General features: G+C 56.4%; 54 protein-coding genes and 1 riboswitch (1 of these 55 running past the window's edge). Of the genes, 19 read left to right on the forward strand and 35 right to left on the reverse strand.

Annotated features, from left to right (window positions below):
• Positions 1-262: 262 nt before the first annotated feature.
• Positions 263-1204 (forward strand): winged helix-turn-helix domain-containing protein, encoded by a 942-nt coding sequence (locus tag CFB04_RS08315; protein ID WP_088534843.1) that lies wholly within the window; start codon positions 263-265, stop codon positions 1202-1204.
• Positions 1205-1512: 308 nt separating this feature from the next.
• Here CFB04_RS08315 and CFB04_RS08325 read toward each other — a convergent pair whose 3' ends face one another.
• Positions 1513-1806, reverse strand: coding sequence for an addiction module antidote protein (locus CFB04_RS08325; RefSeq protein WP_015718413.1), 294 nt, complete (start codon positions 1804-1806; stop codon positions 1513-1515).
• A 9-nt stretch (positions 1807-1815) separates the two neighbouring features.
• A complete protein-coding gene (locus CFB04_RS08330; protein WP_088534845.1) occupies positions 1816-2106 on the reverse strand; it encodes a type II toxin-antitoxin system RelE/ParE family toxin in 291 nt (96 codons plus the stop codon).
• Positions 2107-2219: 113 nt separating this feature from the next.
• Between CFB04_RS08330 and CFB04_RS08335 the strand changes: the two genes are divergently transcribed.
• Both CFB04_RS08335 and CFB04_RS08340 read left to right on the forward strand, forming a co-directional pair.
• Positions 2220-2567: a DUF3024 domain-containing protein gene (locus CFB04_RS08335; RefSeq protein ID WP_088534846.1), complete on the forward strand. Its 348-nt coding sequence runs from the start codon at positions 2220-2222 to the stop codon at positions 2565-2567.
• A 139-nt stretch (positions 2568-2706) separates the two neighbouring features.
• Complete coding sequence (locus CFB04_RS08340) at positions 2707-3591, forward strand: alpha/beta fold hydrolase (protein WP_088534847.1); 885 nt, start codon at positions 2707-2709, stop codon at positions 3589-3591.
• Between the two features lie 11 nt (positions 3592-3602).
• Here CFB04_RS08340 and CFB04_RS08345 read toward each other — a convergent pair whose 3' ends face one another.
• From CFB04_RS08345 to CFB04_RS08380, 8 genes are all read right to left on the reverse strand, one after another.
• Positions 3603-4289 carry a VC0807 family protein gene (locus tag CFB04_RS08345; protein WP_088534848.1) on the reverse strand — a complete coding sequence of 229 codons (687 nt, stop codon included), beginning with the start codon at positions 4287-4289 and terminating at the stop codon, positions 3603-3605.
• Positions 4290-4399: 110 nt separating this feature from the next.
• The gene (locus CFB04_RS08350) at positions 4400-4681 is read right to left on the reverse strand and encodes a barstar family protein (RefSeq protein WP_088534849.1); all 282 of its coding nucleotides are present in this window, start codon (positions 4679-4681) and stop codon (positions 4400-4402) included.
• Positions 4672-5184 carry a ribonuclease domain-containing protein gene (locus CFB04_RS08355; RefSeq protein ID WP_088534850.1) on the reverse strand — a complete coding sequence of 171 codons (513 nt, stop codon included), beginning with the start codon at positions 5182-5184 and terminating at the stop codon, positions 4672-4674. The genes CFB04_RS08350 and CFB04_RS08355 overlap by 10 nt, the downstream gene beginning before the upstream one ends.
• Positions 5185-5219: 35 nt before the next feature.
• Positions 5220-5609: a hypothetical protein gene (locus CFB04_RS08360; RefSeq protein WP_088534851.1), complete on the reverse strand. Its 390-nt coding sequence runs from the start codon at positions 5607-5609 to the stop codon at positions 5220-5222.
• Positions 5610-5848: 239 nt separating this feature from the next.
• Positions 5849-6331, reverse strand: coding sequence for an isoprenylcysteine carboxylmethyltransferase family protein (locus CFB04_RS08365; RefSeq protein WP_088534852.1), 483 nt, complete (start codon positions 6329-6331; stop codon positions 5849-5851).
• The gene (locus tag CFB04_RS08370; protein ID WP_088534853.1) at positions 6328-6807 is read right to left on the reverse strand and encodes a methylglyoxal synthase; all 480 of its coding nucleotides are present in this window, start codon (positions 6805-6807) and stop codon (positions 6328-6330) included. The genes CFB04_RS08365 and CFB04_RS08370 overlap by 4 nt, the downstream gene beginning before the upstream one ends.
• A 110-nt stretch (positions 6808-6917) precedes the next feature.
• Positions 6918-9899, reverse strand: a complete 2982-nt coding sequence (locus CFB04_RS08375) for an AAA family ATPase (RefSeq protein WP_088534854.1) — start codon at positions 9897-9899, stop codon at positions 6918-6920.
• Between the two features lies 1 nt (position 9900).
• On the reverse strand, positions 9901-11136 hold the full coding sequence (locus CFB04_RS08380) for an exonuclease SbcCD subunit D (RefSeq protein ID WP_088534855.1): 1236 nt from the start codon (positions 11134-11136) through the stop codon (positions 9901-9903).
• Between the two features lie 436 nt (positions 11137-11572).
• Between CFB04_RS08380 and CFB04_RS08385 the strand changes: the two genes are divergently transcribed.
• From CFB04_RS08385 to CFB04_RS08400, 4 genes are all read left to right on the forward strand, one after another.
• The gene (locus tag CFB04_RS08385; protein ID WP_088534856.1) at positions 11573-11794 is read left to right on the forward strand and encodes a hypothetical protein; all 222 of its coding nucleotides are present in this window, start codon (positions 11573-11575) and stop codon (positions 11792-11794) included.
• Positions 11795-11843: 49 nt separating this feature from the next.
• A complete protein-coding gene (locus CFB04_RS08390; RefSeq protein ID WP_088534857.1) occupies positions 11844-15938 on the forward strand; it encodes a multicopper oxidase domain-containing protein in 4095 nt (1364 codons plus the stop codon).
• 27 nt (positions 15939-15965) lie between these two features.
• Positions 15966-17165: a hypothetical protein gene (locus CFB04_RS08395; RefSeq protein WP_088534858.1), complete on the forward strand. Its 1200-nt coding sequence runs from the start codon at positions 15966-15968 to the stop codon at positions 17163-17165.
• Between the two features lie 192 nt (positions 17166-17357).
• Positions 17358-17933 (forward strand): DedA family protein, encoded by a 576-nt coding sequence (locus CFB04_RS08400; RefSeq protein ID WP_088534859.1) that lies wholly within the window; start codon positions 17358-17360, stop codon positions 17931-17933.
• A 1-nt stretch (position 17934) separates the two neighbouring features.
• Here the strand turns inward: CFB04_RS08400 and CFB04_RS08405 are convergent, their stop codons facing one another.
• The gene (locus tag CFB04_RS08405; RefSeq protein ID WP_088534860.1) at positions 17935-18216 is read right to left on the reverse strand and encodes a hypothetical protein; all 282 of its coding nucleotides are present in this window, start codon (positions 18214-18216) and stop codon (positions 17935-17937) included.
• Between the two features lie 81 nt (positions 18217-18297).
• Positions 18298-20007: a phosphatidylinositol-specific phospholipase C gene (locus CFB04_RS08410; protein WP_157698761.1), complete on the reverse strand. Its 1710-nt coding sequence runs from the start codon at positions 20005-20007 to the stop codon at positions 18298-18300.
• A 379-nt stretch (positions 20008-20386) separates the two neighbouring features.
• Here CFB04_RS08410 and CFB04_RS08415 point away from each other — a divergent pair, with 379 nt between their 5' ends.
• Both CFB04_RS08415 and rnk read left to right on the forward strand, forming a co-directional pair.
• Complete coding sequence (locus CFB04_RS08415; RefSeq protein ID WP_088534862.1) at positions 20387-21280, forward strand: rod shape-determining protein; 894 nt, start codon at positions 20387-20389, stop codon at positions 21278-21280.
• 11 nt (positions 21281-21291) lie between these two features.
• A complete protein-coding gene (gene rnk, locus CFB04_RS08420) occupies positions 21292-21717 on the forward strand; it encodes a nucleoside diphosphate kinase regulator (protein WP_088534863.1) in 426 nt (141 codons plus the stop codon).
• 18 nt (positions 21718-21735) lie between these two features.
• On the opposite strand, the gene CFB04_RS18400 is transcribed toward rnk, so the two are convergent.
• Positions 21736-21867, reverse strand: a complete 132-nt coding sequence (locus CFB04_RS18400; protein ID WP_255396964.1) for a hypothetical protein — start codon at positions 21865-21867, stop codon at positions 21736-21738.
• 156 nt (positions 21868-22023) lie between these two features.
• Positions 22024-22254 carry a hypothetical protein gene (locus CFB04_RS18215; RefSeq protein WP_197692600.1) on the reverse strand — a complete coding sequence of 77 codons (231 nt, stop codon included), beginning with the start codon at positions 22252-22254 and terminating at the stop codon, positions 22024-22026.
• On the opposite strand from CFB04_RS18215, the gene CFB04_RS08425 reads away from it, so the two are divergent.
• Complete coding sequence (locus CFB04_RS08425; protein ID WP_197692601.1) at positions 22253-22894, forward strand: hypothetical protein; 642 nt, start codon at positions 22253-22255, stop codon at positions 22892-22894. The genes CFB04_RS18215 and CFB04_RS08425 overlap by 2 nt on opposite strands.
• Positions 22895-23130: 236 nt before the next feature.
• Here the strand turns inward: CFB04_RS08425 and CFB04_RS08430 are convergent, their stop codons facing one another.
• From CFB04_RS08430 to CFB04_RS18075, 8 genes are all read right to left on the reverse strand, one after another.
• A complete protein-coding gene (locus CFB04_RS08430; protein WP_088534864.1) occupies positions 23131-25464 on the reverse strand; it encodes a DUF262 domain-containing protein in 2334 nt (777 codons plus the stop codon).
• A 10-nt stretch (positions 25465-25474) separates the two neighbouring features.
• Entirely contained in the window at positions 25475-26722 is a 1248-nt protein-coding gene (locus tag CFB04_RS08435; RefSeq protein ID WP_157698762.1) for a putative phage abortive infection protein, read from the reverse strand.
• A gap of 233 nt (positions 26723-26955) precedes the next feature.
• Positions 26956-27666 carry a GIY-YIG nuclease family protein gene (locus CFB04_RS08440; RefSeq protein ID WP_088534866.1) on the reverse strand — a complete coding sequence of 237 codons (711 nt, stop codon included), beginning with the start codon at positions 27664-27666 and terminating at the stop codon, positions 26956-26958.
• 125 nt (positions 27667-27791) lie between these two features.
• Complete coding sequence (locus CFB04_RS08445) at positions 27792-28424, reverse strand: hypothetical protein (protein ID WP_088534867.1); 633 nt, start codon at positions 28422-28424, stop codon at positions 27792-27794.
• Between the two features lie 462 nt (positions 28425-28886).
• The gene (locus CFB04_RS08450) at positions 28887-29597 is read right to left on the reverse strand and encodes a hypothetical protein (RefSeq protein WP_088534868.1); all 711 of its coding nucleotides are present in this window, start codon (positions 29595-29597) and stop codon (positions 28887-28889) included.
• A gap of 90 nt (positions 29598-29687) precedes the next feature.
• A complete protein-coding gene (locus CFB04_RS08455) occupies positions 29688-30275 on the reverse strand; it encodes a YiiX/YebB-like N1pC/P60 family cysteine hydrolase (protein WP_088534869.1) in 588 nt (195 codons plus the stop codon).
• Between the two features lie 63 nt (positions 30276-30338).
• Positions 30339-30494, reverse strand: coding sequence for a hypothetical protein (locus tag CFB04_RS18070; protein ID WP_172825466.1), 156 nt, complete (start codon positions 30492-30494; stop codon positions 30339-30341).
• A complete protein-coding gene (locus CFB04_RS18075; RefSeq protein WP_172825467.1) occupies positions 30495-30626 on the reverse strand; it encodes a carboxymuconolactone decarboxylase family protein in 132 nt (43 codons plus the stop codon).
• 379 nt (positions 30627-31005) lie between these two features.
• Positions 31006-31082, forward strand: a riboswitch (cyclic di-GMP riboswitch).
• Between the two features lie 72 nt (positions 31083-31154).
• Between CFB04_RS18075 and CFB04_RS08460 the strand changes: the two genes are divergently transcribed.
• The 3 genes from CFB04_RS08460 (at position 31155) to CFB04_RS08470 (ending at position 33004) form a co-directional block, all read left to right on the forward strand.
• Entirely contained in the window at positions 31155-32090 is a 936-nt protein-coding gene (locus tag CFB04_RS08460) for a DUF4382 domain-containing protein (RefSeq protein ID WP_088534870.1), read from the forward strand.
• Between the two features lie 59 nt (positions 32091-32149).
• On the forward strand, positions 32150-32416 hold the full coding sequence (locus tag CFB04_RS08465; protein WP_088534871.1) for a hypothetical protein: 267 nt from the start codon (positions 32150-32152) through the stop codon (positions 32414-32416).
• Positions 32417-32614: 198 nt separating this feature from the next.
• Positions 32615-33004 carry a DUF2267 domain-containing protein gene (locus CFB04_RS08470; protein WP_088534872.1) on the forward strand — a complete coding sequence of 130 codons (390 nt, stop codon included), beginning with the start codon at positions 32615-32617 and terminating at the stop codon, positions 33002-33004.
• 113 nt (positions 33005-33117) lie between these two features.
• Here CFB04_RS08470 and CFB04_RS08475 read toward each other — a convergent pair whose 3' ends face one another.
• The 5 genes from CFB04_RS08475 to CFB04_RS08495 form a co-directional block, all read right to left on the reverse strand.
• Entirely contained in the window at positions 33118-34722 is a 1605-nt protein-coding gene (locus CFB04_RS08475) for a hypothetical protein (protein WP_157698763.1), read from the reverse strand.
• Positions 34723-34846: 124 nt separating this feature from the next.
• A complete protein-coding gene (locus CFB04_RS08480; RefSeq protein WP_231934454.1) occupies positions 34847-37597 on the reverse strand; it encodes a phosphoenolpyruvate carboxylase in 2751 nt (916 codons plus the stop codon).
• Between the two features lie 82 nt (positions 37598-37679).
• Complete coding sequence (locus CFB04_RS08485) at positions 37680-38501, reverse strand: alpha/beta hydrolase (RefSeq protein WP_088534874.1); 822 nt, start codon at positions 38499-38501, stop codon at positions 37680-37682.
• Positions 38498-39658 (reverse strand): lipase family protein, encoded by a 1161-nt coding sequence (locus tag CFB04_RS08490; RefSeq protein WP_157698764.1) that lies wholly within the window; start codon positions 39656-39658, stop codon positions 38498-38500. Before CFB04_RS08490 ends, CFB04_RS08485 begins: the two co-directional genes overlap by 4 nt.
• A gap of 94 nt (positions 39659-39752) precedes the next feature.
• Positions 39753-39941, reverse strand: coding sequence for a hypothetical protein (locus CFB04_RS08495; RefSeq protein ID WP_088534876.1), 189 nt, complete (start codon positions 39939-39941; stop codon positions 39753-39755).
• 231 nt (positions 39942-40172) lie between these two features.
• Here CFB04_RS08495 and CFB04_RS08500 point away from each other — a divergent pair, with 231 nt between their 5' ends.
• From CFB04_RS08500 to CFB04_RS08515, 4 genes are all read left to right on the forward strand, one after another.
• Complete coding sequence (locus CFB04_RS08500; protein ID WP_088534877.1) at positions 40173-40928, forward strand: endonuclease/exonuclease/phosphatase family protein; 756 nt, start codon at positions 40173-40175, stop codon at positions 40926-40928.
• On the forward strand, positions 40925-42454 hold the full coding sequence (locus CFB04_RS08505) for a phospholipase D-like domain-containing protein (RefSeq protein ID WP_088534878.1): 1530 nt from the start codon (positions 40925-40927) through the stop codon (positions 42452-42454). Before CFB04_RS08500 ends, CFB04_RS08505 begins: the two co-directional genes overlap by 4 nt.
• A 656-nt stretch (positions 42455-43110) precedes the next feature.
• Positions 43111-44436 (forward strand): cytochrome ubiquinol oxidase subunit I, encoded by a 1326-nt coding sequence (locus CFB04_RS08510; protein ID WP_088534879.1) that lies wholly within the window; start codon positions 43111-43113, stop codon positions 44434-44436.
• Positions 44423-45445 carry a cytochrome d ubiquinol oxidase subunit II gene (locus CFB04_RS08515; protein ID WP_231934455.1) on the forward strand — a complete coding sequence of 341 codons (1023 nt, stop codon included), beginning with the start codon at positions 44423-44425 and terminating at the stop codon, positions 45443-45445. Before CFB04_RS08510 ends, CFB04_RS08515 begins: the two co-directional genes overlap by 14 nt.
• Positions 45446-45466: 21 nt before the next feature.
• Here CFB04_RS08515 and CFB04_RS08520 read toward each other — a convergent pair whose 3' ends face one another.
• The gene (locus CFB04_RS08520; protein ID WP_088534881.1) at positions 45467-45823 is read right to left on the reverse strand and encodes a hypothetical protein; all 357 of its coding nucleotides are present in this window, start codon (positions 45821-45823) and stop codon (positions 45467-45469) included.
• 121 nt (positions 45824-45944) lie between these two features.
• On the opposite strand from CFB04_RS08520, the gene CFB04_RS08525 reads away from it, so the two are divergent.
• The gene (locus tag CFB04_RS08525; protein WP_088534882.1) at positions 45945-46643 is read left to right on the forward strand and encodes a helix-turn-helix transcriptional regulator; all 699 of its coding nucleotides are present in this window, start codon (positions 45945-45947) and stop codon (positions 46641-46643) included.
• 51 nt (positions 46644-46694) lie between these two features.
• Positions 46695-47072: a curli-like amyloid fiber formation chaperone CsgH gene (gene csgH, locus CFB04_RS08530; protein WP_088534883.1), complete on the forward strand. Its 378-nt coding sequence runs from the start codon at positions 46695-46697 to the stop codon at positions 47070-47072.
• Positions 47073-47103: 31 nt separating this feature from the next.
• Here csgH and CFB04_RS08535 read toward each other — a convergent pair whose 3' ends face one another.
• From CFB04_RS08535 to CFB04_RS18220, 7 genes are all read right to left on the reverse strand, one after another.
• The gene (locus CFB04_RS08535) at positions 47104-48282 is read right to left on the reverse strand and encodes a class I SAM-dependent rRNA methyltransferase (RefSeq protein WP_088534884.1); all 1179 of its coding nucleotides are present in this window, start codon (positions 48280-48282) and stop codon (positions 47104-47106) included.
• A 195-nt stretch (positions 48283-48477) separates the two neighbouring features.
• Complete coding sequence (locus CFB04_RS08540; RefSeq protein ID WP_088534885.1) at positions 48478-49848, reverse strand: sigma-54 dependent transcriptional regulator; 1371 nt, start codon at positions 49846-49848, stop codon at positions 48478-48480.
• A 31-nt stretch (positions 49849-49879) separates the two neighbouring features.
• Positions 49880-51073 (reverse strand): pyridoxal phosphate-dependent aminotransferase, encoded by a 1194-nt coding sequence (locus CFB04_RS08545; RefSeq protein ID WP_088534886.1) that lies wholly within the window; start codon positions 51071-51073, stop codon positions 49880-49882.
• Positions 51074-51278: 205 nt separating this feature from the next.
• Complete coding sequence (locus tag CFB04_RS08550; RefSeq protein ID WP_172825468.1) at positions 51279-53582, reverse strand: PAS domain S-box protein; 2304 nt, start codon at positions 53580-53582, stop codon at positions 51279-51281.
• Between the two features lie 79 nt (positions 53583-53661).
• The gene (locus CFB04_RS08555; protein WP_088534888.1) at positions 53662-54114 is read right to left on the reverse strand and encodes a response regulator; all 453 of its coding nucleotides are present in this window, start codon (positions 54112-54114) and stop codon (positions 53662-53664) included.
• A 174-nt stretch (positions 54115-54288) separates the two neighbouring features.
• The gene (locus CFB04_RS08560) at positions 54289-55437 is read right to left on the reverse strand and encodes an ATP-binding protein (protein WP_088534889.1); all 1149 of its coding nucleotides are present in this window, start codon (positions 55435-55437) and stop codon (positions 54289-54291) included.
• Positions 55404-56941 carry the final stretch of a PAS domain S-box protein gene (locus CFB04_RS18220; protein WP_197692602.1) on the reverse strand. It continues 2248 nt past the right edge of the window, so 1538 of the gene's 3786 nt are visible here — the last part of the coding sequence; its start codon lies off the right edge, out of view — the gene reads right to left on this strand; it ends in the stop codon at positions 55404-55406. Before CFB04_RS18220 ends, CFB04_RS08560 begins: the two co-directional genes overlap by 34 nt.

Consider the following 56941-nt stretch of genomic DNA (forward strand, 5'->3'; position numbering starts at 1 on the left):
GGGCTCATTGGAGGGAGTCAAGGACAGTGGTGGTTTTTACTCCATTGGCCGGAGCCGCTGCGATGAGCTGGGAGGAAGCATTTCATCCGCTATCGGCAGAAGTATCAATTCTGACGGGGAAGGTATCTCGTATAGGATGCAAAACAGCGCTTATCGGTATCCTATTTAAGATGCTAAAAGCATCCTGTAATAGATGCCGCATCTTAATGAGGTGTTTTCTAATTGCTCAATAATGAAAGAATAAAAAACATAAGGAAGAATCATGGCCATTCCAGATTATCAAGCCTGCATGTTGCCCCTCCTTCGTTTGGCATCCGACGGGAATGAACACCAGCTTAAAGATGCTACTGGCCCTTTGGCGAAAGAATTTGATTTGACGGAGGATGAACTTCGTAAATTCCTTCCGAGCGGCTTGCAACCTGTTTTTATTAATCGAGTTGCGTGGGCTCGTACGTACTTGGGTAAGGCTGGTTTGCTTTGTTCAACAAGAAGAGGATTTTTCAAAATTACACCAAAAGGCCTTGAACTCGTTAACGGCGGAATAAGCGAGCTTAATACCAAGTTTTTAGAACAATATCCTGAGTTTCAAGAATTTAAAGCGGGACGAGGAGAGGTACGCAGTCAAGATCGAATCGTTACAGTAACTGTCCCTGAAGACACAGAGACTGCGGTAAACGATGAAACAGAAATAAGAAAATCCTATCATATACAAGCTCTATTGGCGCGTATCGGCGAAAAAATGGGATTCAGTATTTGGCTTCCTAGAAGTGATCGCGGAAATGTAACGAGAGAATGGACTCCTGCAGGTTCGACTTTACTCGATGTACTTCCACTCAATTACGATGACACGACAATCAGAACAATTGAACAAATAGATGTTATTTGGCTCAAGAAGCGATCTATTGTCAGAGCATTTGAAGTTGAACATACTACATCAGTCTATTCTGGACTATTACGAATGGCTGATTTGCTGGCGCTTCAACCCAACATGGACATACATCTTCACATTGTTGCCCCATCTACACGCCGAGACAAGGTCTTTCAGGAAATTCAAAGGCCAGTATTCTCATTGCTTGATCGCGCGCCATTATATGAGTGTTGCAGCTACATATCCTACGACAGTATGGAGCAACTAGCCCAAGAAAGGCACCTGGAACATCTGTCTGACTCAGTACTTGATGAATACAGCGAGTGGGCGGAATAGCTTCAAGAGGAGGTCTCAAGACATTCAACCAGCCGGTTGCAGGCCGCCCCGCCCGGAAAACCGACCGGGCGAAGCGGGTGAACCGGGCACGCCGTTGTGCAAAAATAAACATGGAATTTACAAAAAAATTTCTAATTCTCTTTGGTTTTATCGGATTGGGTTTTGCGGCATTCACCCTGCGAACTGGGGTTTTAGGCAATCAGGAGAATTCATTCAGGAAAGAACTCAGAAGCAACTTGCTGTTCCTTCTGGCAATTTGCGGTAATCGCAGGCGTCATCATTTATTTCAATAATTGAGGGATAAGCATTTATCGAGCTTCGGCGTGAAGTTTGAGCCCCAGAGCCGAAACAATTTTTAAAATCGTATCGAAACCCGGAACTCGTTCACCAGAAAGTGCCTTGTAAAGGCTTTCTCGAGAAAGGCCCGCATCTCGCGCCACCTGAGACATGCCTTTGGCACGGGCTATATCGCCGAGGGCCTTGGCAATGAAAGCTGCATCGCCATTAGCCTCTTCGAGGGACGCTTCAAGGTAGGCCGCCATTTCTTCCGGAGTACGGAGATGTTCGGCAACATCATATCGACTGGTGGCTGTTTTAGGCATTTTCGACTCCTATAAGTTCTGTGCAAGCCTGATAGCGGCCTTGATATCCCGAGACTGGCTGCTCTTATCGCCACCGGCCAACAGGATGATCAATTCGCTTCCGCGCTGGATGAAGTAGACACGATAACCGGGTCCGTAGTTGATCCGCATCTCCGAAAGGCCTTCACCAACAGGCTTAACGTCTCCTGCATTTCCTGAGGCAAGGCGTTCGATTCTGACGAGGACGCGAGCCTTGGCCTGAATGTCGCGCAAGTTGTCAAGCCAGCTAGCAAAAACTTCGGTCTTGCGAATTTCAACCATGGGCTAAATGTATCCTCCTGGCTACAGATTGTCAAACAGTAAGTAGCCGATGCCACCCTCGGCAAGACCCGCCGAGGGCGGGTCAGCCTCAATCCGTTATGCGAAGGGAATTTATGACCATTAGTGAATTTGAAATAAAGCGTTACGAAAAAATTGTAGGGCAATTTATTGAAAAGCGTCGTCCCACTCCGAACATACGAAACCAAGTTGATCTAGCCTTTAGAATCGAAAAACAAAGTGTCATCATATTTGAAATCAGAGAGTTGTGGAATCAACCAGGTAAAAAAATAGAATCTCCCATCGCAAAGGCAACATACGTCAAAAAGACAAATTCGTGGAAACTCTACTGGCAACGTGCTGATTTGAAGTGGCATGGGTATGAACCAACATCAGAAACAAAAACAATCGAAGAGTTTTTGGCTGTTGTTGAAAAAGACGAGTATGGCTGCTTCTGGGGCTGAAACAGCCAATAACCCGAACCCTTAAGCGAGAACAATGTAGCAACAGTGTCAGGTCTACACATTGACAAAACATGTGTGCAGAATGTCAAGGTGTAGACCTGACACCCAATTTTCTGTTGTAAGCAGAGGAGACAGCAAAATGAAAAAAGCCGCTTTAAGAATGTGCACCATCAGCTTCCTGATCTTGTGTCTGGTTTCTGGAAGGGCGCTTGCACAAGCAGATTTACCACATATTGTCACTTCGAAAGATGGGACCCCCATCTCTTACGAGAGCTATGGCTCAGGCGAGCCGACGTTGGTATTCGTGCACGGTTGGAGCTGCGATGCGCGTTACTGGCGTGCCCAGGTCCCGTATTTTTCGAAGAAAAACCGCGTTGTCACCCTGGACCTTGCCGGCCACGGCCATTCAGGAGCTACACGCTCACAATACAGCATGAAAGCGTTCGGAGAGGACGTTCAAGCAGTAACCGAAGCAACCGGCAGCAGGAGTGTGATCCTGATCGGTCACTCGATGGGCGGTTCGGTCATCGCCGAAGCTGCCCGACTGATGCCCAAAAAGGTTCTTGGGATTATCGGCGTAGATACTCTTGAAAACATCGAATATCCAATGACCCGTGAAGAACTCAATCAAATGATTGCGCCGCTTGAAAAGGACTTTCAGACGGGTAGCAGACAATTCGTCAAAGAAATGATTTCACCCCGGACGGATCCTTCGATCCGGGACTGGATACTCTCTGACATTTCTGCTGCGTCTCCTGCCGTTTCGTTAAGTGCCATGAGGGAGATGATGTCTCAGTATGTTACCGGTGAGGCAGCCAAAGTATTTGACGAGGTCCGTGTTCCAGTCATGACAGTAAAAGGCGATCTCTGGCCGGTTAACTATGAAGCCAACAGGAGGCATATGCTTTCTTTCGACACGATCGTATTGAAGGACACCGATCATTTCTTAATGCTGACCAGGCCTGAACAATTCAACAAAGCATTGCAACAAGCCATCGACAGAATCGCACGGAAAGTAAAATAGATTCCTGTGATTCAGTGCTTGATCGCTTCCGTCAGTTTCAGTCCGGCAAGCTCGTGAATACTACGCGACAGATAGTAGAACACAGCTATCATAATCAACATTGAAGGCAGCGCGATCACAGGATAGCTCAGCAGGTTCATGCGCCCCAGTTCCTCGTTGAAGGCGGGAGTGCCGGCCGGGCTGTTGACGATCCAGGTGGCCAGAAAGTAGTTCATTGCAGAGGAGAATAAAAACGAGCCTCCCAACATCCAGGTGGTGACCTTCAGACGTGCCTCGAAGATTGCTGCGTTCCCCCGCTGATGGAGGTTCTCCTGGATCAGCTCGACATTCATCAGCGCAGGGCTGAACAATAGTACACGCACCAGCGGCCTGTTGGTGAAGGCGGAGATGACCACAACCAGGCCGATCAGGCCGGGTATCGCCGCTTCTTTAACGGCCAGCCAATATGTATCCAGTTGCAGCAGTCCGATGCCGCCGGTAAGAAGGATGCTGACAAGGCCCAGCACTGCAGGCACATTGACCTTGCGCTCACGCAATAGCGACCGTCCGCCCCATAAAAGCGGGAAACTCAGCGCCAGCAGCAGTGCGTTTACCGTGCCCAGGTCCTCCGAACCGGAGAATTTCATCAGTATGATCGAGGGAATGATCAGGGTTATCGAGAGTTCGATCAACGGCTTAGGCTTAGATGCGTTATCCATGCAAGGTCTTTCTTTATACCGCGGGTACAGGTTCGAAGTGCTAACAGCTAGTGGTGATCCAGTGTAACATTTCCATCCGAATGAGACAACGCGCCGGGGGATTAAATGGCCTACTTTCCAAATATAACCCGGAAATCTCCCCGCTCCTCTTCCACCTCCCTGAGCAGATCAGCAACCTTATCAAAATCCCCCCTCATCGCCTGACGGGAGGCCCCAGAGTCCTCCCAGACCACCTCCATCGGGCCTTCGATATCGCTTGAGAGCACATCCCACAGGGCATCCAGGTTGCGCCCGAAATGGTCGGGGAACGGGAGCTGGCGGGCCAGCTCGTCGTAGAGGTCGTCCAGCGACCTGATCTTCCTGCCGTCGAGTACGCAGCGAGTCACCGGCATGCCGGCACCTCGGTGAAGGTGTTGTAGTGATCGACGGTGACCATCCGCAGACCGTCGTTGGAGAAGACCAGCCGCTTGGGGCCGCGGCGCCCTCCCTTGTAGTCCAGGTCGGCCTCGCGCCATCTCCTGCCGCCGTCAGGGAGCCTCCCCTCGCGGTTTCTGAAGGCGTCGCCGCCGATGCTTTTGCCTTCGAGCTGCGCGTTGCTCCAGAGGTCCTTCCCCGGCCGCCATCCCATCTTCTTCGCCTTCCCCTTGGTCACGAACTTCAAAGGAAGCTTCTTGTTGCCGCTCTCGTTGAGAGTGCGGAGCGCGGCCACCAGCTCCTGCTCGTCGATCTTCGGCGCGATCTTCCTGTTCAGCTGCTGAACGACCTGCTCGCATGTCTCTGCCGACAGGGCCTCGGGAATGTTGCCTGCGAGGCATGGGCCGGCGATGAGCATCCACATCCACATCACCCTGCCCAAGGCGCTTCGATTCATATTTATCCGCCGAACCCGGTCCATCCTTCCCTCCTCCAATCATACCGTCAGGGTCTGCATTACTGACCGCACTTCTGCACATTCCGTCGATACGCTTCCAGCTCCCCCCTGCTTTCTTGCAGATGACGGTCTCTTTCCGCATTGTCATTCTTGATGAAGCTCAACAGCGCCTCGATGGTTAGGCCCATATGCCTGTCCAGGCTCTGCTTCGCATCCTTGAGGCAGTCGCTCGTCGCTACTCTACCTAGCTCCTGTTGTATTAGTTGCAGATGCTGCACATGCGCAACGAGCGTGGCACGTGGCGTTACTTCCGCGACTTTGACCGCACCGGTGAACTTCCTCTCCATCGATTCCAGCTCTTGAAGCCCCATGGTCGGGTCGATGCGGTCGGTACAGCCGCCGGCGACGGCAAGGGCCAGGACGGTAACCGATGCAACCATTCTTCTCATAGTCACCTCCCCAAGGTTCTGCGAGTGGATGATTCTGGAGTCGGCGGGAGAACGGCCATGGTGAGAGTGTATCAGACAGCAGAGGATGCGGCAGTACCATGAGGTAGTTACAAACTCAGGTTGTTCAAAAATAGGCAGATCGTCGCACCCGCAGAAAGACCCGCGGAGGCGTAGCCTGGCTACGCCGCACAAGGGGGATTTCGAGGACGGCGGCGAAATGACTGTTTTTCAACAACCTGTCAGTAAAGGTATGGAAAGAACCGGCGCACTCTCCTTTTATACGCCGGGTAGCCGGGAAACTGCTTCTCCAGCCATTTCTCCTCCCGCCGCGCCTTCATGTCGAGCAGGATGAGGAGAAGAACCGTGTAGCCCAGCGTGAGCCACCCGTGCACCCAGAGTCCCCAACCAAACCCCATGAACAGCAGGCCGCTGTAGATCGGGTGCCGTACAAGGCGGTATGCTCCCCGATCCAGAAGGACGCTCCCCTCCCTGGGGCGCACGAACGGCGTGAAGAACTTTCCGTGCTGCAGCGTCGCGACCAGAGCGAGAAGCCCTCCGGCGGCAAAGAGGACTCCTCCCGCTACCGAACCGATGTTCCACCAGAGCGGGCTCCAAGGTGGAAGTGCGTCGGTTGTACTCGGGCCGAATGCAATGAGGGCAAAGAGAGAGAATTGGCCGACTATGAACCAGCCGCCACGGGAGGTTTTACTGGAGGAAGTCATCCCGCCTGCCCGGTTTCGGGCACAGGCTGATTTACAAGCCGCTGCCGGTACGTGGTGAAATCGGGGATATGCCTTTGATAGTCGGAGGACATTAATGGGGATGAGATGAGGAAATCGGCGGTGGCAAGATTGCACGCGACGGGGACGTTCCAGAGGACGGCCAGCCGCAGGAGCGCCTTCACGTCCGGGTCGTGGGGCTGGGGCTCCAGGGGGTCCCAGAAGAATATGATGAAGTCGATCTCCCCTTCGGCAATCTTTGCGCCGATCTGCTGGTCCCCACCCAGCGGTCCGCTCTGCATCTTCGTCACCGGCAACTCCAGGATTTCCTCCAGAAGGGTTCCGGTGGTGCCGGTAGCGTACAGATGATGAACACTTATCGATTCCCTGTGAGAGGCGACCCACTTCAGCAGGTCATCCTTCTTGTTGTCATGGGCTACAAGCGCGATGCTCTTGCGCGGCATGGAATCCTCTTCCATAGCTGGACCTCCTGCGTTTCAGCGAGATGATTCACTTATATCCGACAACAAGCCGGGCCTCAAACAAATTGTGACCTCGAAGCATTGAGGACAAATCCGGCAGCGACGCTTCAGTTTGAACCCAGGTCCCCCTCCAGCTGGATTACCTGATCGGTGATCTCGGTGAAGGACACGTCGTGGCTTATGAGGAAGAGCTGGTCGTACCAGTGCTCCGACACCTCTTCCTTGCCGTGGTCTATCGCTCGGAATGCCTGAGCAAGGTTTCCGCGCCGGGAAGCGTCCAGGTTCGACGTCGGCTCGTCGAAAAAGGCCACCCGGGCGCCCGTCGTCTGCAGCAGTGCAAGACGCAGCGCCACCACTGCGCTCATGAGCTGCCCTCCGGAAAGCTGGTCGTCCGTTCGCTCCCGTATCGTTCCATCCACCATGTCCCTCAGGACGATCTGGTAGTTCTCCCCCCAGTGTAGCTCCTCGTCCGACTCGGCAATGGTTCGGTAGATCGTGTCGGCGCGGGTGCCGATCTCCTCCCGGAATCGCTCGGAAAGCTGTGCGGAGACTTTATTGAAGACCCTGTTTCGCAGGTATTTTACCAGTTCCTCTTTTTTCCTCAGTTCCCGGAGCTCCTCCTGCTTCCTGCCTATCTCCTCCTGTACCTTCTGAAGCTCTGCAACCTCCCCGGCAACTCGCTTCAGGTTCTGGTCAAGATGGTTCAGGGCTTCCCGCAACGCAGCCGTGGAAGCATTCAATGCCTCCTTCCTTCCCTGGGCCGCTGCATGTGTTTCTGCGGAATATCCGGTCGAAAGCTCGCTAAATTTCCCCTGCTTCGCTGACTTCTCCTGTTCCAGCTCCTCCAGGCGCTTTACATATCTGGCAAGTGTCTCCTGCCGCCGGGGGAGCTCCAGTGCCGTCGGTTCAGCCTGCAGGAACCGCTCGTGGTCCTGCAGGGTCTGCATCTTCACCTCTTCGCAGCTCCTGATCGACTCTTCGACGTCAGCGAACATAGCCAACCGGCTTTCCGTGGCCTGCTTCTCCAAAACCGCTGCATTAGCCGCTTCACGATGGATTCCCGCGGATTTCCTTCTCTCCCGGATACGCTGCTCTGCCTCGGCCTGGTCCCGTTTGCGTCTCGTCACTTCCTCAGACAAGGCGTCGATCCGCCCCTTTTCGGCCCGCAGAGCAGCCAGAGGCTCTTCGACATCCGTCAGCATCCTCCCCAGAATGAGCCGCACCGACTCGGCGGCGTCATGGCACCCCTGCTCCCACCGTTCGAGAGCGGAGAGCTGATCGGCCGGAGCACCCGAAAACTCGGCCGCAACAAGCTTCTCCCCTTCGTTACGGCAATGCTCCAGCCGGTACTTCTCCAGCCACTGCGCCATCGTGTCGGCTACCGAAGCCTGATCCAGCAGCTTAACATGATCCAGGCGCTGCTTTTCACGCTCGCGCCGCTCCTGCTCCAGGTTTTCGACCTCGTTTCGAAGCAGTCGAAACTTCTCCATCTCCCTGGATGCCGTTTCCGCTTCTTCGATCTTCCTGTCCAGCGCGGAGATGGCATGTACTTGCAGTTCGATCTGAGACTCAAGGTGCCTCTTCTTCCCGGCAAACACATCCAGAGACGCCTTTCCCTCCAGGTTTCCGCACTCCTCCTGAAAGAAGGGGCAGAGGCCCTGCCCCAGCTTCTCCTCACCTTCGAGGATGCCGGTCCTCCTCCCCTCCAGCCTCGCCCGCTCCCCGTGCAGCTCGTCCCGCTCCCTGCGAAGCCGCTCCAGGATCTCGGCCTTTGCTTTCCACTCCTGCTCGGCAATGAGAAGGGCCTTCTTCTCGTGGACCTGGCCGTCGATCTCCGCGAGCCTTGCCAGCGTCACCTTCAGATAAGGCGTGACCGTGTGAAGCTGATGAACCGGGAGAACGGCGAATGCGGTCTCCATCTCCCGGTGCCTATCAATTGCAAGCTGCAGCGTTTTCTCCCGCTCCGACAGCTCAAGAGCTGAGCGGTTCACCTCATGTTCCTGCTCCTTGAGCTTCTCGACCTCATCTTTCAGCGTCTTTTCCAGATCCGCGGCTTCTTTCTCCTCATGCTCAGCGGCCTGAAGTGCCGAAGCCGCCTTGTTAGCAAGATCGGCAATCTCCTTTTCCAGAGACTGCTTCGCCTTCTCCCGCTCCCGAAGCTCCAGCAGCATCTTTTCTGCCGACCCGTACCGCTCCCGCCCCGGCCTCGCCTCCTCCACTGCCCGCGCCGCCGCCTCCGCCTGCTCCACCGAGGTTTTCTGCGTCACAATATATTCGTTGCCGCTGAGTATACTCTGCTCGACCTGAGCGATCTCGTTTCGCAGTGACTCGAGCGCGACTTTCCGCTCCTCCATCTCCCGCAACTGCTCTGCAACGGATGCCAGTACAGAGACACATTCCTCCAGTTCCTTCTTCCTGCTCTCCTGCTGGGCTCCGAGGTTTTCAAGTTCCTTCCTGCGCTCCGGCAGGCAGGCAACCCTCTCTTCCTTACCCGAGATGTCGGCTTCGAGAGCGCCGATCATCCCCTTTATCGTGCTCCCCAGCTCCTTGGTTTCCTCGAAGGTCTTTCGCCACGAATCTATTCCGAGAATCTCGTCGAATGCTTCTTTCCGCTTCGTCTGCTGCTTCAGGACGAACGGCCCGAGAAAATCGTTCTGAAAGGGGCCTATAACCAGCTTGAACTGGTCCGCCAGCGACCTGCCTGCCGATAACCTCAGCAGCTCCCTTATCCTCGACTCGGTCTCCTCCGCGCCCGCATGGTCCTCGAACTCGAACCCGTCTCCGACCTCCTTTGCCAGCCTCCAGTTGGCAGGAGTGCCCACCGTGCGGCTGACCTGATAGGTATCGCCATCGTCGGCAGTGAAGGTAACCGTTATCATGCCCCGTTTCTCGCCGATGGTAAGAAAACGATCCACATTCGACACGAAGTCGCGCGCATCCACACCGAACATGGCGTATCCGACAGCTTCGAAGACGGTGCTCTTGCCGACGCCGTTGGGGCCGGAGAGGACGTTGATACCGGGGGAGAAGCTTATTTTGCTGTCCCTGTGGGATTTGATGTTTTTCAGGTGAATGGAAATTATCTGCATGTCATTTCAGCAGAGCCAGAAGCTCTTCCCCCTCTGCATCACCCTTCAGCACCTGATTCCTTATTGCCAGCGCAAGGCTTACAAGTTCCTCCTCCTTCCCCTTCCATTCGCTGTTCGCCCCGACCAGTTCCCGCAGCACGTCCCGCTCGATATCGTGCAGGCTCCGGTGCTCTTTTTCCTCGAATCCGCTCCCCGTGACGAGGGAAAGGTGGTTCTTGATCTCGCAGTGCAACGGGTCGGCCAGTTCCTCCAGCAGCAGCCGCAGCCGTTCCCGGCCAAGTTCGAAGGGATGAAACCTGACACGCCCCGTCACCTTCAGCTCTATCAGCGGCTTCCCCCCCACATCCTTAAGCTTCTCCCCCAGTTCCCGCTTCAGGTGCTCCAGGGCATGCTCAACGTTGTCAGCTCCGTCAATGCTCACTGACACCGACTTCATGGGCCGCGGCGTGGTGGTACGGAACTCCGGGGTGTATTTACCATCCTCGATGGTGACGAACCAGTACCCCTTGTCGTAGCCCTCCTCCCCGAAATTCACCCGCTCGGGAGAACCGGGGTTGCAGGCGTAAGCGCGGCCGTCAGGGGTCGATACGGTGTAGGGTTTATGGCCGTGTCCCAGGGCGACGTAGTCGAACACCTCCGAGAGGGGCAGCGCCTCTTCCGGCTTTATGTTTCCGATCTCAACGGGAGAAAAGGTCCAGATGCCGACATGAAAGAGAAGAATGTTGTCCCGGGTCGTAACCCCTTCGCAGATGCGCGGCACATGCGCGCCCGCCTGGGCGCCGATGTACCCGAGGCCGTAGATGTTTACGCCGCCGACCTCGACCCGCCCGCCGCTGCCGGTTTCGTCATCGAAAGGGTCGAACCGGTAGCCGCCGCTTTCCGTGCGGGCCGGCCGGAGGAGCTTTATGTAGCCCATGTGGGAAAGCGCCTCCATCCACGATATGCTGTCGCGGCGGTGAATCCAGTCATGATTGCCTTCGACGGCTATGCAGGGGATACCTGCGTCCTTCAGGGGTTGCAGGACCTCTATCGTGCGGGCGAAGGTTTTGGGGAGGATCTGGCCGGTGTGGAAGAGGTCGCCGGAAATGAGTACGAAATCCGCCTCCCCCGCAATGGCGTCATGAACAATGCCCCCGAGAGTGCGGAAGAAGTCACCGTAACGCTCCATATGGCCGGCGGAGGTTCGGTAGGTCTTGCCGAGGTGTATATCGGCGGTATGGAGGAACTTTATCGGCATATTTCGTTGGAACTCCGGGAAAGATAGCCTGCCACGATGGTGAGACAAAGGGCGCGGGCGTGGGCCTTCGCGAGACACTATTAGATTGATGCACCTATCGTCAAGCTGGAAATCACCGCTTGAGCGGTTTCCGCACCGCATGCCGCAGCTCCTTTGTCATTCATATCTTCAATAGAACAGGCTAATTTGCGAAAAATAATTCCAAGCTCTTCTTGCATTGATTTTAGTCTGCCGTACACTCCTCATTAACAACATGAGTGCCCCAAACTACCGAAAAACCTGACCTTCCGACAGGAAGGACGAGTGCCCACTATTGACTAGACGGCCGGGCTGCTCAGGGGGAACTGTTACCTGAAGCTGCCCGGCCGTTCTTTATTCAATGCATGCCTGAGCAACCTGCACACAGGCAACGCCAAGAGAAAGGAGGAAGTGCTTTATGAACCGATACGGCGCACCGGCAGTAGGGATAGTTCTTTCCATCTTCGTTGCTGCATCTGCGAATGCCGCCCCGGAGGGCGCTTCAGAAGTTCCGAAGCAAGAGCAGCGGGTGACGAACGCGAAGAAGGCAGTGAAGGCGAAGCTCGAGTGGACCATGAACGTGCAGGAGCTCAAGGAAAAAGGATACGCAAAGAAGAAGCAGGCCCGGGACGGGAAGTAACCGAATTGCTCCTTGGCCGGACCAGTTGACATGAAGGGAGGGAAGAATTATGAACACACGGACATCGAGGATCATTACATGCCTCGCAATGCTGGCGGTCTTTTTCCTGGGAGTACGGCCACCCGCAGCCCAGGCGATAGACGGGACGAAGGTCCCGCACTACTTCGGGCCTTATCCGAACTGGGCACTTAGCCCGCTGCCGGTCGTGAACCCGGACGGCAGCATATCCGGCGGTATCCGCAAATTCGTGGACCGGCTGCCGAAGCTGGGGCCCGCCGGCGCCAATAACCTGGGCCAGTACCTTCCGGTTGCGGTTCCGGACACGGAGACCTATCCCGGCTCCGACTACTACGAGATCGGCCTGGTGCAGTACCGGGAGAAGATGCACTCGGATCTGCCCCCGACGCTTCTGCGCGGCTATGTTCAGCTCTCCACCAGCGTCGTACCGGGAGGGCAGGTCGCCCTGTCCAACGAGCTCCTCGACGGCACGTCGGCTCCGATTGCAGTTTATAAGGGAGTGACCCCGCCCCATTATCTCGGGCCGGTCATCGTGGCAGCCAAAGACAGACCGGTCCGGATTCTCTTCCGCAACCTGCTGCCCACCGGCTCGGGGGGCGACCTCTTCCTTCCCGTCGATTCGACAATGATGGGGTCAGGCATGGGCCCGATGGCGATGATGGACCCCCAGAACCTTGGCAGCATCTCCGATGAGGTCCGGGAGCAGATGTGCAGCCAGTACCCCAAGTCGGACATGTGCTTCAAGGACAACCGTGCGACCCTGCACCTGCACGGCGGGATCACCCCCTGGATCAGTGACGGCACGCCCCACCAGTGGATAACCCCGGCAGGCGAGGATACGCCCTGGCCCAAGGGAGTCAGCGTAGTCAACGTCCCGGATATGCCCGATCCCGGACCGGGAGCGATGACCTTCTTCTACACTAACCAGCAGAGTGCGCGGCTGATGTTCTACCATGACCACTCCTGGGGCATTACGCGCCTCAACGTCTATGCGGGCCAGGCTGCAGGCTACGTCATCACCGACAACACAGAGACCGCTCTCGTCAATGCCGGGCTCATCCCCGGAGCCAATGACACCATCCCACTCATCATTCAGGACCGCACCTTCGTGCCCGAAGGTGACATGACGGCCCGCACAGGACAACTCTACGAACAGGACCCGACCTGGGACGAAAGCCGCTGGGGGGGCTTCGGCAACCTCTGGTACCACCATGTCTACATGCCGGCGCAGAACCCTGGAGACCCGAGCGGTATGAGCGCCTACGGCCGCTGGATGTACGGGCCCTGGTTCTGGCCCCCCGCCAAGGACGCCAAGTACGGCCCGATCGCGAACCCGCGCTACAACATGGACCCGGCCACCAGTTTTACTACGCCCCTGGCGACCCCGTGCAACCTGGATGACCCGGCCACCTGGCAGTACCAGACCGACCCGTTCTGCGAGCCGGAGCTGATACCGGGCACCCCCAACATATCGGTCGGGATGGAACAGTTCAACGACACCCCGGTCGTCAACGGGACGGTCTATCCTACGACCACGGTGGACCCCAAACCGTATCGGCTGAGGATTCTGAATGCAGCCAACGACCGCTTCTTCAACCTCCAGATGTACGTCGCCGACTCGACCGGAACCGAGGTTGCCCTTAACGCCGCCGAGCTTGCCGCAGCCCAGCTCGACCCGGTGGTCTTCCCGACACCCGACACGACCGTAAGCCCCGCCGGACCTGACTGGATCCAGATCGGGACCGAGGGTGGCTTCCTCCCCGCGCCGGTGGTCATCCCCAACCAGCACATCACCTGGATTACCGACCCCACCAGATTCGACGTCGGAAACGTGGACAAGCACTCCCTGCTCCTCGCCCCCGCCGAAAGGGCTGACGTCATTGTCGACTTCTCCCAGTTCCGGGGCAAGACGCTGATCCTCTACAATGACGCCCCTGCTGCCTTCCCCGCCCGGGTCCCCAGCTACGATTACTACACGGGTGCTCCCGACCTGAGCCCCAACGGCGCCCCAGGCGTGCTCCCCGGGTACGGACCCAACACCAGGACGGTAATGCAGATAAAGGTTGCCGACGTCGCACCCGCCGGCGCATTCAACCTGGCGGCGCTTCAGACCGCTTTCGCCCACAAGGCAGACGGGACCGGAGTATTCGAGTCGGGTCAGCACCCGGTAATCGTCGGGCAGTCTGCATACAACTCCGCCTACGGCACCACCTTCGCATCGAGCAGCTGGTGCAACTCCCCCGGCAGCGCCAAATCGAAATGCGACGGTTTTGCCCGCATCTCGGAGCAGGGTGGCGACCTCTTCGGATTCAACACCTTGTCCGCTCCTGACGCAAAGCTCCAGATACCGATTGAACCGAAGGCGATCCATGACGAGATGAACGCAGTCGCCTTCGACGAATTCGGCAGGATGATGGGGAACCTGGGCCTCGAAGCCGTCCCCGCTACCCCCGGCCTCCAGAACGTCATCCTCTACCCCTACACGAACCCGGTTACGGAGCTGATCGATGCAACCAATCTGCCGAGCACCCTCAATGTTACCCCCATCGCCACCCAGGACGGCACGCAGATATGGAAGATCACTCACAACGGCGTCGACACCCATCCGATCCACTTCCACCTGTACGACGTGCAGGTACTCAACCGGGTCACCTGGGACAATATCGTCATTCCACCCGACGCCAACGAACTGGGCTGGAAGGACACCGTACGCGTCAGTCCGCTACAGGACACCATCGTCGCACTCAGGCCCATCATTCCGACCTTGCCGTTCGATCTTCCCAACAGCATCCGTCCGCTGAGCCCGATGATGCCCATCGGTTCGACAGCCGGCTTCAACAACATCGACATCCAGGGGAATCCGACGACGTCGATCATCAACAAGCTCGTCAACTTCGGATGGGAATATGTGTATCACTGTCACATCCTGAGCCACGAGGAGATGGACATGATGCGTCCCGTGTCGGTCGCCATGCCGCCGAGACAGCCGGATGGCCTCTCCTACTCGATCATGGGGGACGGCACCAACCAGCTGGTATCGTTGACCTGGAACGACAACTCCATCAGCGAAACCGCCTTTGTCGTACAGAAGACGACCGACGGCATTAACTGGACGAATATCGGAACCAGCGATTCTCCCCTGGAGGAGCCCAATACCACGGGAACCCGCACCTTCACCGATCCTGCTCCTTACAACCCCGACTCCATACTCAACTATCGGATCGTAGCAGAGAACACCGTCGGCTATGGTGGGGCATATCCGAGCATGACGGTCAAATCGGTGTCGGCTCCTCTGATCGCGGGCGCACCTGCAATACCTCTGGGAGTGGCGCCGTTTCCTGCCGTTGCAATGACGGCTACCGTGGGAACCCCGGCGTTTCAGACGGTGACGGTGACCAACACCACCGGCAGCCCTGTCTCCTTCACCAAACCGAACGCCCTCTCCCTCACCGGATCGGCCGACTTCACCATCGTCGCCGGGGCGACCAATACCTGCTCCGGGCAAACGCTCCAGGTGGCTCCTGCGGCACAGTCCACCTGCTCCTTCAAGGTCGCCTTCAACCCCGCAGCGTCCACCGTCGCAGCAAGGAGTGCAACCCTCACCATCACTCCGGACAGTCTTGCTACCGCAGCTCCTGTTTCCGTAGCGGTGTCGGGCACCGCCCAATACTCATTCACCATAACCGCCGCCACCAGCGTAACCCCCACCGGCAGCCGCGTCACAGGTACCATTTCCCCATCCGGGACAGTGTACATGAACGCGGGGGGAACAAAGGTATTCACGTTAACCCCGGAAGCGGGTTACACGCCGCGTGTCCTGGTGGACGGGGTTTATCAGGCAGTGACCGGCAATACCCTGTCCTTCAGCAACCTGGGAGCCAACCACGTCATCAACGTCAAGTTCGTACGCAACGGCGACGTGGTGGAAGACGGAACGATCTCCGCGAACGATGCCCTGAAGACCCTGCGGATCGCCCTCGGGCTCGATACACCTACAGTCGAACAGAGGATTGCCGCAGACGTCGGGCCACTGGTGGCAGGCAAACCGAAAGCCGACGGAACCATCGACGTGACCGACGTACTTCTGATTCTGCGGCGGGTGGTCAATCTCGATCCGAACTGGTAATTTCAAAATCTTCGTGAGAGGTGACATATGAACATGCGATTGATTCTAAACATTCTGGTATGCCTGTCGCTGGCGACACTATTCGGCTGCGGCGGTGGCGGGGGGGCTGCGTCATCAGGCTCACCGTCACCAGAGGCGTCGACGGTCGTAGCAGGCAAGGCGGTGAAAGGCCCGATAGGCGGCGGTACGGTGAGTATCTATGCCGTCAGCAACGGCACAGTAGATCGCTCGGCTCCCCTGGGCACCTTCGGCCCGACACCGGCAAGCGGAGCTTACTCCATCGACATCGGCTCCTACACAGGGCCCGTCCTCGTCGAGATCGTGGGGGGGAACTACATTGACGAGGCGACCGGTGCCCAGATCGACATCACCGGCGTGCCGCTCCGGGCTATGGTCGGCAACGCTTCGGGCGACGTCAGTGCTGCCGTAACGGCCCTCACCGAGATCGCCGCCAAGCGCGTCGTGGATTCGGGTGCCCCCATCACCGCCGAGGCCATTTCAGCGGCCAATACCGATGTGGGAAGCACATTCGGCGTAGCCGACATTATCGGAACCATACCGGTGAACGCCGCCGTGGCGGGGGCAGATACCGCCCCCCTGGCACAGCAGCAGTACGGCGTCGCCCTTGCCGCCGTTTCCAAGTACATGCAGCTGAATTCCCGCACTCTCGGGCAATCGATCACCGATTATACCCCTCCCCCCACGGCAGATCTCCTGCTCAAGCTGGACACTGCGCGCACCGCTTTCCTCGCCGATCCGGAGCGGAACCAGACCAGCATAACGGTCAACACTCCTGCCACCAAGGCCGTTCTCAAGCTGAGCACGGCCGGCACCCTGACGGCACCGGCCACCATCGGCGGGATCGAGGTCCTGATCAGCCTTCCGACGGGGGTATCGGTACCATTGGCCGACCAGGTGACCGGTGAGGTGGATGCCGCGGCGTTCACGGTCTCCGGAGTGGCCCCCGCGGGCACGTCGGCCAGCGGGAAGTTTACAGCCGCCGCCGGTACATCGCCGGCGACGATAAAATTGATCGTCACAAGTACTGCCGGATTCGGTACCGGTGAGTTCGTCACCATAACCTGCAACCTGGCTTCCGGCACCGTCGTCACCCAATCCGACTTCAGCCTGACAGGCTTCAAGGCGGTTAACAATGTCCTGACAGGCGGGAGCGTCGGGGCCCCCATCAGCGGCATTACCCCTGCCCTTACCGCCACGTTGCAGTAAAGCAGCAGGCAGCATGGAAGGAACATCGATGCCTTGCGGGAAGAAGCCTCTCCCGCAAGGCATCTTCGTTTTTCGGCAAGGGAACGAATGCGCTCAGGCTCAATCCCGCTCTTTCAGGATGGAAGGACACTCCCCGTGGCGGCTACACAGCGGCCGAAACTCCGATATACTTGAACAGTCGCGGAGGGGCGCATGTCGATGCAAGATTTCGTCACCACGTTCGGGTACCCGGCCCTCTTCGCCGGTGCATTCCTGGAAGGAGAGACCTTTCTGTTCCTTGCCGGATTCATGGCCCATCGCGGCTACCTGGACCTGTCGCTGGTCATGCTGACCGGGTTCATGGCGGCATTTGCCTCGGATGAGCTTTTCTTCTTCATCGGGAAAACCAAGGGGAGCCGGTTTATCGACAAGAGGCCGCAGTGGCGGGCCAGGGTCGAAAAGGTGCGAAGCCTGCTCGACCGGTACAAGAAGAGGATGGTCCTGAGCTTCCGGTTTCTATACGGATTGCGCACCGTCAGCCCCTTCGTCATCGGGATGAGCGGCTTCGACACCCGTGAGTTCCTGGGCCTGAACGCCATCGGTGCGGCCATATGGGCACTGATCATGGCAACGGCAGGGTACTTCTTCGGGCAGGCCCTTGAGACGGTGATGGATGACGTAAAGCATCACGAGTGGCAGATTGTCGCCGCATTGGCAGCGGTCGGGGTTACGATCTGGCTGGTCAGGTACCGGCTGCTGCTGCGGCGCGACAGCCGGAGAGCCCCTTAGCTCAGGCCGCAGCTCTCTCGTTCTCCAGCACCAGCTCCTGCACCATCTCTCCCAGCATCCGCCGGATGGTCCGCTCCTCAACGAAGCTGAAGAGTTCTCCGCTGCCGAACTCGATGTCCACGCAGTCGCGCCAGCGCGTCACCGTCACCGGCACCTCGCTCACCCCGTTACCCAGCAGGCCGTGGCACAGCAGTTCAGTCCCGCCGTTCCTCCGTCGAGGCCGGCTGGTCCGCAGATCGAAATAAACTCCCTGGTCAAATATGTCGTTGGTAAGGTATGTCATGGTCGCACCTCCTTGTTTGCCATTAAACAAGGAGTGTGCGACAGGATATGTCTCAGGTGGGTAACCGGATGGAGTGGGACTTTACTTTCTCACCCCTAGCGCCACGGCGGTGGCCGAACCATCATGTTCACCATAGAACCGGGCATCGCCGTAGTAGCTGATCTTTCCGTTTTGCGAGAGGATCCAGTAACCCTGGCCCGAGGGTGTCACCCCAATCGAGACCGCCTGGCCGTTACCGCCGACCCCGTGTCCATGGTACCGGGCATCTCCGTAGGTATGGATGCCGCCGTTTCTCGAGAGTATCCAGTAGCCGTTGCCGGAGGGGGTAACTCCCAGGTCCACCGCCTCGTTATCGCCGCCGACCCCGTGCCCATGGTAACCGGCATCGCCATAGGTATGAATACCGCCGTTCCTCGATAGGATCCAGTAGCCCTTGCCGCTTGGCGTCACCCCAAGAGCGACCGCATCGCCATCATGTCCGACACCGTGGCCATGGTATTTGGCATCTCCGTAGGTGTGGATGCCGCCGTTTCTGGAAAGAATCCAGTAGCCGTTGCCGGAGGGTGTTACGCCGAGGGAGACGGCTGCATTGTCATGGCCGACACCGTGGCCATGGTAGCCGGCGTCTCCGTAGGTGTGGATGCCGCCGTTTCTGGAAAGAATCCAGTAGCCGTGGCCGGAAGGCTTGATCCCAAGATCTACAGCCTCGTTATCCCCGCCGACACCATGGCCGTGATAGCCTGCGTCTCCGTACGTATTGATACCCCCCTCCTGGTTTACGATCCAGTAGCCCCCGCTGTTTCTGAAATTGCTGTTGATCAGAAAGAAGATCAGCTTTTCGTGGACGAAATCCATGGGCACTATGCCCATGGGGCCGTGATTGGTTACCAGCGTATTCATGAGCCACGGGTTTATCTTGTTTGCGAAATCGAGGGGCGAGGAGAGGGATTTCCATTGGGTCGCGCTGGTAAAGGAAAGGTACAGGCTGTCCGGCGAACTGTCCCTCTGAGCTGCGGTGATGTTGTTTCTGATGGCCCTTTTCTTCTCGTCGACCCCTTGGTCGAAATAGCCTCCCGGGGAGTAGAGATCTTCCGTGTACAGCGTCTGCCGCGGGTCACGATTGAAAACCTGCGGGGTGTCGCTCATGTGGAGCCATATCCCGATAAACCCTTCGCCGTTGGGGTCCAGGCCGAATCTTCGAAGCAACACTATTTTCCCCCGTACATCTCCCAGCAGGGGAATCGAATTGCCCAGATACCAGAGGTCCGGATCGCGATCGTGGTATCGAAGAAAGGCGTGGTAATAGGTCAAGGAGGGAAGATAATGATCGTACTCGTCCTTGAGGCTCATAAGTATGGTTTCAGAGGGGTGGTCTTTCAGGAAGGCACGGCAATCGTTTATTACATCGGTGAGATTCAGATGCAGATAAAAATCCTCGTGATGGATGACGATGCTGTCCCTGTAGAGCCTGCCGCGAATGTCGAGGAAGCGGACTCCGGCTTTGAGCTGTTCGGAGATGCTCATGTTCTGCGTCTTCACGAATCCGGCCCCGTCGATGGCGTGTGAAGTGTAGGTGCCTGTGTCATGTGTTCCGGGGATGGTCAATCGACTGATAGGGGTATCGTCACTGATCAGGCCCATCCAGTCGGATGGAACGATTTTGAAGTAGGTTTCCCGGAGGGCCGGCAACCCGTCGGAAGAAGACGTTCTTTCGGAACAGGCAGAAAGCAACACCAGGGGCAGCAGAAGCGCCGCTGCGGTTCGGACCAGCCTGAAAAGCATTTTTCTCATGATATCACCATGCCTTACGTGGAGTGGCAACCATATCCTCATCGGTTAAAGCCGATGTTGCTTAATGATTATTCATCCTGTCAACAGACTAAGGTATGAGTCGAAGAGGTTGAACATCGGATTGACTCGTATCGGCCAAACTGCTAGACTTGCGGCCAGGTAACCCAAAGGAGACTGAATCTTGAAATCTTTCACCGCACAGAACAAGTACATGCTCAAGATAGCGCCTGTTCGTTCTTATGCGCAGCATGAATCTGTGCCGGAGGGTTAGCTTTAGCTAAGGAAACCAGATCAACCAAGACCCCCGCCGGCACTGCTGGTGGGGGTTTTTTTATTGTCTAAGCCCCCCGCGAGACCTCTTCGTGAAAGGACAGGACCGATGCCGAGATTCGATCTTCACTGGCGACAACATGTCGCCCTGGATGTTGGGACCGCAACGACACGGATTGCCACCGGCACAAAATCTTTCCTGGTGAAGCCCTCCGTTGCGGAGGGGAAACCGGCCTTGGCCAACGGCGTTGTCGTTGATCCCGAAGGGGTGTTACAGCTCCTCAAGCCCCTTCTGGATCGGGCTAAACTTTTCGGCATGCTGAAACCATGCGTTCTGGCATGCGCGCCTAGTGATGCCCGGCCCGAGGAGCGAGCATTGCTCAGACATTCAATCATGAAAGCCGGGGCCGCATCGGTGTCCATGATACCTGAGCCCCTTGCTGCGGCAATCGGTAGCGGACTCGATGTCACCTCACCATATGCGCAGATGGTCATCGATATCGGGGAGGGGGTTACCGATTGCGCCGTCATCGTATCGGGCAAGATCCTGGCCACCTGTGCAGTCCGAAAGGGATGCTCCCATATGCGAAGCGCAATAATTCAAACCGCGCGGGAGAATGGCTGGACCATCTCCGATGAAAATTACGCAGAGCTGCTGATGCGCACTCGCGGGATAAAGCGCGAGCCGGCTGAGAGGGGTAGCACCCTGGCTGCCGTCGGACTGCAATCTGTTGTAGAGAATATCGCTATGACAGCGCAATGTTTTTTTAAGGATCTGCCGGACAGCTTGGGATGCGATATCATCGACAGCGGCATCTGCCTCACAGGAGGCGGATCACTTATACCTGGTGTAAGGGAATACATTGAACGGCATCTCGGAATCAGCATAAAACCTGCCGGCAACCCCCTTACGTCGGTGGCAGAAGGAGCACGTGCAATTCTACCCGTCATCTTTTCACCCAACAACCGGCTCTCTTCCCCGCTTGGCGGCAACTACCATTAGGAGGTTACACCGTGACGAACCATAAACGCAGACAGATTTACATCACCGAATTCGATCTGGATCGCCTGGAGGATCTCATAGAGAAGCATCGAGCAAAGACATCCCGAGACACGAGAAACCTGGACGAGCTCGAACAGGAGCTGGGAAAAGCCGAGGTAGTGTCGCCGGAAAGCATACCGCCGGACGTCATCACCATGAACTCCCGGGTACGCCTTGAAGATGCGGACTCAGGACACGCTACGGTTTACACGCTCGTATTCCCGGCGGACGCTGATGTCGAGAAGGGGAAGATATCGATCCTAGCCCCGATAGGAACTGCCATGATCGGGTATAGGGTCGGAGATAAAATTACCTGGGATGTACCGGGCGGACAGAAAAACCTGGCCGTAAAGGAAATACTGTATCAACCGGAATCGGCCGGCGATTATCACCTGTAACCAAACTTTATCATCCGACTATAAGAGGGACAGGCTGTAGCCTGTCCCCCTGAACAGCTCTCCTCTGCCGAACAGGATGTCGACGCCAATCGCCAGCGTCTGACGCACCGGCACCCGCTCACCCCGTCTAAACAGCAGGCTGTTACACACAGCTCTGCCCCCTCTTAGCCTCCCTTAGTTAAAGCTCATCAAGTTACCTCCCGATATATAAACCTGATTCGACCGTGACAAGGTACGGCCGATCCCGAGGCGCAATAGCTGGTTGCCCTCTTTACCATAAAAATTTGGCAGTTAAAAATACTGACGCTAAGTAAGGAGAAAACACATGGCACCAACAAAACACACTACTCCCAGGACTTCCACCACCCCGTTCGGCAAAAAGGCAGCTGCAACCAAGGTTCCTGTCTCTTCCAAGGCCGTTGCAGCGAAAAAGCCGGTAGTGGCAAAGGCTGCAGCCGCAAGCAAGGCGGGTGCAAAACCTGCCGCGGCCCCAACAAAGGCGACCTCATCCAAATCGGCCGCAGCCAAGCCTGTCATGAAAAAAGCTGCCCCTGTAAGCAAGGCCACTGCTAAGAAGGCAGCAAAAACAGTAACGGCTAAAGCCACGACTGCTGTTAAAAAAGCTGCACCAAAAGCTGCGGCAAAGGCAACGGTGAAAGCAACAGCAGCTTCTACGGCTAAAAAAGCCACTTCCCCAAAAGCTCAGGTAGCAAAAGCAACCGCCGCAACAGCCAAGAAAACGACTCCAGCTAAGAAAGTAGCCGCCGCCAAAGCCGCCCCTAAAAAGGCAGCAGCACCCAAAGCAACTGCTGCTGTGAAAAAAGCTGCTCCGCTGAAGGCTGCAGTAGCAAAAAAAGCCGCTCCGGCAGCAAAGAAGGCAACACCGGCTAAAGCAGCAGTTGCCACCAAAGCCGCTGCAAAAACAGCGGCGGCGAAAAAGCCCACGGTAACCAAGGCAGCTGCCACCGCCAAAAAAGCCGCACCGCAAAAAACCGCGGCTAAAGCATCCGGCACAGCGGCGAAGAAAGCAGCGCCGGCAAAGAAAACAGCCACTCCCAAGGCTGTCGCTATGCTTGCCAGTGCTTCAGCAAAGAAGTCTGCGGCAAAGACAGTTACCGCAAAAAAAACGGTAGCGAAGAAGGCTGCGACGGTCGTTAAAGCTACAGGGAAAAAGTAGCTAAAACGGATACAAAAAAGGTGCGCCTGAATTGCAGTCTGTCTGCATCAGGCGCACCTTTTCTAAATCTTTTGTCAGTAAACTCAGCCGGTGCTATTCCCAGAGATTGCCCGGGTCCATACTTTGTGTTTGCTGAAATAAGTATGGTGTCCCCAGAATTTGCCCAAGTTCACGTAGGAGATAGCAGACAAATGAACACCGTCCACAAGCCTGCCTATATAATTTATAACACTGTCTTATCTATACTTTTGATTGACAGCTTTAATTTCTGTCACAAACTTTGCTAGGTATTCTTCGTCTATCTTATTATTGTCCACATTTTTAAAAAGACGAAGCAGGTATGTCAGATCGTTCCTGACCGCAGCCGCATTAGAAGCTATGATATCATTATCACATGACGCTAGTGCTGCCCATACCAGGTAAAGATCCTGCATAGCACGTGAAAAAGGCGACGCCCCCTTAACGTTTAGCAACTGGTTTAGGGACGCCTTGAGATCTTCTGCATCAAGAATTATTTTCAAATTATTTATAAACTGATGGACGTTCTGAATAGACAGCAGAAACTGTTTCTTTTTAAGATGTTGGTCTTCGAAACTATGTAGAAGCGAAGAAATATTACGCTTATTATTGACCCTACAGTTTAGTCTGTCCTGTTTAGGATAAAAATCAACAGCGTTGATATCTCTATAGTCAGGATCTCCTTGAGCAAAGTCAAAGTAAGCAAGTATAGTTATAAGCTCCTCGTTCTCCATTCGATCCTTGTTTCTACTGGCCTCCCTCGCCCTTATGAAGAACCAGTCAATATTTTCATCTGTCAGATCTTTTATCGCCTGAATAACTTCATTATCAGCAGAAGAATTCCACATTTCAAATGAATTTTCCATTATTGGGTATGGTTTACTATTTAGACGGATAAATAAATCTATAGGTGAAAAGAACTGATTAATTGTTGAATCTATCTCGATTATATTCAGATCAAAATCTAGAATTTTATCCTTGAGCGACGGATCAATGGCCGGATACTTACTACCATTAAGATCATTTAGAATTTTCAAAGATTTCAAGTTAAAGTGGTTGTTTTTAGAAAAGGCCTTCTTCCCTTCTTCGTTTATATACGCTCTACCTAAGAAACCAAGAATAGAAAGAAGCCTTTGCTGACCATCAACAACCTCCTTTACTCCATCCTGATTTTTAAAAATAAAGATAGGAGGTAAATAAATACCAAGAAGTATACTCTCTATTATAGAAGACGCCTTAACAACATTAATTTTTTCTTGCCTTTGGTATGAAGGTCTAAGTAGAAACCGATTTGTTGTAACTTCTGACAGAAGTTCTTCTACCGGGACTGAAGTTGGATCTGGTTTTAGAACCCGCAGATTGCTTAGTTCGTCCAAAGTAAGTGATGCCTCCTCCTCACTCTGCATGAGATCCTTCACCCTGTTTCTAAACGTGTCATCCTTTATATAAATGTCAAAATTCACTCTTGTTAGTTTTTCCATTAAATACGCAGTATCTTGAAATCTTTCTATAATATTTTTGTAATAGTGACTATCCGCTGTTTCATACTTTTGATAGTTTTCGCCATAGTGACGTCTAAGCTTGAGCAATATGTTGTCATCTATATCCAACGCATATTCTTCCTTTTCTAAGACGGATATAGCCCATAGCAGGCACTCATATATCAGGCGACTAGAAAGATTTGTATCTGATGCAAAGTATTCGTGTATTTTTAAGATGGTTTCCATTTTACGTTTGAAGCAATTAAATTCAAGCTCAGGGTCTTCTATATTTTCTGTTATAAATTCATATAGCAGCTCTCTAATTTCTGTTCGCTTGTTCCCTCTCGCATATGTTTTAATTGGGAAGCTACTAAGCACCATATACCTTCTGATCAGGTCTAAAAGAGTGGCTATAATTTCAGCCTCCTTAGTGCTGTCTTCAGCTGTAAAGCAGCCTGCCATGCGCTTGAGAAAAGCTTTATCCTCCTTAAGGTACTCCTTAAAAAGTCCTGTCAGCTCATCACTATCATATTTGGCATTCTCGAGCTCATCCGATTTTAAAGGCGTGATTCCAGTATTGTATCTCCTAAATATTTCCTTTTTGATTTTGTCCTCTACCGAAACAGGTAGCTTTGGTTCATCAATAACTTCGAACTCGAATATGCGTATTTTCGAATTTAAAAATAATTCCTGTAAATCTGGCGTAAGCTTATTGAAAGTTACATTGTGTAAGAATTGGAGCTTAAGTAGGCCCCTTCCCCCAAGAGAAAAGTCATTCTCCCTGTATTTTTTTAACGTCTCGAACCGTTGTCTACCATCGATTACCTCGATGCTTTTTCCGGATTTGAAAAATATCAGTGGTGGAACTTCAGTTCCTAACAGCACACTCTCAATGAAAAACGAAGCCTTTGCTCTGTCCCAGACATAATTCCTTTGATAATATGGTTTGTAGTTAATTCTTTCTATGTTTCTATCACTTAGCATTGTCCTCACTGCTATTGATCTAGTACTTATTTTTAAATGTTTTTTAAAAATATTAGCAAATTCATAATCAGTAAACAAGTCAGCCACACTATCCTCCTTAATATAAATCTGAATTAACTTTAAGCTCTTTTTGGCTTTTAACAGTAAATATATAGTGCTTGCAACTACCAGATACACCACTCATCATAGTAATTGATTCGGGGTCGTCAACATCTAAGTAACGACTAAAGTAAAGGCGATCATAGAGATACCGAAGCATGAACATCTTAAAAGAGTCGTCACTCAACGGCTTGGCTACGGAGAAGTGAAAACCAATAGCAATATCTCGCACAATTTTTATCTCGACTGTCAGCCCGTTTACAATGCGGCACTCCCTGGACTTAAGATATTCATCTAACCCTGAATTCACCATGTCTTCATAAGCTGGATTTAGTTCTTCTTCAAGAAAAACATCCATCCACGTCATAAAATATAACTTCTGCGCCTCCTCAAGACCTAAGCTTAATTCTGCACTCTTTAATTCAAGTTTTGTGAGACACGGGAGGTGCTTTAGCAAATTGTAACGTAGTATAAGAGGATAAAAGCGAAGACCAAAAGTTATATGTGAATTATAGTATAATACAAGAAGTTCGTTTTCAGAAAATTGTGACCTTATTATCTTACTGTAAAAAAATTTACTTTTGTCATTCAGCGTACTTTCGTCTATTATTTTTATTATTCTATAAATTGTTTGTAAATAATGGGACAACTTTCCCTTGTTATCAAAATATACCTCTTCGTACAGAACTTTACTTCGCTTATGATCTTGTATAGGGCACGTAGTATTTTCATATTTATCATGCATAATCTTTTGTATAGTAGCAAAAAAGCTTCTATTCGAATCCAATGCATCCAGATTATTTCTTATTTTAATAAAAACGTCTAACAATGAATAAAAGTTAGATTCGAACTGTTGTGTTCTAACCGTTTTTGATTGTTCCTCTAAAACCCTCTTCTGCTGCTCAAAGACCTCCCGTGTACGCTCATTTTCTTTACGTTGCAACTCAAGCTCCACTCTTTGAAGCTCAAGCGTTTCGGTTTGTTTATTTATGGCTGACAAATTTTTCGTTATGTCCGCTCGCTGTTCTTTCAAATTGATATAAAATAACACTACTCCCGCAAGCGCCCAAAGAGAGCCAACTAATCCTCCTACCGTATCGCCGAACTGGCCAAATACACCAGTATTTATAGGACATGACGTATCAAAGCAACCAGACTTATATAAAAAAAGAGCTACAAATGTTGCAACTAAGGCGAGTCCAACTCCGATAAGCCATTTTGAAAAAGTTTCCGAAATTAAGCGCATTGACATTTCCTCTCAAGAATAAGCTTGGTCAGTACGTCCAATGTACTTCTACTGCCTAGCATTAACTGGTTCGACTGGTGCCCTAGTCTCGGCCGGGAAAGTCCTCCACCCTCGGGCGGTTAGTCCGGGGTCGGACCAAACAACTTAGTTTGATTGGAAAAAATTAGGGACACTTCCCATTTTTACGACTCAGGAAAAAAGGGAAGTGTCCCCTCTTTTTCCTCCTCTTTTTCCTATGTCGAGGACTGACCCTCTGCTTTTGCATTCATATGTTTTTCTAAAAGAGCATTTATCAATTTCGCACTTTCTTTGGGTGAAACGTCATCCCAATATCCACAGTCATAAGCTTTCTCATCTACCCTTTTCCCGGCCTCCTCTCTACCCAATATATCTTTAATAAAATCAAAGTTATTCTTAAAAATGTTTCCAGTTACAACTAGTCTTGGATATTTTTTCTTTCTCATTTGTAGATAGAACGTATTAGGTGCGCTCAGCATTGTTATCTCTACAGCGTTACATTTGTATTGAAAGTCTATCTTACATTCTGCTTTAATTCTTAAAAGATAATCTTCCATAATTTCTGACAGATTGTTGTTACGCTTTATAACCATTTCTTTTTCTTCGTATCCTGAAATATCAACCTGTTTCATTTTAAATGCTGACATCAACCTACTGATTGCATCTACAATTGAATTTTCTTCATCTATAAACCATTCTCCATCTGTTCGTTTATTTAAAAGTAACCCATGTATTGCCTGCTCTACTGCCCTAGCGTTGTCATCTGGCAACTCCCAAGCACATATAGTTTCGACGAAAATAGGAGACTTGGTCCCTGAAAGCTGTTTTCTTCTTTCCTCTACATCTTTAGCGAACCCGATTTTTTTATAACTTGGTAGATCATAGCCGTTTACATCTGAGAATTTCTTTATATAGATATAGTTCATCGCTTCATCCTTTTTTCTGAAGTGCACAACGGTAGAGGGGCATGTATGAATCGAAGAGCACCTTACTTATTTCTACAATATTAATAAGACGTCCCTGGAACAGAATTCATCATGTTGCAGAATTATCACTTCACATTATCAGCAACAAATTGATTAATTACTGATGTCATGCACTTCTCTGTCGCATCGCCAGTTATCTTATTGTACTCTTGCACAAGACCTATGTAGGGGAAAGTCCCTGAAGCAGATCCTGCACACGATGCTCTATATTCCCGTTTAGTACCGTTTGGCCAAGTAGCTTGCATGTAATGATCAGTATAGAAGTCATATGTATTAGGAAGAGCAGGGGCCAGAACAAATAATGTGAACCCTGTAAAGAACGCTTTAGTAAGGTTTCCACCCATGTTCATATCATGAATTTCATCGATATTGAAATTAAGGTCAATATATGAAGATTCCGGTTTTTTAGTGTACAGCCCATACGATACATCTTTGAAATAGTTAGATTGCTGTAATTTTGTCATGACCCTTTTAACAAAACCATCATTTGTGTTTGCATAACCACTATTCAACTTAACGTTTATATTTGAGACATAGCCAATTTTATCACTACTACTGCCAGTTGTAGACACAATGAGATTGTCACATTTTTCAGGCGATTTAGTCATACTAGAATAAGAATAGCAGCCGTTTAGTGCGATCGTTACTAGAAATATTCCAATAATTTTTGCTACAACAGTGCTCATCCTGATGTTCATAATATACTCCTCTTTTTTAATGACTACATTTGCGTGCAAGCTCTAGGATTCCAATAAATTATCTCTTACAGAATCGGCTCCAACTTAGATCCCGCGTTACGATCTGTGTATTTGAGGAATTGTCCCTACTAACTGGATAGCTCCGGGTCGGACCAAGCTACTCACCTGAAATTGTTCTACACTAGCACTAAAAGAATGCCTTTTCAGGACTTAACGCTGGGTTTAGGACTTCAAAATCAAGGTTCCAAACCGGCGTCTCCTCCTCTGGATCCATGCAATTTCGCAAAATCCCCTACCTGTTACACCGGAAGTCAACAAACAAAAAGCCGCTCAATCAGCTGAATTCGCTGATCGAGCGGCTTTCTACATATCCGCTGGCCCCTCTCATCGTATCTCCCTGACACTGCACATAAGAAATAGGCCCTTACATACACGTAACAGGGAAAAGTGTCAAGGCATTAATTAGTTACGTCTTCTATTGCCTCCTTTTTTCCCTTTCTTCTTCTTGCCGTATCGCTTCCACGCGTAAAGGAAAATCGGGACAACAAGGGCCGTCCAGCTCCATTTCAGATATTCGGAGTATTTGTTTATGAACGCCTCTACTCTGTCCCGTGTCGTTATGGTGACGGCAATGTCTCTATCGAGGCTTCGCAGAACATAGGGGCCCTCTTCGAGCATCGCATTCACGCTGAGATGCAGGCTTGCAGTACCTGCGTGGAGCGGCTTTATCTTCCATTTCCACACGAACACGTTAGTGGAGGAGATCAGCTGCGTATCCGGTGTCAGGGAGGTGATCTGGAAATCGGTGCTGGTCAGCGTCGCCTGGATCTTGTCCGATATCTTCAGCTGCCCGCTTTCCACCTGCTCCTTCTCCTTTGCGGTTAGCGATTTTTTCAGCTCTTCCTCTGTCTGCTTTTTGGATATTCTGAGTTCTACGGGAGGATGATCCTTGAAATCTATTATGGAGGGGGCCTTGAAAGCAAAGTTGCCTAAATCCAGGGTCTTCTCGAAGGCGTCTATATGATCCAGGGAAGATTGGACCAGGGGCACATGATCGGATGACCTCGTCGCCTTCCGCGCCGAATACTGCGGAACCATAACCGCCGCAACTATGCCGATTACGAAGACGATTACGAGCACCTGGAAGAGTGTCAGGCCCCTGTTGTTATCCATGATCACTACCTGCCGAATCTGCCGGCAATGCCCCGGCTCCGGGTTAAGGCGTTCATTCCATACCGCTTTTGATCCACCGCTCTCGATGGATCAAAGCACACGCCCCACCAGCTCCACCTTCTGATCCACCCACACATCTTCGGGGCTGATGAACCCCTTCGGGTTGTAGGCGAACTCCTTCCCTGCGTGGGCGAAGCATTCGTAGACCAGCTCCGAGCAGATATACTCCCGGTCCTTCTCCTTCTTTCCTATCCCGAGGGTGATCCGCGCGAGAATCTTGGCGATCTCGTCCTTGTCGTAGGGCTGGGTCAGTTCGTCGATTCCGAAGGCGGCGAGGCCTGCCGCGACCTTGTCGTTCACGTCGCTGCAGCGGGCAAGGACGGCCCTTCCCTTGTACGGCTTGCGGTCCTCGTAATCGAGGAGGTACTTGGAGAGCGGAGCGAACCGCACCCCCATGTCCTCGACGCTTTCCAGAAGCAGGACACGGTCGACCGAGTCGAGACGGAAGACGATACCGACATGGCTCCACGGGCTGCCGGTGACTTTCTGGATCGCCTTGGAGACGAGGTAGTCACCCGAGGTGAAAAGGAGGTCCCCGGATTTGAGAGTCTTACGTACATCAGCGTACGGGAGAACAGGGAGTGCCTTGATTTCTCTTGTTTCAAGATGCGCTGCCATGTGTGCCTCCTTTCGTTGATGGTGCTTTGTTTATTGCACAGCCAGCAGGCGTTTATTCCTTGTTCATTCTTTTTTCTCGCTGCTACGAAACCGGCGCTCCGCCTCGCGCATCTGCGCATTTACCCGCCCGGCGGATACCGCCATAACCACCGCCTGCACAGCTCCTATCTCTTCCCCGGTAATGCCTTCAGCCTTGGCAACGCCAAGGTAGTAATCCATTCAAGGGTAGCACCCGGAGGCCATGGCCGTGGCAAGATGAACGAGAAGCGTCGTCTTGGGGTCCAGGACCGTGTTGTTGCGGGCCGACTCATAGAACTCCGAATACTTCTTCTGCTGTTTTTCGGGAAGCATGCATTCCTCCTTTCATTACAGAACTGAAACAAAAATAGCTTATCGACTACCAATGTGTGATAAAGCGGCATTGCCTAATCAGCATCTGCGCATCACATCGGTCCATCCCGGTGGTCAGCACATGCAAATCAGGGCACGTACATACACTCAGGGAAGATTAAGGTCAAGACTTTAGTCACCGGAACAGCTTACTGTTATCGGCTTTCATAGACATAGCCTGTCCATGCATACGTTCATCCGCCTTCAGCATACCACACGAACCGGATTCCGCACCTCTAGCCCCCGCCCCACTCCTCGGCCGGCTCGCGGGACAAACGACGCCGTTGACGTGAGACCGGAAGTGGTTTATAGTTCAACTCCGTCAAGCAGCCAAAGACGATAACGATAATACTAAACCACCCGCGAGGGTGGGGCGGAAAGCCTACAGGGTCTCACCGAGACAGCCGGGTTGCCGAACTATCACGATAGATAACGGCAACCCGGCTTTTTTTATTTCGGGTCTGCACTTCAATCCACAGGAGGTATGACATGAGACGCGGATGTGCATTCAACAGGATGTTATCGACGGTCTGTGCAGTGGTTCTCGCACTGGGTCTTGCGGCATGCGGCGGCGGCGGTGGGGGAAGCAGCACCGCGCAGAGCGGAACCCTCAAGGTGGGGATCACCGACAAGCAGAGCGACGACTTCGCTCAGGTGGTCATCGCCATAAGGGAGATCCGGGTAGTCCCGGCCGGAAGGGAGAACGCCCCCGACAACGATCCGGGCCTCCCGGTGCTGGCGCGGTTCTCCTCCCCGAGAGTTATCGACGTGATGCAGCTGCAGTTCGTGCAGCAGGCGCTGGGGGAGATCATCCTACCTGCGGGAACCTACAGCCAGATAAGGCTCATCCTCGAACCGAACCCCAACGGGCAGGGACAGCCGCCGGCAAATTACCTGACCCTCAAGACCGACCCTGCCGCGAGGATACCCCTGAAGACTCCCAGCGGGCAGCAATCGGGGCTCAAGGTGCTGGGGCCGGTTGAAGTGAGACCGGGGGCGATCAGCGCCGTCCTTATCGACTTCGACCCGAACACAGCCATCGTCCCCCGCGGAAACGGCGACTACAACCTCAAGCCCACCGGCATCCGTCTCGTGCAGACAGGCGAGGAGCTCACAAGGTTCGGCTCCATCACCGGCACGGTTTCCTCCACCTTCAAGGACTGGTCGAGCGCGACGGTCAGCATCAGGCGCCGGGGCGACATAAACGACGTGGAGCCCATCGCCGCGGGAAGGATCTTCTCCAGCTACACGAGCGGAAGGTGGCAGGCGCCCTTCGCGGCTTTCGTCCCTCCCAGCACCCAGACGGTTTCGTACAAGGCGTTTATCGCCGCCAGCGGATTCGGCCTCTACTCGTCGACCGCGGTGGCAGTCACCGAAGGGCAGGCGACGGATATTGGTGAAATTCAGTTTTTTCCCGCCCCCTAAAGCCGGGCGGAACAGTCGCCACAACGGCGGATCGCGAAAACAAAGGAGAAGCAAGGCATATGAAGAAGAGCATCAGAGCGGCAGCAATCGGCAGCATCATCGCAGTGGCGGGAACGGCGCAGGTCGCCACCGCCGTCGTCGGAGTCGGCGTCGATGTAAGAACCCCTAATGTACGCGTTCAGGTAGGCGCTCCGCAGCCCCCGGCACCTCACGTGACGGTCATCGAGCGGGAACGGATCGTGGTGCGCGACAAGCACGACCACGGCAAGCATAAGGGGCACTACAAGAAACACAAGAAGCACAAGAAGCATCACCACGACGATTGACACTTTCTTGGGGCCTCGGGAAACGGGGCCCCTTTTTTTATCCCCTCTGCCACACCCATCCTATCCCTGCAAACATCCGACACCAGAACCGGACAAGCATCGGTTCGGAGCGAAGGAGCCCCCTGGCATTGACGCCCCCCTTGGGGATGCTACCATGATAGTAACAGGAATGCCCGGAACGGGAGGGAGGAAGAGATCATGGAATACACCGAGTTCATGAAGCTCGTTCAGCAGGAGATCGGCGTGAAGGATACCGAGAAGGCGCTGAGGGCCGTGCAGGCAACCCTGGAAACATTGGGGGAACGCCTGTTCCACGGAGAAGCAGAGCAACTGGCGGCCCAGCTCCCTCAAGAACTTCAGCCCTTTCTGGTGGATATTCAGGAACACCGGAAATTCGGAGTGGAAGATTTCCTGCAGATGGTGGGGGAGCGGGAAGGGATTGACGGGAAGGAAGCCGAGGCCCATGCAAGAGCCGTCATATCGGTTCTTACACGTGCCGTTACCCCCGGAGAGATCCAGGACGTCGTTTCGCAGCTACCAGAAGGGTTCAGGAAACTTTTCGGCGAGGAATCGAAGACAGTACACTGAGGCCTCGCCCCGGCGCAACACCCACGGGCGCCTCCGACCATGGAATCGGGAGGGGCGCCCTCATCTGTGCCGTTCACCAGAAGCGGAACGCTGCCTTACAAGCTATCCTGGGGCTACATGAACTTCGCTGCATCGATGACCAGGAGTAAAGAATAGGCACTGCTTCTTCCTCCCGGCGAAGGAGTGTAGCTAATCCTGCTGTAGTCCGCCTTGATGGATGCTTTCCCCGATCTCCGGGTGAACTGATCGAGAGGGTAGCTCAGTTTCAGCATGGCATCGAACGTGTCCTTCGCCGGAGAGAAGAGAGTGGCAGTATCTTTTCTGTACCCGCCTCTCAGCTCGTAATCGAAGGTCCTTTCCAGGCCAGTCCTGCTGATCGCCACGTTGAACCCGTATTCACTCCGCTTTTCTCCGCTCGCGAAATATCTGGTGCGCTTCATGGAGACATCCGGCACCAAGGAGAATCCCCCTGCAGTCATTTTGGGAACGAAGCCGATACCGCTGGAAGCCAGGTCACGACGGCCCCGGGTTCTGTCGCCGCGCTGAAGGTAGGTTCCGTTAACCCCAAGGTCCCACCTGCCAGACATACAATTGATACGGCCGGTCATCGTGTCGCTTTCCGACTTCAGAGGCGAGAGACCATCCGGCACCTTCACCTGGTCGAGAAGCGTCTTCCGGCAGCTCAGTCCGAACGGCAGGTTCTGGATTCCGGTAAAGGTGTAACTGACTCCCCCTTCGTAACGGTAAAGCCGGGGAACCCCGTCGATGTTCGACGTGTTGTCGTTGTATCGGGAGAGCTTGATATCGAGGGCATGAGGCTGGAGGGTAGCGCCCATCCCGAGGGCCACGCCTTCGGTGTCCCGCCTCGGCCCATTCCTTCCCAGGGAGTAATAATCGGGGCCGGTGAACTCGTAGAGCGCCGTGTACCGGTAGCCTCCGAAAGCCCCCTTCACCCGGGCACGATACGCCCGGTCCCGGAGCGTGGCCAACTCCTCCCCCGCGTCATGATCGGAGCTGGAGACGGCCATCTCCGTCTCGATGGCAAGCAGTCCCTTGAGGGGGTCGAGGGAAGCCTGGAACCCGAGCACGTCGGCGTTTTTTTCCAGTAGCACCATCGGTTCGGGCTTGACGGTTTTCCTCCGGTTGAGGTAGACGGTTTTGAAACGGGCGCGGTTTTCCAGAAAGGAGAGATCCCCCGACGCCCCGAGGAGGGCTCCGGACGTCCCGTCCCTGCCATTTTCAGGTGCCGCGAACGTTTCCAGCCGAAGCGAGTTTTCCCGATTCCCCGTCAAAAATCCGAATTTTCCACCGGCCAGGTTAAGTCCCGAAGCGACGTGTGGCGTCTCGTCGACGGTGATTTCTCCCATCTCGGTAAAGAGCCCGAACCCGGTCCCGCGGTAAGCTCCCCGCTGGATGAAGGCCTTTGCAGCCTCTTCTTCCGATAGATCCCCCTGATGCATGGTCAGCTCCGTCTTCCAGCGGGGGGTGCCGATATTGGCAGAGGAAGAAGACAACAGCGGTACTGTCGGTGGGATCTCTTCACGCGGGGCTGCAGGGGAAAGAATCGTCACGGGTACGGCGGTCTCTTGTGCTGCGGGAAGGGAAGCACCCGCATGAGCGGGCATGCCTGTCGCTGCGATAAGCAGATAAAGCGCCATCCACAGAAATAAGCGGTAGCGCTTCCTGCCATTCATAACGGGTTTCAATTTTTGCTTCATTGCTGTCCTGAATCTGATCCTCTGGCAGAGCAGGTGCTTGCGACTCAGCCGGTAAATCTTCGCCTGTGTCGCACCACCAGCCCGAATACCATACCATCGGGACAGGGTCCATAACCACTCTTTTTCACCCCGTGTTCCTGATACCTCCTGCGATTGCGTTGACCGTCAGGAAGAGCTCCTCCATAAGCCTCTTCGCCTCGTCCCCTTCACCCGTACTGCTGCAGACCGACCGCCATTGACGGAGCAGATCCACCTGATGGCGGTGCAGGGCCGCCAGCGGCGCGTGGCGAAGGGACAGGGCCTTGAGCTGCATGGGACGCCGCTCGCCAAGGGGCGCCTTGAACAGCAGGCGAAGATGGCTGAGGGTAAGTTCGAACTCCCGATCTATCCGTTCCATGAAGCCGTCGCGGATGGCGCCGCTCTCCACCAGTCCGGCGTACCAGTTCATGATCTCCCGGTCCGCCTGGAGAACTGCCAGCTCCACATTCATGAACAGGTACCTCAGAAGCGGAAATCTGCCGATGTCGGCGCTGAGCAGCTCGAAGCTGTGCGGTTGCGCCTCCTTCAGCCGGGAGAGCGCCGTTCCCGCCCCGTACCAGCTGGGAAGCATGAAACGTGACTGGTTCCAGCTGAACACCCATGGAATCGCCCGCAGATCCTTCAGGGTGCGGCGACCAGTGCGCCGCGACGGCCGTGAGCCGATCTTCAGGTGCTCCATGACGTCGATGGGAGTGGCCTGGGAGAAGAAGTCGATGAATCCGTCGCGGGATATCAGCTCCTCATATTTGCTGCGGCTTGCCCCCACGAGAAACTCCATGATGGCCGACTGCTCCGGCGCCACAGCGGCATGGCGCGCGCCTCGGACGGTCATGCCGAAGACCCCGGCAAGCTGCAGTTCAAGATTGTACGTTGCCGTCAGCAGGTTGGAGTATTTCTGGGAAATCGTCTCCCCCTGCTCCGTCATCCGGAAGCATCCGCGCAGGGACCCGGGTGGAAGAGCTTCGAGAAAACGGAAGGTGGGACCGGCTCCACGCCCGATGGAGCCTCCACGCCCGTGAAAAAAGCGGATGTCGACGCCGCAGCTGTCGCCGACGGCGGTGAGTTCGAGCTGCGCCCTGAAAAGCGCCCCGTGACTGGCGATTATGCCGCCGTCCTTGCAGCTGTCGCTGTATCCGATCATCACCTGCTGGAGAGGCCTTCCTGTCTCGGCGACGGCGAGGGTGGCCCGGGTTACGGGATGCTCCAGAAACTGCCTCAGAATTTGCGGGGCCCTCTCCAGATCGTCGATGGTCTCGAAAAGCGGAACGACCTGCAGGAGGCACCGGCACCCCCCCTCTTCGTAGACGAGCAGCCCTGCCTCCCGCGCCAGGAGGTAGAGGGCGAGCAGGTCGGAAGCCCCCCGCGTCATGCTGACGATCAGGGACCCGATGCCTTCGGCCCCGTAAGTTCTGATATGCGTTGCCAGAACCCTGTAGCATTCGAGTACGGCTTCGGCCTCGTGCCCCGGATGCAGGCCGGGAAGCAGAAAGGGCCGGGGCAGAGCCAGCTCCCTTTTCAGGAATTCGACCCTTTTCTCCTCGGGCCATGCGGAAAAATCGGCATCCTCCACACCGGCCGCCGTCAACAGCTGGGATACAGCGCGGTCGTGGAAATCGCTGTTCTGCCGTATGTCGAGAGCTGCCAGGTGGAATCCCATTGAGTCCACCAGCCGCCTTATGTTGAACAGCTCGATCTCTGCCGGGCGCGCCCCTCCGACCGCCCGGACGGATGCATCCAGCATTGCAAGATCTTCGGAGAGTTCATCGGCAGTGGCATAGCGGCCTTGTGAATCCTCCAGCTTCGCCCCCTGATCGTGGACGACCGACACCGGAAGGCTCGCTATCATCAGGTTTATCGCCTGCCGCCACGACTCCCCCTGATTGCGTGCGCACGCTTCCGTCCCTGAAGAGCCGAGACGGCGCTCCCTCTCCTCTATCCAACGGAGGAGGTGTTCCGGAGCCGCCTGAAGGTGATCCGAGAGGCTCAGGCTGCCGGCCAGGTCCACCAGGCGCCTGCGCAGCATCAGGATTGCCCGCAGCCGCAGTTCGTGCAGCGCATCGCGCGTCACCTCAGCCGTTACCAGCGGGTGACCGTCACGGTCCCCCCCCACCCAGGTGCCGAAGGTGAGCCTCGGCAGGCGGCTTTGCTTCAGCGCCTCCTCCGAGCAGCCGGCATTGGACCAGGCCGCTTTGAGCCTCCTGTCGAGAATCGGCATGGCTTCGGGAAAGACGTTGACCAGGTAATGGATTATGCTTCTCAGCTCGGTCTGCACTTCCGGCTTTTCGAGCTGAATGTTGCCCGTGCGCCAGAGGAGTTCCAGCAGCTCCTTTATCTCCTCACGGATCTGGAACTGCTCGGCAGGGGTCAGCTTCGGGTTCTCCCTTTTCACCATGAGAAGGTAGAGGGCGCGGTGCTTGGTGATGATGGTACCCCGCTTCGCCTCGGTGGGGTGCGCCGTCAGCACAGGCTCGACATGAATCCTTTCCAGGGCCGCCGCAATTTCATCCTCACCGAAGCCGTCATCCTTAAGCCTCAGAAGGGTGTTCCCCCACAGCCCCCGCTCATGGGAGGGGCCGCGGGCCGTCTCGATGACGCGGCGGACCTGAACCGCCGCGTTTTCCTCCACCATCCCGAGAAGCTGAAAACTGATGGAGTAAAGCTGGCAGGCCCGCTCGATGGAGACCGGGAAGGAGGGCGAGTGCGAATTTTCACGCCACGGGATGAGTGCAGCGACTTCCCCCTCTCCGATCTCGAACAGGACTTCCTCCAGGCACTCCAGGAGAAACCGGAGGTCTGCATTGATCTTTTCGTGCAGCAGCATGGTCTCGTCTGTCACGGGATCCTCCCTTTCGCTGCGGTTCCGGCACGCGGATGGCTGCGCCGGCATGCGGGGGTCGCGGAAGCGCGGACGGAGCGGCTCAACCGGCTCCGGCCAGGAACTCCATGATCTCCCCCCAGTTCCTGTCGGTAATGAAGGCCGGCCAGTCATTGTGGTCCGCCCCCCGTATGGTCCACATCATTTTTCTGCCGGGAAAAGTGCGATAGAGTTCCCGGGCATGGTGCGGGGGGATGATGGTATCCCGCTCCGCCTCCACCACCGCCACTCTACCCCTGAACTCCCGCAGGTTCGATACCGTGTCGTAGCGGTCCCCCATGAGGAGGCGGACCGGAAGCCAAGGGAACTTCTCCTTAGCCACCTTCTCAAGCGTAGCCCACGGCGTCACGAGAACCATTCCCTCCACGGAAACTCCGGCAGTGCGGGCCGCAGAAGGGGCGATCGCTCCACCGAGCGACTCCCCCAGAAGATAGAGAGGCCGGCCGTACATCTGCGCCGCCAGCCGTATCGTCTCCGACGCGTCCCGGACGAACGATTCCTCCCCCAGCTTCCCTTCCCTCCCGCCATATCCCGGATACTCCGCCAGCAGCACCCGGTACCCTAGCCTCCGGAGCGGCTCCAGGTAATAGGTCCGATCCGCGGCCGTAGCGGCGTTTCCGTGAAATATGATGACGGTCCCTGCGGAGGGTTCCGGCGCCGCACTCAAAAAGCCGCGGTATCCGTCCCGTCCTCCCGGCCAGAAACGCATGTCGAGAGACGCCAGTTCAGCGTCACCCGGCACGCTGCGGTCCGGGTAATAGAGAAGCCTGTCCTGGAAGCTGCAGCCGAAAAATAGCATCGGGCCCAGGAGCAGTCCTATGAGGGCGTACCGAATGTTCACCATCCCACAGGAGCTTCCCCTCATTCACCCCCTCCCCCGAAAGAATCGAAGAATGACCTTGCCTCCGCCAGGAGGGGAGCGAAGCAGGAACCATGGTCCCCCAGGTCCCGCTCCACCAGCCGCACATCAGCCGCGCCCCGCGCCTTGAAGGAAGCACGGGCGGCCTTCGCATTCTCCACAGGGACGAGGCTGTCCCGCTTGCAGTGGAAAAAGGCCACAGGTGCCTCCGGCTTCCAGGAGGTGAGAGAGTTCTCCCGCGCCGCCGCCTTGACCCGCTTCGCCCCCCTCCCCTTCCAGCCCGAAAGGAACGCGGGCTCGAAAAGTTGCGCCCCTCCCTTGTCTGGAAGCGCGCTGTCGAAAGCCTTGCCGGACTGAGGACCGTCCAAGAGGCGAAGGACCCTACTCCGGTAGGGATCACGTATTATTCCGCGCAACCGGCCAAACCCGTAGATCCGGTCATAGGCACCAAAGGCGAAGGCCAGATAGGGGACGCTGCCGGAAGAACCGCGCCGCATGAGAAGGTCCAGGGTCAGCATAAGATCGTAGGGGCCGGCCATTGGAGCCGAGGCAGCAACCCGGAACTCGCCCGGGTGCCGCTCCTCTATTTCCCTGTGAGCCGCCAGAGTCGCGTACCCCCCCTCCGAATACCCGGTCAGGAAAAGCCTGCCGTCGGTGCGGACCCCCTTCCGTTCCGAGAAGGTGCGTGCCGCTTTGAGCATATCCACGATGGAAGCCGCCAGCGAACGGGCGTGCAGGTATGGGTGGAAACTCGCGGAGGATTCGCCGTATCCGACATAATCGGGCATGACCGCGAGATAACCGGAGGCCGCGAAGACTATCCCGTCCGCCAGCAGGTGTACGGGAAGCCTGGATGGAACATCATCCTTGCCGAACACGGTTCCGTGCTGGATGCTCACCACCGGCACGGGAGGAGAGCCCACGGGAACGGCTACGGCTCCCGATGCGGAGACCTCTTTCCCCTTTCCATCGAGGGTACGGTACACGAGCACGTACAGATCAACGGGACAAGCGGAATTCACCCTGCCTGCGGGGTAAGCTGCAGCGGCAGCCTCCGGCGCCGTAAGGTGCTGCCGGAGACGGGACGACACGAGCTCCCCTCGATCGGCATGGACTGCCGGCACCCCGAAAAACAGAATGAGAAGAGAAAGGATGAAGGTCATAGATAAGCCCGGGAAAGAACGGCACAATGGAAGTTTATCAGGCAGGAGAGAATCCGCCATCCCCGCCTGCCGCACAAGGCAGCAGACCCGGAACCTACCCTTCCCCGTTATTCCCGCTGAAGAACCTGACGAGAAATTCCCCGTCCCGCGGCGAAAGATCGAATTTGAAGATCGCTTTCCGGACGAGCGGGCCGGGCAACCGGTCCGGGTCCTCCTTCAGGTTCTCCGACACCCATTTTACGGCGCGTCGCAGATCTTCTCCCTCCGGCAGCAGTTCACGCATGCCTCCTCCTCATTCCGAACCGGGTCAAGCCTCTGCATGACATAAATTCTACAGAGGCCGGCGGCGGAGTCAAAGCAGGCACCGGACCAGCTCACCCCTCCGTACGTGGAGTTCGGGGCGATGCTCCGGACCGGCAGCCCCGCGTTGACATATCAGCCGAGTAAAGTACATTTTCTAAATAAAAATGCGCCTGCTCCTTCTTCGCCCTTGATGAAAGGAGTTCCGGTCTCCATGCCCGCTAACTTCACCGTCATGACTTACAACGTTCACAGCAGCATCGGAATGGACCGGAAAATTTCTCCCCGGCGCATAGCGAGGATAATATCCCGCTTCCGTCCCGACGTGGTCGCTCTTCAGGAACTGGACATGGGGCTGCGCCGCACGAAGATGATCGACCAGGCCCACTTCATCGCCGAGCGGCTGTGCATGGAGTACCATTTCCAGTCCTGCATGCAGGTTGAGGATGGGGGATACGGCAATGCCATTCTCAGCAGCCTTCCCATGCGTCTGGTTAAGGGGGGGGCGCTTCCGCTCCATCCGCACTACAACAACAAGGAGCCCCGCGGCGCCGTATGGGTCGAGGTGCAGGCAGGAGGAGAGCCGGTACAGGTGGTGGCTACCCACTTCGGCCTCAACTGGCAGGAACGGATCTTCCAGGCGGAGACGATCCTCGGCCCCGAATGGCTGGGGCATTCCGAATGCCGGACACCGGTAGTCCTGTGTGGCGACCTGAACGCCATGCCGCGTTCCGCTGCATACCGGCGTCTTGCCCGCAGTCTTCACGATGTACAGCGGGTAGTGAAGGGAAAGCGCCCCCAGCCTACCTGGCCGGTGCTCTTCCCCTTCCTGCGCATTGACCACATGTTCGTGAGTTCAGACCTGGCAGTGGAGGATGTCTTGGTTCCGCGCACCCCCCTCACGACAGTGGCGTCGGACCATCTCCCGATGATCGTAACCATATCGCTCCGGCAGCAGGTGACGGAATGAAAACGATACTTCAGCCGGGCGTCAACTGCTCCGGCATCTACGATACCGGTGCGACAGGGCTGCTCATCGACGCCTGCGACTACTACCGTGCGTTCTACCACGCCGCACGGACGGCGCAGCGCTACATCCTCATCGCCGGCTGGCAGTTCGACAGCGAGGTTCAGCTACTGCGAGGGCAGGAGGCACGCGAGGCGGGAGAGGATGTGCGGCTTCTCCCATTTCTGGAAGCACTCTGCACGAAGAACGAGGAACTGGAGATATTCATCCTGGCCTGGGACTTCAGCGTCATCTTTTCCCTCGAACGGGAGTGGTTCCAGCGCTGGATATTCAACTGGACGACCAACAAGCGTATCCGGTTCCGCTTCGATAACCGGCATGCCATCGGTGCAACCCACCATCAGAAGTTCGTGGTGATCGACGGCGCCCTCGCCTTCGTCGGCGGCATCGACATCTGCTCCGACAGGTGGGACGACCGTCGCCACCTTCTTGAAAACCGGGAGAGGGTAAACAGCGACGGGGGGGGCTACGACCCATACCACGACATCCAGAGCTACCACACGGGGCGGGTTGCCGTCGAGCTGGCCGAATTTTTCAGAGAACGCTGGCACAACTCCGGCGTGAACAGGCTCCATATTCCTCCGGTACCCCGCACGACGGAAATCCCTTTTGCACCGTCGATTTCCCTTCCCGCATCCAGGGTAGCGCTGAGCCGGACCGTAGCACGCCACCTGCAGACGACCCAGGAGCCGGTGCTGGAGATCCGGAGGCTCTTCGTCGACGCCATAATGGCTGCAAAGAGGCTGATTTACCTGGAAAACCAGTACTTCAGCTCCCTGGCGGTATACTGGGCCCTGGTGGCGAGAATGACCGACCCACACCGCCCCCGCCTGCAGATCGTAATATTACTGCCGGGAAAACTCCCTTTCAAGGATGGGCTCTGGCTCGGCGTGTCGCAGATGAAGATGGTCCACGCACTCCAGCGGATCGCCGGAAAGACGGGACATCAGCTCGGCATCTACTGCACGGCGTGCCAGAAGGAGGGGGAGCAGCGGATGGTCTTCATCCACTCGAAACTGCTCATCGTCGACGACCGTTTCCTCACCGTCGGCTCCGCCAACACGACTAACCGCAGCATGGGGCTGGACACCGAACTGAATGTTAGCTGGGAGGCGGCGGGTGGAGAACTTGGCGTCGTCAGATCTATCCGGCGGGTGCGGGGATCGCTCCTAGCCGAGCATACCGGCGTGCACGCACTGAAAGTTCGCCGGCAACTGATGAGAGTGCGCGGTCTCGTAGATCTACTGGAGCAGTTGACCATCGACCCTGCCACACGGATCTGCCGCTACATCCCCGAGGCGCCCATCGAGAACGGGGCGCTGCTCGACGCCATCGAACCCATTGCGGGGATTGCCGATCCGGAAAAGCCCTTCATGGAGGAACTGGTCTTCGAGTACATCTCGGAAAATGAAACAAGTATTTTCGCTCGGGGGATACTGCTGCTCGGCCAACTGATCACCGGCATCTGACAGGAGGCAGCGCCATATTCGCGCCCTTCCGCCGCCGGCTTCTCCTCAGGCTCCTCGACGTGGCGCTGCCACGCCTGCGGGCCATCGTCGTCGCCGACGACGGAATCATCGCGAATCTGGCGCCGCCGACAAAAAAATATTCGCGCCCCTCCGCTGCGAGTTCCTTCTCGGACTCCTCGACTTAGCGCCGCTACGCCTGCGGGCCATCGTCGTCGCCGACGACGGAATCATCGCGAATCTGACGCTGCCGACAAAATGTTCGCGCCACTCCACCCCAGGCTACTTCCAGGCTCCTCGACGTGGCGCTGTTTATGCCCCAGAGGGTACTACGCCTGCGGGCCATCGGTCGTCGCCGACGACGGAATCATCGCGAATCTGACGCCGCCAGCCACTACTAAGTTTTTAAGCAACTGCTAAAGATCCCCTGCTCGCCAATCTTTCATGAAAATTTCATCCGAAGCTCTGGCTAACGGAAAACGCCGATGGTACAATTGGAATCGTTCGACAGGACATAAATTCCCAGGTTGTTCAAAAATAGCCGGATCGTCGCACCCGCAGGAAGCCCCGCGGAGGCGTAGCAGCGCTACGCCGCACAAGGAGGCTTTCGAGGACGGCGGCGAGACGGCTGTTTTTCAACAACCGCCCTAGAGCAAAACATGGACAACCTGCTGGCGGCCCGCTCCCTCATGGGCATCTCCCTCGCATTCCACATCGTCTACGCAACCATCGGCATTGGCCTTCCGCTCATGCTTATGATCGCCGAGGGGCTCGCCCTTCGCACCGGGGACGAAACCTACCACGATATGGCCCGAAGCTGGGTCCGCCCGGCAGGCGTCCTTTTCGCCATCGGTGCGGTCTCCGGAACAATCCTGTCCTTCGAGCTTGGCCTGCTCTGGCCCCGGTTCATGGAATTCTCAGGCCCGCTGATAGGACTGGCATTCTCAATGGAAGGCTTCGCATTCTTCACCGAAGCAATTTTCCTGGCGCTCTACATCTACGGTGAAAGGCGCCTTTCCCGCCGGGCGCTCTTTTTCTGCACCATTCCCCTCACCCTTGCCGCAGCAGCCTCCGCCGCATTCGTCATAAGCGCCAACGGGTGGATGAACACCCCCTCGGGCTTCCGGCTGGAAAATGGAGTACCGGTGGATATCCGCCCGTACGAGGCGCTGGCGAATCCCGCATGGGCACATGAAGCGGTACACGGGACGCTGGCTGCCTACGTGGCGACCGGTTTCGCAATGGCAGGCTTCTACGCCCTCAGGTGCCTGCGCGGAGAAGGTACCGGACATAACCGCCGGGCGCTGAGTCTTTCCCTGGCGGTAGCCGGGGTGACGCTACCCCTTATGCTCCTTAGCGGCGACTGGGCTGCATCCTTCGTCGCCAGACATCAGAAACCGAAACTGGCGGCAATGGAGGGGCACTTCCGTACGATGCCGGGGGCGCCGCTGGTGATCGGCGGGTGGCCAGACATGGAAAAACGGGAGATGCGGTTCGCCCTGGAAATACCGAAGCTGCTGAGCGTAATGGTTCACCGCAACCCCGATGCGGTGGTGGAAGGACTGGATGCGTTTCCGGCGGCTGACAGCCCGGACATCCGCCTGGTTCACCCCTTCTTCGACCTGATGGTGGGTTCGTTCTTCGTCATGGCCGCGGCCGCGGCAGGTTACTGGTGGCTGCGATGGCGCCGCCTCGACTCCCCCCCCGGCCGGAAGGTGCTGCAATTGATAGTTCTGGCTTCGCCTTTCGGCATGATCGCTCTGGAAAGCGGATGGATGGTGACTGAATTCGGCCGTCAGCCATGGGTCGTGCAGGGGATCATGCGGGTCGAGCAGGGGGTCACCCCACATGGAGGGATGTTCCTGCTCCTCGGCACCTTCACCACCCTCTACGCTCTTCTGTCGGTGGGACTACTCTGGCTCCTGCTCATCCCCCGGCGCAATGAAAGAAACGGCGGTACGGAGGCAACCCGTGCAAACTCCTGAAACCCTGGCTGCCCTCGCCCTGGCTGCGGGCCTGATCATGTACGCACTCACCGGAGGTGCCGATTTCGGCGGGGGGATCTGGACAGCCCTGGCTTCCGGACCGCGGGCGCGAGAGCAGCGGGATTCCCTCTTTCATGCCATAGGGCCCGTCTGGGAGACCAACCACGTCTGGTTGATCTTTGTCGTCGTCGTCCTCTTCACCGCCTTCCCCGCCGGGTTTTCCGCGCTCTTCATATCGTTGCTGACCCCCCTGGTGCTGGCGCTCATCGGAATAAATTTCCGCGGCGCAGCCTTCGCGTTCCGTCATTTCGGAAAGCAGGCGGGGATGGAAGTCCCGCTGGCGGCCCGGACCTTCGAGACCGCCAGCATCCTCACCCCCTTCACCCTCGGGATGGCCGTGACCGCGGTAGCCGCCGGACGGATAGGCTACGCCGGTGGGGTCGTCAGCTCCACTGTCTGGTCCTGGGTGAACCCATTCACGCTGGTAGGGGGGCTCATCGGCCTAGCCATCTGCGGTTACCTCGCGCCCGTCTACATGGCGGTCAGAACGCACGGCGACCTTCAGGAAGACTTCCGGCGTCGCAGCATAGCGGCAGGCCTCGCACTCGGCTTCCTTACCGCCCTCGAAGTGCCGGTGGCACTCCGGGACGCCCCCCTCTTCGCAGACCGGCTTCTCGATTCATGGCCCCTGGCCGCTGCTCTTTCAGCGGTAACGGCGGGGGTCGGGACGCAGCTTCTTCTCTGGCGACGCCGCTACTTTGCAGCCCAACTATGCGCAGGATGCACCGTCACTCTCACCCTGGCCGGCTTCGCCGCAGCTCTCTATCCGGATCTGATCATCGGTCAGCTGTCCCTGGCGAAAGCCGCAGCTCCGCGGCCGACCCTGGTGGCGTTCCTCACCGTGCTCCCCCTCGGCTCCCTCATCCTGGTCCCTTCCCTTCTGTTCCTCTACTGGACCTTCCGCGGCGAACCCGACACGGAGCTTCCCCCGGCGGGGAGCGAGAAGTAGGTCGCCAGGCGCGGCCTTACCTCACTGTCGCCAAGCCCACAGCACCAGCAGGGCCATCACGGCCTGGACCGCCGCATCGGCCAGATAGATAGGGGAAATGACGCCCAGGGCTGAATATACCGTATCGATCGCCGCGAATGCACCTATCGACCCCAGGGAGAGGAAAAGGACCTCCGGCTGCTTTCGCCCGCTGCGGGCCATAAGAAGCAGTTCCGCGCCGATGACCGCTGCCAGCAGCCCCACCATCCGCACCAGCCACAGGTCGTTCTTCGGCCCCGTGACGGCCTGGAACGTACCGATACTCACAAGTGGCCAGACACCGGTGATGAAATAATAACCCCCCTGCACCGTCAGTATTGTCTTCAGGTTCCGATTCATTCTCCACCTGCAGATGTAAGTGTCCGCTACCCTACAGAATAATCCATAAATCCCCCCTTGCAATCCGGAGCTCGGAACGTAAAATTAAATACCGCCAACATTCCGACCAAAGGATTACAGCATGTCGCAACGGGAAATCTTCATCGTCGGGTGCAATCCGGCTCAAAATCAGCTTCTTGCCTCGTTCCTCTCCCGTAAAACTGGATACACGTGCACCACAGCATCGACAATCCATGACGTCCCGCCGACCCGCCCTGACCGGAAAGGTCGACTTCTGCTGCTCGACTGTTTCAATCTCAGTCATGACCACATCATCGAGCTCTTCGTGAGGGAGGCGCTCCACGCGCATCCTCACAAGAAACTGGCCCTCTTCAACGTATGTCCCGGAATCGGAGCGGAAACGGAAACAGTCATGGCCGCGGTCCGTGAGATATTTTACGTGGGAGATTCCATCTCGACGCTGGTTTCCGGCATCAGGGAGATAGTAGCTGAAAGGGCAACTGCCGCCCGGGAAATGCCCCGCAACGACAGCCGGATCAGTCTGACCCGCCGGGAGCGGCACATCCTCTCCCTGCTCGCCGGCGGCTACTCGAAGAAGGAGATTTCCGACCAGCTTTTTGTAGGCTTGCCGGTCGTGAAGACGCACGTCGGCAGGATATTCAGAAAAATCAGAGTTACGAGCCGTCTTCAGGCCGCACGGTGGGCGGAGCTGTACCTGGACTCCGCCGGAGACTCCCTCGACGAAGATCCTTCATCCGCCGCAAGCGGCAACAGCTTCCAAAGGCGAGACGGGAGTCAGGATCGCATGATCTTGACCTGACGGCAGGTCCGGTAGTGTACCGAAGGTAAGGGAAACGCTGGAGGAACCCCCATGACAAAGATCAGGAAGATGGTTGTAGCAGGAGCTCTGACGGCACTGGCAGCGGCTGGAAAAGCGCAGGCCGCGGATTGTTCGGCATGGTTCATGGTGGAGCGCGACGCAGATGCTGCAAGGATTCATGCCTACTGCAGCTGCCCGGAGCCGGGGCCGGTGGAGTACAGGATAGAGACCACCACAGGAACCCCTGCCGGCACATCCTCCGATGCCGCGTCCGGAAGCCATGAACTGGGTTCCGGCACCCCCGCCAAATTAGCCACCGTGACGGTCAAAGGGGAACCGGGCGGGTACTACGACGTTCTTTTGGAGGTGTTCCGGGAAGGAAAGCGTGTGGCACGGGCACGGGAAGCGGGAGGGAGCAGGACCCAGTGAGTACCGGAGCCTGAGACGCTGCTCTGAATGTTCATACAGCCTGAAGCATGAAGCATTTGAGGTAGTCGGTTTCCGGAACGGCCAGGAGGACCGGATGGTCCGGAGCCTGCCCCCTGATCCCGATGAGGCGGAATTCGCGCCCGGCCTGCTGGGCCGCGGCGGTTAGAAGGTCGCGAAACATCTCCCGCTCCATGTGGTAAGAGCATGAGCAGGTAATGAGATATCCCCCCGGCCGGAGCAGCTCCATGGCGCGGCGGTTGATGGTGAGGTAACCCTTCTGCGCCTCCCGAAGCGCCTTCTTGCTCTTTACGAAAGCGGGAGGATCGAGAACGACGACGTCGAACCGCCGCCCCTCGTGCTTCAGGGAACGAAGGCGGTCGAAGGCGTCGAGGGCTTCGACCGCGACCGTGCCCCCTAAGCCGTTCATGGCCGCGTTTCGCTCCGCAAGAGCCACCGCACGGGGGGAGATATCCACGCAGGTCACCGAGCGTGCCCCGAAGGCGGCGGCATGGATACCCCAGCTGCCGCTGTAGGAGAAACAGTCGAGAACATCCCCCCCACGGGATATCCCCTCAAGAAGCAGGTGGTTCTCCTTCTGATCCAGGAAATGACCGGTCTTCTGCCCTCCTCTCAGGTCCACCAGCAACTGCAGGCCATGTTCATCCATCACGACGGTCTCCGGCACATCACCAGCCAGGATCTCCACGCGCTCGTCGAGACCTTCGAGCGCACGGACGGCCACGTCGTTCCGGGCTATGATCCCCCGGGGGGAGAAAACCTCCTGAAGCGCTTCGACAACCAGTTCGCGCCGGGCCTCCATCCCTGCCGAAAGGAACTGGACCGAGAGTATTTCCCCGTAGCGGTCCACCACGAGCCCCGACAGGTGATCCCCTTCGCCGTGCACGAGGCGGCAGGAGGTCAAATCAGGGTAGATGAGCTGCCGGTACGCCTGCGCTCTTCTGAATCGCTCGGCATAGAAGACGGCGGAATCCACATCCTCCCCCCGTTCCCGAGTAAGGAGCCGCACAGCGATAAGGGAGCGCGGGTTATAATGGCCGGTACCGACATATCCTCCACCTGCATCGTAAACCTCGGCCGCGGCACCGGGAACCTTGTCTCCCGCGATCTCGGCGATCTCGTTGCTGAACACCCAGGGATGCCCCCCCCGCAGGCGTTTCTCCTCTTTTCGTCCAAGCGTTATTCGAAGCATACTGTCTCCGTAACAGGTTGTTGAAAAACAGCCCTCGATCGGGCGGCGGAAGGGCGCAAACATTTTGTAGGCGGCGCCAGATTCGCGATGATTCCGTCGTCGGCGACGACCGATGGCCCGCAGGCGTAGCAGCGCTACGTCGAGGAGCAGGAGGAGGAGCCGGCGGCGGAAGGGCGCGAATATGGCGCTGCCAAGCTATTTTTTAAGGTCGATTCCGTACGTCTTGATCTTCCGATGCAGATTGCTCCGCTCAAGCTCAATGGCATCGGCGGTCTTGCTGATGTTCCAGCCGTTCTCCTCCAGTTTCTGGAGGATGAATTCCTTCTCGAACTCCTCCCGCGCCTCGCGCAGGGAGTTGCGATCGAGAAAGGCCTCGATCCGCGTTCCCGGAACTTCCCGGACTGCCTCGCCTCCGCTCAGGTAATCGGGAAGCTGAGCCGGTCCGATGGTCCTGCCGGGGGTCATGATCACGAGCCTCTCTATGATGTTCTTGAGCTCCCGCACGTTCCCGGGCCATTCGTACTGCTTGAGGAGCGCCATGGCCTCCGGGAGGATCATCTTGTTGCCTCCTCCCTCCCGTTGACAGAAAACCGCAAGAAAATGCTCGGCAAGCAGCGGTATGTCATCGCGCCGGTCCCGCAGGCTCGGCACCTTGAAAGGAACTACGTTCAGCCGGTAGTAGAGGTCTTCCCTGAAACCTCCCCCCTTTATCTCCTCTTCGAGAACCTTGTTGGTGGCGGCTATGACCCGGACGTCGACCTCGATGACGCGTGTGCCCCCGACACGTTCGAATTTCCGCTCCTGAAGTATGCGAAGCACCTTCGCCTGGGTCTTCAGGGACATGTCCCCGATCTCGTCCAGGAAGATGGTCCCCCCGTCCGCCAGATCGAACTTCCCCTTCTTCTGCGCCACGGCACCGGTGAATGCACCGCGCTCGTGCCCGAAGAGTTCCGACTCGATCAGCTCCTCCGGAATCGCCGCACAGTTTATGGCGACGAAAGCCTTGTCCCGCCTCTGGCTGTGATAGTGGATGGAGCGGGCGACGAGTTCCTTGCCTGTACCGTTCTCCCCGGTGATGAGGACGGAAGCGTTGGTGGGAGCGACGAGCCTGATCTGATCGGTCAGCTGGGTCATGGGCAGGGATACGCCGATCATCTCGTGGTCCTGGAGCGCACGCAGTGAAGCGTTCTCCTCCCGCAGGCGGTTCATGCCCAGGGCGTTTTTTACCGTGACGAGCACCTTCTCCAGGGAGAGGGGCTTCTCGATGAAGTCATAAGCACCCAGTTTGGTGGACCTCACGGCAGTCTCGATGGTACCGTGCCCCGACATCATGATTACCAGAAGTCCCGGATTGACTTCCTTCAGCTTCTGGAGCGTCTCCAGTCCGTCCAGGCGGGGCATCCAGATATCGAGAAGCACCAGGTCCGGCACTTCCCGCTCCACCTGGGCAAGGGCCTCCACCCCGTCCACGGCACAGACCGTCCGGAATCCCTCATCCTCCAGAATCCCTGCCAGGGAAGCTCTGATGCTCTCCTCGTCATCTACAACCAGTATCGTCATGTCCATCGTAGTATCGTCCCCGCCGGCCGTAACCGCCTCAACCGGGCAGCCCGGCCTCCTTTGCCAGATTTCTCCAGGCCGGAAGGCTGCGGTCTATCATGCCCTTCTCGACACAGTACGCTATGCGGAAGAAACCGGGCGCGCCGAATCCGGCGCCCGGCACAAGCAGGATGCGGTGCCGCTGCGCCATCCGGACGAACTCGACGTCATCCGGCAGGGGAGATTCGGGAAAGAGGTAGAACGCCCCCTGTGGCTTCACCATCCTGAACCCCATCTGCGTCAGGTTGTCGTAGAGCAGATCCCGTTTTTCCTGATAGAGTCCGATATCCACGGAAATATTCTGGAGGCCCGCCACCAACCGCTGCATGAGAGCAGGCGCGTTGACGAATCCAAGGACGCGGTTGGAGAAAACGGAGCCTTCCATGAACAGCTCCACCCCCTCCATCCGCGGGTTGGCTGCAAGATACCCGATCCGCTCACCGGGAAGAGCGAGGTCTTTGCTGTGGGAAGTGACGATGACGGAGCTGGCCACGTACCGGAATATGTTCGGCACCTGAACGCCGTCATAGCAGATCCGGGAATAGGGCTCGTCGGATATGAGGTATATCTGCCGGTTCAGCTCCCGCTCCCGGCGTTCCAGCATCTCCCCGAGCTGCCGCAGGCTCTCCTCAGGATACACGACTCCGGTGGGGTTGTTGGGAGAGCAGACGATCAGCGCCCGTGTCTTTTCGTTGATGGCGGACTCGATTGCGGCCACGTCGAGCTGAAAGCTGCCCGGCACCGTCTGAACCTCGCGCGGGATGCCGCCATGATTGTCGATATAGAATTTGTACTCGACGAAGTAAGGGGCAAGGATGATGACCTCCTCGCCCGGGTTGAGAATGGTCTTCAGGACAACGTTTAGCGCCCCTCCGGCGCCGCAGGTCATCACTACATGGCTCCCCTTCACCTCCAGACCCGACGCTTCGGCAAGAACTTCGGCCACAGCGGCCCTGGTCTCCTCGTACCCGGCATTGCTCATATACCGGTGCATGCCGGGAAGCGGGCGCAGGGCAAGCTCCAGCAGCTTCTCCACGAATTGCTCGGGAGGCTCGACATCGGGATTTCCGATGGTGAAGTCGTAAACCTTGTCCGCCCCGTGAATACTGCGAAGCTGCTCCCCTTCTTCAAACATCTTCCTGATCCACGATGCGCGCTCGATAAAACCGGCTATCTTTTCGGCAATGGCCATGCGAAACAGCTCCTTTGGTTTGGTGTCGTTTCTTACTAGCACAGACGCCGGGACGTGACAAGAGTTGAAGAAGTGAGGCTTATTATCGAGGGGCAATGGAAGGAACAATCGGAAAAAACTGCATGAAGCGGGGGTGCGAAGTATGTCTTCCTGGCGGGTCTTGTTTCGGCCGGGACTTTCTCGGCCTTATCCATCGGCCATGCTGTTACGCCTGGTCCGCCGGAAGGGTGAAGTAGAATGTGGAGCCTTCTCCGGGTTTCGATTCGACCCAGATACGCCCCCCATGCCTTTCAACGATTTTCTTGCACGAAGCAAGGCCGATGCCTGTGCCGAAGTATTCCTCTCTGGTATGAAGCCTCTGGAATATCTGGAAAATACGATCATGATGCCCCGGCTCGATACCGATGCCGTTATCGGTTACCGAAAAAAGCCATGCCGGACCTTCCCTTCGAGCGGAGACGTGGACGTGCGGGGCAATGCAGGGGTGCCGGTATTTGAGGCCGTTGCCGATCAGGTTCTGGAAGAGCTGAACGAGCTGGATCTCATCCCCCTGCACCACAGGAAGGCTGTCCGTCGTCACCACGCCCCCAGACTCCCTTACAGCCTGCCCCAGGTTGTCTATGGCGGCCGTACAGGTCGAGTTGGCATCTACGGGTGCAAGTTGTGTATCACGCGTAATGCGGGAATACTTCAGGAGGCCCTCTATGAGCCTCTGCATCCTTCGCGCGCCGTCTACGGCATACCCGATATACTCCTGCGCCTTCTCGTCAAGCTGCTGGCCATACTTCCGTTCAAGAAGCTGCATGTAACTGGCTACCATCCGCAGCGGTTCCTGAAGGTCATGGGAGGCGATATAGGCAAACTGCTGGAGGTCCTGGTTTGACCGCTGGACCTCGGCAAGCAGCCGCTCCCGCTCCTCGTTCGCCTGTTTCCGGTCGGTAATGTCGCGGGATATCCCGATGAGCCCTATGACATTTCCGGTGAAGTCTTTGTAGGGACTTTTCGTGGAAAGAAATACACGGTTCTCTGCATCAAGCTGAAGAATCTCCTCTACGACCAGTGTCTCGCCGCGCTCCATGACCATACGGTCGTTCTCCATGATTAGTTCCGCATGCACCCCCCCCACAAATTCCGCATCAGTTTTGCCAATAACTTCCTCCGGTTTTTTGCCCAAAAACTTCAGCGTTGCCGGGTTCGCCATGAGCATCCGCCCTTTGCGGTCCTTCACAAATACGAAATCGGGAGTGCTTTCCATAACGGCACGAAGGAGAGTCGCCGTACGCTGGAGTTCTGCCTCGGCCTCCTTGCGCGCGGAAATGTCCTCAACAATGTTGATGCTGTAATCCGGCAGCCCCCGCTCCCCCGGTTGTGCGGAACGGGTCACTCGGACCCAGACCTGGTTCCCGTCCTTCCTGATGTACCGCTTTTCCACCGTGTAACTCGAAAGATCGCCTTTCATCAGCAGTAGATAGTTGCTTTGGTCCGGCTCCCTGTCTTCGTTGTGCGTAAAGCTTTGAAAAGCACGCCCCTGCAGCTCTTCCTGGGGATATCCGAGGATCTCGAAGAGCTTGGCGTTTCCTCGCACGAGCCTTCCCTGCGGATCGAAAAGACTCATCCCCACTGCAGCGTTTTCAAATACGCCCCGAAACCGCGCTTCGCTTTTTCTCAGCGCATGCTCTGCCTGAACGCGCTCGGAAATATCCCGTATTATGACGAAGGCGGAGCCGTGGATATCGTGGATGACGGAAATCATCTCCCCGTCGAACTTGCTGCCATCCTTCCTCACATAGGTAAGCGTTCCGCGACATTGTCCGGTACGGGCTCGTTCCCGCAACAGTTCATGGATGCGCAGGTCTTCATCATCTATGAGGGCCCGGCGGCCTGCCTGCCGCAGCTCTTCTTCCGTCATCCCGAACAGCGCCTGTGCCGCAGGGTTGGCAGACACTATGGTTCCATCCGGAACGGTGACAAGAATGCCGTCGGGCGTGCTTTCAAAGAGCCATCGATGTTTCTCTTCGCTTTCCCGCAACTCCCTGTTCTTCTGCTCGATCTGCGCCGTGCGCTCCCGCACGAGCTCTTCCAGATGCTCCCGGTACTTGGCCAACTCTTCTGCGGCCTGACGCCGCTCCCTTCGAACCACCGAGTCCCGCAACTCACGCGCCAGCGTCGGGCCCAAGCGGGCCAGGTTCCCTTTCCTGATATAGTCGCCGGCACCGGCTTTCATGACTTCGGCTGCCAGCTCTTCACCTATCGCTCCCGAGACGAGAATGAACGGTATGTCAGCCTTTTCCTGCACGATACGGAGCGCCTCCAGCCCGTTGAAACCCGGCAGGTTGTAGTCGGAAAGGACGGCATCCCATACTCCGGCACGGAGAGCTGCCTCCAGCTCTTCCCGGGTCTCGACCCGTTCGAAATCGACGTTGAAGCCGTTTTTCCGCAACTCACGCACCTGCAGCAGTGCATGGTCCTCAACGTCTTCTATGATCAGTAAACGGACGTCTGTCGGCATCTTGTACTTTCCCGATCTGAGATGAGTTGCTGCCGTGTCAGTCAGGGTTCTTAACCACATTACGGCGGCGGCCCAGAGGTCATTCGGGGCCCCGCGGGTCTGGAGGCTCATTGTGAAGCAGCCAGTACAGCCCCGTAGTCTGGAGCGCTTCCGTCAGCTTGTTGAAGTCCACGGGCTTGCGGAGATAGCTGTTTGCTCCTAGCCCATACGCACGTGACACGTCCTGATCCTCCGAGGAGGTGGTGAGGATCACCACCGGAACGATTTTCGTCTTCGGAGTGCTGCGCATCCGGGCAAGCACCTCCAGTCCGTCCAACTTCGGAAGCTTGAGGTCGAGCAGGACAACGACCGGATTGTCCTTGGGGCACCTGTCCGCCCACGGCCCGGTGCAGAAGAGGTAATCCAGCGCCTCCACGCCGTCTTCTGCCACTACTACGGGGTTCAGGATCTTGCTCTTCTGGAAGGCCCGCTTGGCCAGCTCGACAAAATCGGGATTATCATCGACAAGAAGAATGGTTTTGGAATAATCCATGGGGGCTCCCGTTTTTCATTTTTCACTGGTGCGCCTCAGGTTGTTCAAAAACAGTCAAATCGTCGCACCCGCAGGAGCGACCGTCGGAGGCGTAGTACCCTCTGGGGCATAAACAGCGCTACGCCGCACACGGGAGCGACGAGGACGGCGGCGAGATGGCTGTTTTTCAACAACCTACCGCTCCCGAATGCCCAGGTTGAGTGTAAAAAAGAATGTGGCCCCTTTCCCCACCGCCGCGTCGGCCCATATCCTCCCGTCATGCCGGTGGATTATGCGCTGGACTATGGAGAGGCCTATCCCGGTGCCCGGGAAATCCTTTTCGAGGTGCAACCGCTGAAACGGCGCAAAAAGTTTGTCGGCATAAGCCATATCGAATCCGGTGCCGTTATCTCGCACGAAAAAGGTCTCTTCCCCCCCCACATCCGCAGTGCCGAACTCGATGACCGCCTCTTCTTTCTTGGAGGTGAACTTCCAGGCATTCCCGATGAGGTTGTCGAAGAGCACTTTCAGCAGGTCGGCGTCGCCGGTGACGGTAAGCCCTTCGCGAATGCGGAAAGTGATGTTTCGATCCGGCTGCCCTGCCTGCAGCTCCGTCGCCACACGCGCTGCGAGGGCCGACAGATCGACCGTTACCGGATTCAGCTCGCTGCGGGTGAGCCGGGAGAGCTTCAGAAGGTCGTCGATCAGTTGCGCCATCCGCTGGGTGGCGTTACGCACCCTGCGCAGGTAATCCTTTCCCCGGTCGTCGAGGTAGTCGCCGTAGTCTTCCAGGAGCGCCAGGCTGAAGCCGTCTATCGACTGCAATGGCGTACGCAGGTCGTGGGAGACGGAGTAGCTGAAGGCTTCCAGTTCCTTGTTTGCGGCATCCGTAGCTTCCTTCGCCTTCCGGAGAGATTCGAGGGCCTCGGTGGTTTCCCGGTTCGCCGCTTCCGATCTCATCCGTTCCTCATCGAAATCCTCCAGCAGGTTCAGCATGGCCCGCTGATTTTCCTCCAGGCGTCCCCTTTCCTCCATGGAATCTTCGAGAATGTTGGCAAGAGCCCGCTGCGTGTCTTCGAACTGCTCCTTCTCCCCGGAAATGTCTTCGAGTATGTTGAAGAAGGCGCGCTGTGCTTCCTCCAGCTGCGCCTTTTCGTCGGCCGAATCCTCCAGTATGTTCAGGATCGCGTGCTGGGCCTCTTCAAGGTATTTCTTCTCCGCGGCCGCGTCCTCCAGGATGTTGAGCATGGCCTTGGTGTAATCCTCCACCTCTGCCAGCCATTGCCCTTCCTTCTCGGGACGAACCATGGCTATGCGGTCCCGGAGCGATGCTGGGTCCGGCATATATCCCTCTCCCTTCTCAGCTCCTCATTTTCCTTCTTCAGCTCCACCATCTTCAGCTCACGCCCCACAGTCAGCTTCTGGAACCGCTCCAGCTCTGCCAGGCGCTCCAGCTCCCGGGCGCGCTGCTCCTCCCGGGCACGCTGCTCGGCGACCTTTGCCTCTGCCTCCCTCTGGGCGGTGACGTCGCGGGCGGCCGCGAAGACCCCGAGAACGTTACCCAGCGCGTCTTTGTAGATCGACGCGTTGTAGAGGACGTTGGTGGCCCGTCCTTCCCGATGCCGTATGGTAAGGGGATAGTCGGTGACGAACCCCTTGGAGAAGACCTGCATGTACCCCTCCCGGGCCTTGTCGGGTTCGGTGAAGTAGTCGGAGAAATCGGTGCCGATCAGCTCCTCCCGCGGCACCCCCGTGACCTTGGTGGTGGCCTCGTTAACGTCGGTGATCTTCCCCTCCAGGCTGATGGTCACCAGCGGGTCGAGACTCGCCTCGATAAGGCTTCTCGCGTACTGGGAGGCGTACCGCAGTTTCTCCTCCGCCTGTTTCTTCTCCGTGATATCGGTACTCATGAGGAGGTATCCGATCGGGTTCCCGGAAGTGTCATTCCTTCTCGTCACGACGACGCTTGCGACGAAGCGTGTACTGTCCTTCCGCACCCGCTGGAACTCCCCTTCCGCCAGACCTTTCTCGAAGGCCGTTCTCAGAAGACGCTCCACGACACCGGACTGCACGTCCTCGGGAGCGTGAAGAATGCCGGAGTCCTTGCCGATGATCTCGTCCTCTGTGTAGCCGTAGTTGCGCCGGGCTCCCTCGTTCCAGGAGAGGATGCGGTAGTTCAGGTCCTTTCCGATGATCGAGTACTTGGTGGAGCTTTGCAGAATGTTGTCGAGGAAGGTCTTCGTCTCCTGGAACTCCCGCATGACCCGTTTCGACTCGGTGACATCACGGGCGGCGGCGAAGACGCCGAGCACATTTCCCTCCACGTCCCGATACACCGACGCATTGTAGAGGACGTCGGTGAAGTGCCCGTTCCTGTGGCGGATAGTTAGGGGGTAATCGGTGACGAAGCCTTTGGCAAAGACCTGCTGGTAACCTTCACGGGCCTTTTCCGGTTCAGTGAAGTAGTCGGAGAAATCGGTGCCCACCAGCTCGTTCCGGGGCACTCCAGTTACCTTGACCGTCGCCTCGTTGACGTCCATGATCTTCCCTTCCGGGCTGATGGTGACCAGCGGGTCGAGGGAGGCCTCTATCAGGCTTCTGGCATACTGCGCCGCCTGCCGCTGGGCGGTGACGTCGCGGGCCGCCGCGAACACCCCGAGAACGTTTCCGTAAACATCGCGGTAGACTGAGGCGTTGTACAGGACGTTGGTGAACTGCCCTGCTCTGTGGCGGATGGTAAGAGGGTAGTCGGTGACGAACCCCTTGGCGAATACCTGCTGGTAACCTTCCCGCGCCTTGTCCGGCTCGGTGAAATAGTCGGAGAAGTCCGTGCCGACGAGCTCGTCCC

It is taken from the genome of Geobacter sp. DSM 9736 (assembly GCF_900187405.1).
Classification (GTDB): domain Bacteria; phylum Desulfobacterota; class Desulfuromonadia; order Geobacterales; family Geobacteraceae; genus DSM-9736.

Excerpts from the sequence above, each read along its gene's own strand:
- CFB04_RS08315 (WP_088534843.1), top strand. The coding sequence starts at position 263 with ATGGCCATTCCAGATTATCAAGCCTGCATGTTGCCCCTCCTTCGTTTG.
- CFB04_RS08325 (WP_015718413.1), bottom strand. The coding sequence starts at position 1,806 with ATGCCTAAAACAGCCACCAGTCGATATGATGTTGCCGAACATCTCCGT.
- CFB04_RS08330 (WP_088534845.1), bottom strand. The coding sequence starts at position 2,106 with ATGGTTGAAATTCGCAAGACCGAAGTTTTTGCTAGCTGGCTTGACAAC.
- CFB04_RS08335 (WP_088534846.1), top strand. The coding sequence starts at position 2,220 with ATGACCATTAGTGAATTTGAAATAAAGCGTTACGAAAAAATTGTAGGG.
- CFB04_RS08340 (WP_088534847.1), top strand. The coding sequence starts at position 2,707 with ATGAAAAAAGCCGCTTTAAGAATGTGCACCATCAGCTTCCTGATCTTG.
- CFB04_RS08345 (WP_088534848.1), bottom strand. The coding sequence starts at position 4,289 with ATGGATAACGCATCTAAGCCTAAGCCGTTGATCGAACTCTCGATAACC.
- CFB04_RS08350 (WP_088534849.1), bottom strand. The coding sequence starts at position 4,681 with ATGCCGGTGACTCGCTGCGTACTCGACGGCAGGAAGATCAGGTCGCTG.
- CFB04_RS08355 (WP_088534850.1), bottom strand. The coding sequence starts at position 5,184 with ATGGACCGGGTTCGGCGGATAAATATGAATCGAAGCGCCTTGGGCAGG.
- CFB04_RS08360 (WP_088534851.1), bottom strand. The coding sequence starts at position 5,609 with ATGAGAAGAATGGTTGCATCGGTTACCGTCCTGGCCCTTGCCGTCGCC.
- CFB04_RS08365 (WP_088534852.1), bottom strand. The coding sequence starts at position 6,331 with ATGACTTCCTCCAGTAAAACCTCCCGTGGCGGCTGGTTCATAGTCGGC.
- CFB04_RS08370 (WP_088534853.1), bottom strand. The coding sequence starts at position 6,807 with ATGGAAGAGGATTCCATGCCGCGCAAGAGCATCGCGCTTGTAGCCCAT.
- CFB04_RS08375 (WP_088534854.1), bottom strand. The coding sequence starts at position 9,899 with ATGCAGATAATTTCCATTCACCTGAAAAACATCAAATCCCACAGGGAC.
- CFB04_RS08380 (WP_088534855.1), bottom strand. The coding sequence starts at position 11,136 with ATGCCGATAAAGTTCCTCCATACCGCCGATATACACCTCGGCAAGACC.
- CFB04_RS08385 (WP_088534856.1), top strand. The coding sequence starts at position 11,573 with ATGAACCGATACGGCGCACCGGCAGTAGGGATAGTTCTTTCCATCTTC.
- CFB04_RS08390 (WP_088534857.1), top strand. The coding sequence starts at position 11,844 with ATGAACACACGGACATCGAGGATCATTACATGCCTCGCAATGCTGGCG.
- CFB04_RS08395 (WP_088534858.1), top strand. The coding sequence starts at position 15,966 with ATGAACATGCGATTGATTCTAAACATTCTGGTATGCCTGTCGCTGGCG.
- CFB04_RS08400 (WP_088534859.1), top strand. The coding sequence starts at position 17,358 with ATGTCGATGCAAGATTTCGTCACCACGTTCGGGTACCCGGCCCTCTTC.
- CFB04_RS08405 (WP_088534860.1), bottom strand. The coding sequence starts at position 18,216 with ATGACATACCTTACCAACGACATATTTGACCAGGGAGTTTATTTCGAT.
- CFB04_RS08410 (WP_157698761.1), bottom strand. The coding sequence starts at position 20,007 with ATGAGAAAAATGCTTTTCAGGCTGGTCCGAACCGCAGCGGCGCTTCTG.
- CFB04_RS08415 (WP_088534862.1), top strand. The coding sequence starts at position 20,387 with ATGCCGAGATTCGATCTTCACTGGCGACAACATGTCGCCCTGGATGTT.
- CFB04_RS08425 (WP_197692601.1), top strand. The coding sequence starts at position 22,253 with ATGAAAAAAGCTGCCCCTGTAAGCAAGGCCACTGCTAAGAAGGCAGCA.
- CFB04_RS18215 (WP_197692600.1), bottom strand. The coding sequence starts at position 22,254 with ATGACAGGCTTGGCTGCGGCCGATTTGGATGAGGTCGCCTTTGTTGGG.
- CFB04_RS08435 (WP_157698762.1), bottom strand. The coding sequence starts at position 26,722 with ATGCGCTTAATTTCGGAAACTTTTTCAAAATGGCTTATCGGAGTTGGA.
- CFB04_RS08440 (WP_088534866.1), bottom strand. The coding sequence starts at position 27,666 with ATGAACTATATCTATATAAAGAAATTCTCAGATGTAAACGGCTATGAT.
- CFB04_RS08445 (WP_088534867.1), bottom strand. The coding sequence starts at position 28,424 with ATGAACATCAGGATGAGCACTGTTGTAGCAAAAATTATTGGAATATTT.
- CFB04_RS08450 (WP_088534868.1), bottom strand. The coding sequence starts at position 29,597 with ATGGATAACAACAGGGGCCTGACACTCTTCCAGGTGCTCGTAATCGTC.
- CFB04_RS08455 (WP_088534869.1), bottom strand. The coding sequence starts at position 30,275 with ATGGCAGCGCATCTTGAAACAAGAGAAATCAAGGCACTCCCTGTTCTC.
- CFB04_RS18070 (WP_172825466.1), bottom strand. The coding sequence starts at position 30,494 with ATGGATTACTACCTTGGCGTTGCCAAGGCTGAAGGCATTACCGGGGAA.
- CFB04_RS18075 (WP_172825467.1), bottom strand. The coding sequence starts at position 30,626 with ATGCTTCCCGAAAAACAGCAGAAGAAGTATTCGGAGTTCTATGAGTCG.
- CFB04_RS08460 (WP_088534870.1), top strand. The coding sequence starts at position 31,155 with ATGAGACGCGGATGTGCATTCAACAGGATGTTATCGACGGTCTGTGCA.
- CFB04_RS08465 (WP_088534871.1), top strand. The coding sequence starts at position 32,150 with ATGAAGAAGAGCATCAGAGCGGCAGCAATCGGCAGCATCATCGCAGTG.
- CFB04_RS08470 (WP_088534872.1), top strand. The coding sequence starts at position 32,615 with ATGGAATACACCGAGTTCATGAAGCTCGTTCAGCAGGAGATCGGCGTG.
- CFB04_RS08475 (WP_157698763.1), bottom strand. The coding sequence starts at position 34,722 with ATGAAGCAAAAATTGAAACCCGTTATGAATGGCAGGAAGCGCTACCGC.
- CFB04_RS08485 (WP_088534874.1), bottom strand. The coding sequence starts at position 38,501 with ATGAGGGGAAGCTCCTGTGGGATGGTGAACATTCGGTACGCCCTCATA.
- CFB04_RS08490 (WP_157698764.1), bottom strand. The coding sequence starts at position 39,658 with ATGACCTTCATCCTTTCTCTTCTCATTCTGTTTTTCGGGGTGCCGGCA.
- CFB04_RS08495 (WP_088534876.1), bottom strand. The coding sequence starts at position 39,941 with ATGCGTGAACTGCTGCCGGAGGGAGAAGATCTGCGACGCGCCGTAAAA.
- CFB04_RS08500 (WP_088534877.1), top strand. The coding sequence starts at position 40,173 with ATGCCCGCTAACTTCACCGTCATGACTTACAACGTTCACAGCAGCATC.
- CFB04_RS08505 (WP_088534878.1), top strand. The coding sequence starts at position 40,925 with ATGAAAACGATACTTCAGCCGGGCGTCAACTGCTCCGGCATCTACGAT.
- CFB04_RS08510 (WP_088534879.1), top strand. The coding sequence starts at position 43,111 with ATGGACAACCTGCTGGCGGCCCGCTCCCTCATGGGCATCTCCCTCGCA.
- CFB04_RS08520 (WP_088534881.1), bottom strand. The coding sequence starts at position 45,823 with ATGAATCGGAACCTGAAGACAATACTGACGGTGCAGGGGGGTTATTAT.
- CFB04_RS08525 (WP_088534882.1), top strand. The coding sequence starts at position 45,945 with ATGTCGCAACGGGAAATCTTCATCGTCGGGTGCAATCCGGCTCAAAAT.
- csgH (WP_088534883.1), top strand. The coding sequence starts at position 46,695 with ATGACAAAGATCAGGAAGATGGTTGTAGCAGGAGCTCTGACGGCACTG.
- CFB04_RS08535 (WP_088534884.1), bottom strand. The coding sequence starts at position 48,282 with ATGCTTCGAATAACGCTTGGACGAAAAGAGGAGAAACGCCTGCGGGGG.
- CFB04_RS08540 (WP_088534885.1), bottom strand. The coding sequence starts at position 49,848 with ATGGACATGACGATACTGGTTGTAGATGACGAGGAGAGCATCAGAGCT.
- CFB04_RS08545 (WP_088534886.1), bottom strand. The coding sequence starts at position 51,073 with ATGGCCATTGCCGAAAAGATAGCCGGTTTTATCGAGCGCGCATCGTGG.
- CFB04_RS08550 (WP_172825468.1), bottom strand. The coding sequence starts at position 53,582 with ATGCCGACAGACGTCCGTTTACTGATCATAGAAGACGTTGAGGACCAT.
- CFB04_RS08555 (WP_088534888.1), bottom strand. The coding sequence starts at position 54,114 with ATGGATTATTCCAAAACCATTCTTCTTGTCGATGATAATCCCGATTTT.
- CFB04_RS08560 (WP_088534889.1), bottom strand. The coding sequence starts at position 55,437 with ATGCCGGACCCAGCATCGCTCCGGGACCGCATAGCCATGGTTCGTCCC.